The organism is Rhizobium sp. NZLR1b (assembly GCF_019685155.1).
In the GTDB taxonomy this organism is placed as follows: Bacteria; Pseudomonadota; Alphaproteobacteria; order Rhizobiales; family Rhizobiaceae; genus Rhizobium.
The window spans coordinates 1-49,164 of record NZ_JABDWC010000036.1; the positions used below are offsets into that span (position 1 = coordinate 1).

Annotated in this window: 41 protein-coding genes and 3 pseudogenes; 23 read left to right on the plus strand and 21 right to left on the minus strand. The window is 61.5% G+C overall.

Annotated elements, in window-relative coordinates:
• Positions 1-203: pseudogene (locus HJB84_RS31385) on the plus strand (IS110 family transposase); the annotation flags it as partial.
• Between the two features lie 38 nt (positions 204-241).
• On the opposite strand, the gene HJB84_RS31390 reads toward HJB84_RS31385, so the two are convergent.
• The gene (locus tag HJB84_RS31390; protein WP_221117811.1) at positions 242-1,432 is read right to left on the minus strand and encodes a winged helix-turn-helix domain-containing protein; all 1,191 of its coding nucleotides are present in this window, start codon (positions 1,430-1,432) and stop codon (positions 242-244) included.
• A gap of 230 nt (positions 1,433-1,662) precedes the next feature.
• On the opposite strand from HJB84_RS31390, the gene HJB84_RS31395 reads away from it, so the two are divergent.
• The 3 genes from HJB84_RS31395 to HJB84_RS31405 are packed head-to-tail and all read left to right on the plus strand — an operon-like array spanning position 1,663 to position 3,533.
• On the plus strand, positions 1,663-2,337 hold the full coding sequence (locus tag HJB84_RS31395; protein ID WP_221117812.1) for an energy-coupling factor ABC transporter ATP-binding protein: 675 nt from the start codon (positions 1,663-1,665) through the stop codon (positions 2,335-2,337).
• Positions 2,337-2,945, plus strand: coding sequence for an energy-coupling factor transporter transmembrane protein EcfT (locus HJB84_RS31400; RefSeq protein ID WP_207583193.1), 609 nt, complete (start codon positions 2,337-2,339; stop codon positions 2,943-2,945). The genes HJB84_RS31395 and HJB84_RS31400 overlap by 1 nt, the downstream gene beginning before the upstream one ends.
• Before the next feature lie 24 nt (positions 2,946-2,969).
• Positions 2,970-3,533 (plus strand): biotin transporter BioY, encoded by a 564-nt coding sequence (locus HJB84_RS31405; protein WP_221117813.1) that lies wholly within the window; start codon positions 2,970-2,972, stop codon positions 3,531-3,533.
• On the opposite strand, the gene HJB84_RS31410 is transcribed toward HJB84_RS31405, so the two are convergent.
• A complete protein-coding gene (locus HJB84_RS31410) occupies positions 3,506-4,753 on the minus strand; it encodes an acyltransferase (RefSeq protein ID WP_207583191.1) in 1,248 nt (415 codons plus the stop codon). The two genes, HJB84_RS31405 and HJB84_RS31410, sit on opposite strands and share 28 nt — an antisense overlap.
• A 794-nt stretch (positions 4,754-5,547) precedes the next feature.
• Positions 5,548-6,441 (minus strand): LysR substrate-binding domain-containing protein, encoded by an 894-nt coding sequence (locus HJB84_RS31415; RefSeq protein ID WP_221117814.1) that lies wholly within the window; start codon positions 6,439-6,441, stop codon positions 5,548-5,550.
• A 214-nt stretch (positions 6,442-6,655) separates the two neighbouring features.
• On the opposite strand from HJB84_RS31415, the gene HJB84_RS31420 reads away from it, so the two are divergent.
• Both HJB84_RS31420 and HJB84_RS31425 read left to right on the plus strand, forming a co-directional pair.
• Positions 6,656-7,042, plus strand: a complete 387-nt coding sequence (locus HJB84_RS31420) for an ectoine synthase (RefSeq protein WP_207583189.1) — start codon at positions 6,656-6,658, stop codon at positions 7,040-7,042.
• 189 nt (positions 7,043-7,231) lie between these two features.
• Complete coding sequence (locus tag HJB84_RS31425) at positions 7,232-7,846, plus strand: 2'-5' RNA ligase family protein (RefSeq protein ID WP_207583188.1); 615 nt, start codon at positions 7,232-7,234, stop codon at positions 7,844-7,846.
• Between the two features lie 38 nt (positions 7,847-7,884).
• Here HJB84_RS31425 and HJB84_RS31430 read toward each other — a convergent pair.
• A pseudogene (locus tag HJB84_RS31430) lies at positions 7,885-7,980 on the minus strand (LuxR C-terminal-related transcriptional regulator); the annotation flags it as partial.
• A gap of 55 nt (positions 7,981-8,035) precedes the next feature.
• A complete protein-coding gene (locus tag HJB84_RS31435; RefSeq protein WP_207583186.1) occupies positions 8,036-8,437 on the minus strand; it encodes a thioesterase family protein in 402 nt (133 codons plus the stop codon).
• A 189-nt stretch (positions 8,438-8,626) separates the two neighbouring features.
• On the opposite strand from HJB84_RS31435, the gene HJB84_RS31440 reads away from it, so the two are divergent.
• The 3 genes from HJB84_RS31440 to HJB84_RS31450 all read left to right on the plus strand — a co-directional run bounded on the left by HJB84_RS31440 (position 8,627) and on the right by HJB84_RS31450 (position 10,732).
• Positions 8,627-9,562 (plus strand): histone deacetylase family protein, encoded by a 936-nt coding sequence (locus tag HJB84_RS31440; protein WP_207583185.1) that lies wholly within the window; start codon positions 8,627-8,629, stop codon positions 9,560-9,562.
• A gap of 2 nt (positions 9,563-9,564) precedes the next feature.
• Complete coding sequence (locus HJB84_RS31445; RefSeq protein WP_047613900.1) at positions 9,565-9,816, plus strand: exodeoxyribonuclease VII small subunit; 252 nt, start codon at positions 9,565-9,567, stop codon at positions 9,814-9,816.
• 148 nt (positions 9,817-9,964) lie between these two features.
• Positions 9,965-10,732 (plus strand): SDR family NAD(P)-dependent oxidoreductase, encoded by a 768-nt coding sequence (locus tag HJB84_RS31450; protein WP_221117815.1) that lies wholly within the window; start codon positions 9,965-9,967, stop codon positions 10,730-10,732.
• A 35-nt stretch (positions 10,733-10,767) separates the two neighbouring features.
• Here the strand turns inward: HJB84_RS31450 and HJB84_RS31455 are convergent, their stop codons facing one another.
• Positions 10,768-11,310, minus strand: coding sequence for an AAA family ATPase (locus HJB84_RS31455; RefSeq protein WP_221117816.1), 543 nt, complete (start codon positions 11,308-11,310; stop codon positions 10,768-10,770).
• Positions 11,311-11,410: 100 nt separating this feature from the next.
• Between HJB84_RS31455 and HJB84_RS31460 the strand changes: the two genes are divergently transcribed.
• Both HJB84_RS31460 and HJB84_RS31465 read left to right on the plus strand, forming a co-directional pair.
• Positions 11,411-12,289 carry a PhzF family phenazine biosynthesis protein gene (locus HJB84_RS31460; protein ID WP_221117817.1) on the plus strand — a complete coding sequence of 293 codons (879 nt, stop codon included), beginning with the start codon at positions 11,411-11,413 and terminating at the stop codon, positions 12,287-12,289.
• A 99-nt stretch (positions 12,290-12,388) separates the two neighbouring features.
• Complete coding sequence (locus HJB84_RS31465) at positions 12,389-13,312, plus strand: pirin family protein (protein WP_207583181.1); 924 nt, start codon at positions 12,389-12,391, stop codon at positions 13,310-13,312.
• A 44-nt stretch (positions 13,313-13,356) separates the two neighbouring features.
• Here the strand turns inward: HJB84_RS31465 and HJB84_RS31470 are convergent, their stop codons facing one another.
• Entirely contained in the window at positions 13,357-15,333 is a 1,977-nt protein-coding gene (locus HJB84_RS31470; protein ID WP_207583180.1) for a phospholipase D-like domain-containing protein, read from the minus strand.
• A 286-nt stretch (positions 15,334-15,619) separates the two neighbouring features.
• On the opposite strand from HJB84_RS31470, the gene dxs reads away from it, so the two are divergent.
• Positions 15,620-17,536 carry a 1-deoxy-D-xylulose-5-phosphate synthase gene (gene dxs, locus HJB84_RS31475; protein WP_221117818.1) on the plus strand — a complete coding sequence of 639 codons (1,917 nt, stop codon included), beginning with the start codon at positions 15,620-15,622 and terminating at the stop codon, positions 17,534-17,536.
• 267 nt (positions 17,537-17,803) lie between these two features.
• Here the strand turns inward: dxs and HJB84_RS31480 are convergent, their stop codons facing one another.
• On the minus strand, positions 17,804-19,750 hold the full coding sequence (locus tag HJB84_RS31480) for a methyl-accepting chemotaxis protein (RefSeq protein ID WP_207583178.1): 1,947 nt from the start codon (positions 19,748-19,750) through the stop codon (positions 17,804-17,806).
• A gap of 238 nt (positions 19,751-19,988) precedes the next feature.
• Positions 19,989-20,981 (minus strand): DUF4424 domain-containing protein, encoded by a 993-nt coding sequence (locus HJB84_RS31485; protein ID WP_221117819.1) that lies wholly within the window; start codon positions 20,979-20,981, stop codon positions 19,989-19,991.
• A 92-nt stretch (positions 20,982-21,073) separates the two neighbouring features.
• On the opposite strand from HJB84_RS31485, the gene HJB84_RS31490 reads away from it, so the two are divergent.
• On the plus strand, positions 21,074-21,859 hold the full coding sequence (locus HJB84_RS31490) for a TlyA family RNA methyltransferase (protein ID WP_405049049.1): 786 nt from the start codon (positions 21,074-21,076) through the stop codon (positions 21,857-21,859).
• A complete protein-coding gene (locus HJB84_RS31495; protein WP_207583175.1) occupies positions 21,856-23,106 on the plus strand; it encodes a class I SAM-dependent RNA methyltransferase in 1,251 nt (416 codons plus the stop codon). The genes HJB84_RS31490 and HJB84_RS31495 overlap by 4 nt, the downstream gene beginning before the upstream one ends.
• A 52-nt stretch (positions 23,107-23,158) precedes the next feature.
• Here HJB84_RS31495 and HJB84_RS31500 read toward each other — a convergent pair whose 3' ends face one another.
• Positions 23,159-23,617, minus strand: a complete 459-nt coding sequence (locus tag HJB84_RS31500) for a helix-turn-helix domain-containing protein (RefSeq protein ID WP_207583174.1) — start codon at positions 23,615-23,617, stop codon at positions 23,159-23,161.
• A gap of 87 nt (positions 23,618-23,704) precedes the next feature.
• Between HJB84_RS31500 and HJB84_RS31505 the strand changes: the two genes are divergently transcribed.
• Positions 23,705-24,523 (plus strand): oxidoreductase, encoded by an 819-nt coding sequence (locus HJB84_RS31505; protein WP_221117821.1) that lies wholly within the window; start codon positions 23,705-23,707, stop codon positions 24,521-24,523.
• A gap of 149 nt (positions 24,524-24,672) precedes the next feature.
• Positions 24,673-25,677 (plus strand): MBL fold metallo-hydrolase, encoded by a 1,005-nt coding sequence (locus HJB84_RS31510; protein ID WP_221117822.1) that lies wholly within the window; start codon positions 24,673-24,675, stop codon positions 25,675-25,677.
• Positions 25,678-25,713: 36 nt separating this feature from the next.
• Here the strand turns inward: HJB84_RS31510 and HJB84_RS31515 are convergent, their stop codons facing one another.
• Both HJB84_RS31515 and HJB84_RS31520 read right to left on the minus strand, forming a co-directional pair.
• Entirely contained in the window at positions 25,714-26,469 is a 756-nt protein-coding gene (locus HJB84_RS31515; protein WP_207583171.1) for a crotonase/enoyl-CoA hydratase family protein, read from the minus strand.
• An 11-nt stretch (positions 26,470-26,480) separates the two neighbouring features.
• Positions 26,481-28,259 (minus strand): acyl-CoA dehydrogenase, encoded by a 1,779-nt coding sequence (locus tag HJB84_RS31520; RefSeq protein ID WP_207583170.1) that lies wholly within the window; start codon positions 28,257-28,259, stop codon positions 26,481-26,483.
• Positions 28,260-28,473: 214 nt separating this feature from the next.
• Here HJB84_RS31520 and HJB84_RS31525 point away from each other — a divergent pair, with 214 nt between their 5' ends.
• Both HJB84_RS31525 and HJB84_RS31530 read left to right on the plus strand, forming a co-directional pair.
• A complete protein-coding gene (locus tag HJB84_RS31525) occupies positions 28,474-29,469 on the plus strand; it encodes a transporter (RefSeq protein ID WP_207583169.1) in 996 nt (331 codons plus the stop codon).
• Between the two features lie 248 nt (positions 29,470-29,717).
• A complete protein-coding gene (locus HJB84_RS31530; protein WP_164009858.1) occupies positions 29,718-29,981 on the plus strand; it encodes a DUF982 domain-containing protein in 264 nt (87 codons plus the stop codon).
• 244 nt (positions 29,982-30,225) lie between these two features.
• Here the strand turns inward: HJB84_RS31530 and HJB84_RS31535 are convergent, their stop codons facing one another.
• Together HJB84_RS31535 and HJB84_RS31540 are read right to left on the minus strand one after the other, a co-directional pair.
• Positions 30,226-30,732 (minus strand): BA14K family protein, encoded by a 507-nt coding sequence (locus HJB84_RS31535; protein ID WP_207583168.1) that lies wholly within the window; start codon positions 30,730-30,732, stop codon positions 30,226-30,228.
• Positions 30,733-30,971: 239 nt separating this feature from the next.
• Complete coding sequence (locus HJB84_RS31540; protein ID WP_207584263.1) at positions 30,972-32,216, minus strand: aromatic ring-hydroxylating dioxygenase subunit alpha; 1,245 nt, start codon at positions 32,214-32,216, stop codon at positions 30,972-30,974.
• Positions 32,217-32,650: 434 nt separating this feature from the next.
• On the opposite strand from HJB84_RS31540, the gene HJB84_RS31545 reads away from it, so the two are divergent.
• The 3 genes from HJB84_RS31545 to HJB84_RS31555 all read left to right on the plus strand — a co-directional run bounded on the left by HJB84_RS31545 (position 32,651) and on the right by HJB84_RS31555 (position 35,789).
• Complete coding sequence (locus HJB84_RS31545) at positions 32,651-33,259, plus strand: DUF6656 family protein (protein WP_207583167.1); 609 nt, start codon at positions 32,651-32,653, stop codon at positions 33,257-33,259.
• Between the two features lie 93 nt (positions 33,260-33,352).
• On the plus strand, positions 33,353-34,333 hold the full coding sequence (locus tag HJB84_RS31550) for an L-threonylcarbamoyladenylate synthase (protein ID WP_207583166.1): 981 nt from the start codon (positions 33,353-33,355) through the stop codon (positions 34,331-34,333).
• Between the two features lie 19 nt (positions 34,334-34,352).
• Positions 34,353-35,789, plus strand: coding sequence for an FAD-binding oxidoreductase (locus tag HJB84_RS31555; protein ID WP_221117823.1), 1,437 nt, complete (start codon positions 34,353-34,355; stop codon positions 35,787-35,789).
• A 9-nt stretch (positions 35,790-35,798) separates the two neighbouring features.
• On the opposite strand, the gene HJB84_RS31560 is transcribed toward HJB84_RS31555, so the two are convergent.
• A complete protein-coding gene (locus HJB84_RS31560; protein WP_221117824.1) occupies positions 35,799-39,134 on the minus strand; it encodes a DUF1217 domain-containing protein in 3,336 nt (1,111 codons plus the stop codon).
• A 297-nt stretch (positions 39,135-39,431) separates the two neighbouring features.
• On the opposite strand from HJB84_RS31560, the gene HJB84_RS31565 reads away from it, so the two are divergent.
• Positions 39,432-39,998 carry a DUF6101 family protein gene (locus tag HJB84_RS31565; protein ID WP_221117825.1) on the plus strand — a complete coding sequence of 189 codons (567 nt, stop codon included), beginning with the start codon at positions 39,432-39,434 and terminating at the stop codon, positions 39,996-39,998.
• Positions 39,999-40,092: 94 nt separating this feature from the next.
• Here the strand turns inward: HJB84_RS31565 and ubiA are convergent, their stop codons facing one another.
• From ubiA to HJB84_RS31590, 5 genes are all read right to left on the minus strand, one after another.
• Complete coding sequence (gene ubiA, locus HJB84_RS31570; protein WP_221117827.1) at positions 40,093-41,052, minus strand: 4-hydroxybenzoate octaprenyltransferase; 960 nt, start codon at positions 41,050-41,052, stop codon at positions 40,093-40,095.
• 165 nt (positions 41,053-41,217) lie between these two features.
• Positions 41,218-42,030, minus strand: coding sequence for a MipA/OmpV family protein (locus HJB84_RS31575; RefSeq protein WP_207583162.1), 813 nt, complete (start codon positions 42,028-42,030; stop codon positions 41,218-41,220).
• A 184-nt stretch (positions 42,031-42,214) separates the two neighbouring features.
• The gene (locus HJB84_RS31580) at positions 42,215-42,796 is read right to left on the minus strand and encodes a histidine phosphatase family protein (protein WP_221117826.1); all 582 of its coding nucleotides are present in this window, start codon (positions 42,794-42,796) and stop codon (positions 42,215-42,217) included.
• A 55-nt stretch (positions 42,797-42,851) separates the two neighbouring features.
• On the minus strand, positions 42,852-44,111 hold the full coding sequence (locus HJB84_RS31585) for a cyclopropane-fatty-acyl-phospholipid synthase family protein (RefSeq protein ID WP_207583156.1): 1,260 nt from the start codon (positions 44,109-44,111) through the stop codon (positions 42,852-42,854).
• A gap of 133 nt (positions 44,112-44,244) precedes the next feature.
• On the minus strand, positions 44,245-46,554 hold the full coding sequence (locus HJB84_RS31590) for a Tex family protein (protein WP_207583155.1): 2,310 nt from the start codon (positions 46,552-46,554) through the stop codon (positions 44,245-44,247).
• Between the two features lie 228 nt (positions 46,555-46,782).
• Here HJB84_RS31590 and glyS point away from each other — a divergent pair, with 228 nt between their 5' ends.
• Positions 46,783-48,897: a glycine--tRNA ligase subunit beta gene (glyS, locus tag HJB84_RS31595; protein ID WP_207583154.1), complete on the plus strand. Its 2,115-nt coding sequence runs from the start codon at positions 46,783-46,785 to the stop codon at positions 48,895-48,897.
• 166 nt (positions 48,898-49,063) lie between these two features.
• Here glyS and HJB84_RS31600 read toward each other — a convergent pair.
• A pseudogene (locus HJB84_RS31600) lies at positions 49,064-49,164 on the minus strand (IS110 family transposase); the annotation flags it as partial.

Sequence of the window (49,164 nt, forward strand, 5' to 3'; positions counted from 1 at the left end):
GCGGCGGCCGCGGCAAGGTGCGGGCTGTGCTGTTCATGGCCGCCCTCGTCGCCAGTCGGTACAACCCCGACCTCAAGGCCTTCCGCGACCGTCTGGTCGCGGCCGGCAAGCCCAAGATCGTCGCAACCGTCGCAACTATGCGCAAGCTGCTCACCATCCTCAATGCCATCATCAGGGACGGACGACCATGGCAAAACGCTTGACAAATAAGACAGTCGCTCTCCCCGCTGGGGAGAAGAGATTACCCTCTCCATCCGTCGAGCAACACGACCTTCTCCACCCCCGCAAACCTGGCCACCCGGTCCAGTTCAGCCTCCAACCTCTCCAGCCGCCCGGTCGAAGCCTTGACGCCAGGCTCCAGCCAGAGCCGCCGGACATCAAGCGTCGATTTCTTCCGATCGGCCTTCATATCGATACGGCCGATCAGCCGGTCGCCTTCGAGCAGCGGGAAGACGTAATAGCCATATTCGCGCTTCGGTTCGGGCACGAAAATCTCGATGCGGTAGAAGAAGCCGAACAGGCGTTCGGTGCGGTTGCGGTCGCGGATCATCGGGTCGAAGGGGCTGAGCACGCGGATGCGCGGCGGCGCGCCGGGGTAATTGTCGAGCGTCGAGAGGAAATCGGCGAAAGCCCAGGAGGGGCGCGGCTTGGCGCCGAGCGCCGGTTCGATCAGCACTTCGATCAGCTCATCGCGATGGGCTGATACCCAGGCCTTGGCTTCATCGGGCGAGACGAGGTTCCAGAAGGCTGAGATCTCGCCATGGGTGGCAAAGCCGAGGCGGGCGAGCGCGCTGCGGCAGGCCCAGTCGATAAATTCCTCGCGGCTTACCTCCGGCTCGCGGAATTCGGCCGGGATGACACGCTCCGTCAGGTCATAGATCTTCTGGAAGTTCGACCGGCCGGCGATGGCGAACTTGCCGGTGTGCCAGAAATATTCGAGCGCGGTCTTGTTCGGATGCCAGTTCCACCAGCCGCCGGAGACATGGCCGTCGGCCTTGATGTCGCGGGCGAGGATCGCGCCGTCGCGCTCGACGCGCTCATAGGTCTCCTCGAAAGCCGTCTCGAAACCCTCGCCGCGCCATTTGCGCCAGCGTTCGATGATGACCTTTTCCTGATGGCGGAACTTGTGTTTCCAATAAACGAAGAAGGTGCTCGGCAGGATGGAGGCGTCATGTGTCCAGTGCTCGAACAGCGCGCCGTCCTTTTCGAGCAGCGCAGTCAGGTGCTCGCGCCGGTAGGTCTGGTTGCGGGAAAACAGGATCTGATGATGTGCACGCTCCACCGTCTGGATGCTGTCCACCTGGACAAAACCCAGCTCGCGGATGAGCTGCAACAGGCCGTCCTTGGTCAAGGCGCGGTTCGGCGGGGCGCTGAGGCCCTGCTTGGCAAGAAAGACACGGCGGGCGTCGGAATTGGAAAGCAGATTGGTCATGGCGACATCATAATCCGGAAAATCTTCCTAGCGCATTCCGTTTTTCTCCGAATCACGGAAATGCTCTAGGCTTTTGTTTCCACGCGATCCCGGACGCAAAACCGCTGCGCACTTTTGCTGGGATTGCTCCAGCCACCCGATATTCGGTGGATATCGAAAGCGAGATTTGCTCTTTCATCCCCCCGGCGTCTCCGTATAGAAAGCGGCATCGCATGGATGTGAGGGCTGGTTTGGATATTGTTTTCGAAGGTGCCGGGGTCAGTTTCGGGGCACGGGTGGCGCTGGAGCCGCTGACGCTCGGCATTTCTGGGAAACGTGTCGGCGTCATCGGGCTGAACGGTTCGGGCAAGACGACTTTCGCGCGGCTGATCAACGGGCTGAGCAAGCCGACGGTCGGCCGCGTCACCGTCAACGGCCGCGATACGGCCGACGAGAAGGCGGCTGTGGCCGATGTCGGCTTCATCTTCCAGTCGCCGCAGAACCAGATCATCCTGCCGATCGTCAGGGACGACATCGCCTTCGGGCTGAAGCGGCGCGGTTTCACCAAGGCGGAGATCGAGGCGAAGGTCGAAGCCGTGCTTGCCCGCTTCGGCGCCGAGGCGCTCGCCGGTCGCCGAGCGCACGAGCTTTCCGGCGGCGAGCTGCAGGTGGCCGCTCTCTGCTCGGTGCTGGCGACGGGACCGGGCATTCTCATCCTCGACGAGCCGACCAACCAGCTCGACTTGAAGAACCGGGCGCTGGTCGAAGGGATTATCGCCGGGCTGCCGGAAAGCGCCATCGTCATCACCCATGACCTGGAATTGATCGCCGATTTCGAGCGAGTGCTGCTGTTTCATGAAGGGCGGCTTGCCGCGGATGCGCCGGCCATTGAGGCGATCGCGCGCTACAGGGAGATCGCCGCCTGATGCAATCGCTCTATGTCGAAGGCAACAGCGTGATGCACCGGCTTTCGCCGCGGCTAAAGCTGCTGTCGCTTGCGGCCTTGAGCGTCGTGCTGTTCATTACCGACAATCTCGCCGTGCTTTCCACCGCCGTGCTGCTGACGGCGGTTTTCTACCGCATGGTCGGCCTGCCGTTTGCGGATGCGCTCAGGCGGCTGCGGCCGATCTTCCTGACGATCGCCGTCGTCGCGCTCTTCAACCTGATCTTCAATCCCTGGCACGAGGCGCTCGTGCCGCTGCTGCGGCTGACGGCGCTGATGCTTTTCGCCGCCACCGTGACGGCGACGACGTCGATCACCGAATTTATCGACGAGGTGACGGCGCTTGCCCGCCCGCTGGAGCGCACCGGCTGGGTACAGGCCGACGATATCGGCCTGGCGCTTGGGCTGGTGCTGCGCTTCGTGCCCGAGATCGTCACGCGTTATCAGGCGATCCGCGAGGCGCACAGGGCGCGTGGGCTGAAGGCCCGGCCGGCGAGCCTGCTTGCGCCACTGATCATTCTGACGCTCAAGGATGCGGATAATATCGCCTCGGCGATTGACGCGCGCGGCATTCGGCGGCATGGAAGTTAACCAATTTTAACCACGGAATTCATGATGAGCACCCGCGACCTCGTTCTCACCGCCCTCTTTGCCGCAATCATCGTGGCGCTCGGCCTGCTGCCGCCGATCCCGCTCGGCTTCATTCCGGTACCGATCACCGCGCAATCGCTCGGCGTGATGATGGCCGGCGTCGTGCTCGGCGCCCGGCGCGGCGCCATTGCCGTGATGATCGTGCTCCTGCTCGTCGCCATCGGCCTGCCGGTGCTTTCCGGCGGCCGCGGCGGGCTGGCGATCTTCGCCTCGCCGACCGCCGGCTTCCTGATCGGCTGGATCTTTGCCGCCTTCGTCACCGGCTATCTCAGCGAGCGGCTGGTCAATGACCGGCAGTCCGGCCTGGTGCAGACGGTGAGCTTCTTCCTCACCGCCGTGGTCGGCGGCGTCGTCGTGCTCTACGCCTTCGGCATCACCTATCTCGCGACGGTGGCTGGTCTCGGCTTCACGAAGGCTTTCATCGGCTCGATGGCTTTCGTTCCCGGCGATGTGGTCAAGGCCTTCGTCGCAGCCCTCCTCGGCCGCGCCGTCATGGTCGGCTATCCCCTGCTGCCGCTGCGCGCGTAAGGCGTAGGCACGCTATCACCTGCACCGACAGCCGCCTTCGGCTCGAAGGCGGCTGTCGCTTGTTGACGGCTGCTTTCAACATCGATTGAATTATTGGCCAAATCCAGCGACCGGTGAGCAAGCCTATCAAAAACCATGCGCAGAACTCTGCGGATGGGCGGCTCTCCCCATTTGCATACGACGAGCGACATTGCACAGACGATCGCGACGGCCAAACCGAGTGCCGGCAGGGGTGTCATGCCCAGATCGGTCAGCCAATCGAGAAGCTGGATGCCGATGGCGAAATGCAGGAGATAGAGCGGGTAGGTCATCAAGCCGAGGGTTTTGACCGATTGGAGCAAGGCTTTCGGGAGACGACTGATCTGCCGGCTATAGCCGACGCTGGCCGCGATGAAGACCAGCCCCGCCGCCCAGATCAAGATTGCCGGAAGCGGCGAGAATGAATGACCCGCCACGGCGAGCGTGCGATCGCTGGTGCTGCCGGCTGCCATGTAAATCTGAGTAGCCCCGGTCACCAGCGCGCAGATCAAACCCACCCAGGAAATTGGGCTCATCCGCGTTCGAGACAAAAGCCAGATGTAGATGTAGATGCCGATGGCAAACTGGCAGCCGTAATAAAAGGGAACGGCCCGCCAGGCGGTGTCGGTGAATATGGCCAGGATCTCAGAATCGGGAAATGCGTTTAACAGAGCGATGAAAGCGGTACTTGCCAACGACAGGCCGAGCGCCAGCGCAGGCATCCTCGCCCTACGACCGGTCGCACACAGGATGAAGACAAGGGCATAGAAACATATCTCGCAGGCCAGTGTCCAATATTGACCATCGATCCATGGACCGCCCGGATAGAGCGTGATCGACCGCAGATAGTTCTTGATGACGCGCCTGTTGATATCCTGCGTCGCGATGAAGATCAGCGTCAGTGACGCGCAGATCCACACCGCCGGATACAGCCGCAGGACCCGTCCCTTCAGGAACGACATGGCGGTGGCCGAGGCGGCGGAGTTGATGATCACGAGCCCGGATATGACGAAGAACAGTTCGACGCCAACCCATCCCGGTTGGGCAACATTCTCGATCGCGGGCATTTTGTAGGGTCTCAGATATAAGGGCGACGCCCAGGAAGCAAATCCGAGATGAAACACCGTTACCATGAGCGCGCACACAAATCTGAGTGCGTCGATACCGTAAATATACGGGCTGGCAGTGTCGGATTTCGACATATCTGTTCTCCCAATATCTGAGGCAGTACTACCCTGGCTGGGATATTGATGCAAGGCACGCGCAGAACGCGCGGCAATCGACGATTGCGTGATGGATCAGTTCGTCAGCTTTCTCGGTCAGAGATCATCAAGACGAGCGGCCACAGCCTCCCGTTCTTCCCCGGCGAGATCGTCAAGCGGGGTATCGCATACGCCCATTGGGGCGCGGTTCACGAAGCGGTATTGGCATCGAAATGTGGAGAGCGCGCGTCGCGCATGAGGAATTTCCAACGGAAAACCGTCTCCACGCTGTCGGAACGTCTGGCGTTCCGGTCCATTGCCGGCCTCTTACGGCTTGGAAAATCGGCAACAAAAAAACCGCCTTGAGGCGGTCGGGCATACTATCGATTTCAGTTCAGCTAGTCTCCACCTCCACCATCTCCCCCTCCTCCGTCACCATCGTCACAGGCGCCACCGTGGCAGTCGCCGCCATGTGAAAAGTCGCCCCCATCTCCACCGCCGTCGCCAGAACTACCCGGCTTGTGGCTATTGGCAGAGATTCCGACACAAAACAGAATGAAGTAGATGATGAGCAGGCCATTCGAGAACAGTGTTTCCAATCAGTATCCTTTCGTTCGTTTCAGGAAATCTTGTTTCCTGACTAAAATAGTAGATTACTATTTCGATCGCGGCAAGGGCTCCAATATGAAACTTTCATGACAGGCTGGAATACCTCCCTCTCCCCTCAAACAGTCTCTCGCTCTGCGGCGCCGAGTTACAGCGCAGAGTATTTTGTCTCGGACTGCTGTCGTCACTTATTCAATGATCGGCGGACCAGCGGATCGGCATTCCTGCATGAACCACTCGGTAAAACGACGCACCGGCTTTTTCGCCCACGAACTGGTGATCAGGTAATATCCCTGGGTCTCTGCCGTCGCGATATCAGAAAGCACGACGAGGTCGCCGCGATCGATCTCTCGCCGAAACACTTCGACCGGGCATAATGCCACCCCATGCCCGGCGATCACCGCCGTCGCTAGAATGTTGAAGTCCTGAAATATCGGCCCCCGAACCGGCACGGGCGCCTTTATATCAGTCTTTCGAAACCATTCTCTCCAGCCATCAGCGGATTCGTCGTGCAGCAGGTCGGCCGCTGCAAAGGGAACGCCGCCGACAGCCCAATTCCGCTTGGCCAGATAATGAACGCTCGCCACCGGCTGGTTGCGGCGGGAGAAAAGCAGGCGGCTCTCACGCCCGCCCGACAGGTCTTCTCCCATGGTAATCAGAACATCCAGGCTTTCGTCATCGAAGCGCTCTTCCGCTTTTGCATAGACGATCCTGACGTCGAGGTCGGGATCGCTGTCCCGGAAAGACGGAAGCGCCGGAACCAGCCAGCGCGACGCGATCGAAGGAATGCATCCGACGGTGATCGAACGCATATTGTGGTCTCTGCGCATGTTGCCCGTTGCATGAGCGATGGCTGTCAATGAGCCCGAGATGGCCAGATAATATTCGCTGCCCGCCGGGGTCAGCGCAACGCCGCGCCCGGATTTTTGCAGCAGCTTGCGTCCCAACCACGCCTCCAGATGTTTGAGCTGATGACTGATCGCCGCATGGGTCACATGCAGTTCGTCTCCGGCCTTTGACAGACTCATGAGCCGGGCGGTCGCTTCGAAGGCTCTCAAGGCATTCAGGGGCGGCAGCTGCATATGTTCAAATTCCTCACATGACAGACAGGATTCATCATCCTCTGGAAATGTAAAAGCCCATCCAGATCTTGTTCGCGATGCGTCGAATTCAAACATGACATGTAATTTATTCTAACAGATTTCTCAATTTTGATCTTTGAAGCAAGCATGGATTCCAGTGCCTAATGGATCATGGAGATCAGAAACATCTCCGTCATTCGCGAGAGGAAAGAACATGTTTGTGAGAAGCCTGAAACAAGTGGAGCAGACCGAGCGCTTCGTCGATTGGGGCAATGGCACAAGCCATCGCCTGCTGACCAACGATGACGGGATGGGATTTACGGTCTGCCACACTGTCGTCCGCGCCAACACGCAAGCCCTGCTGCAGTACCGCAACCACCTGGAGGCCTGCTATTGCATCCAGGGCGAAGGCGAGGTCGAGGATATGGACGGGTACGTCTTTCCGATCCGCGTCGGCGACATCTACGTCCTCGATCAACATGACCGTCACTATTTGCGGGGCGGCAAGGACAAGGACCTTATTCTCGTCAGCATCTTCAACCCGCCCCTGAAAGGGACGGAACGTCACGATCTGAACAACGGAAGCGGTTCCGAATACTGAGCCAGGCGACCCGGGCCAGGCGACCCGGCAGGAGGGCGCTGCAATCTTCTTGATCGGTTTCAAGACTTCACATCATCGTCGATCTCCGGCAGATGCCTGTCACCTTGGCGAACCGTTTGGCGATGTGATAGCAAGTATCGGGATGCACGCTCCCAGCGCGGCGTGGCGTGTTGGGTGGAGAGGCCTGCCGTGATCCACACGAAGATCGATACGCTGTGGTTCAAGCGCTGCTGCGCGTTTCACTTGCAGTTTCTTCCCGACCGCGAGACGCGGTCAAAGCTCTGCGACTTGCAAGACAGTATCAAGCGAGACAGCGCCGCGCCGCTCTCACGCGTTCCGGCAACAAGCCTGCACATGACGGTCGTCACCCTGGTCAACGCCGCGGCCCAATTCAGTATTCCAAACGATGAGGTCTGGAAGCGGAACGGGGAAAGCTGGACGGAGATCGTCGAGAGGCTGGTCGAAGAGACCCCACCATTTGACATTCATTTTCACGAGGTGGCGGCTTCGCAAGCTGCTGTTTTCGTCAAAGCGGAGGAGCCGGCGGAATTGCGCAGGCTTCGCTCGGCCATTTCACAGGCCATCGGCTTCGAACAGTGGCGTCCAACCCCGCCCCGCATAGCGCATATAACACTGTTCAGGTTTTTTGCCGAAGAGCCGGTGCCGGCGGTCAACTTCGACGCCGGTTCTTTGCCCAAGGAAATGCGGGTTGGATCCGTTACATTGCTGGAAGAGCGCGTTTATCCAAATGTCGAGATCAATATACTCAGCGAACCGCTCCTCCGGGGCACAGCCGCGGAATAGTCACTCCGGCTGGTTGAACAGCTCTGCTTTGGCGCCATTCAACGCATCAACAGCGACACCAGGCCGGTCCGGGAGTTGACCCCAAGCTTGGAATAGATGTTTCTCAGATGGGTTCTGACCGTCCCAAATGCAACGGAATTCACATGGTAATCTTAGATGAAACGGCCGCACACGCACTGATGACGGACGTTAGTCCAAAAATCGATAAAGCCAATCCCGCGTTTCCTCCGGCAGAGACACCGGCTGCTGATCCTCTTGGGCGCGGGCCTGCCAGATAATCTCCACCTCGGCGGCGCGCTCCTCGCCGGTGTCGATCGAAACGATGAAGCCGATGGAGCGGACGCCGATCTTGTCGACGGCGGCCGTGAAGATTGCCGGCTCGTCATAGTGCAGCGGACGGTGGAGAATGCAGGAAATCTTGGTGGCGCTGTAGATCGGTTCGTCGTCGATATCGGGACGCGACGACCAGAAGCTCGCAATGACGGACTCGGCGTAGGAAATATAGGAGGCCAGAAACATCTGGCCGGTCATATCGACATCGCGAAACGGCACATGTATTTCCGCCACACCAGGGCGTTTCAACTGACTCATCAACAACTCTGCCTACAGAATTCCCCATCAGCGACAGTAGCGACGGGGTTCGGCGAAGTAAACGCCGCATATGACAGGAATTGCAAGGCGGCGGACGGTCGGACGGCGCGAAGACAGCGCTTGTTGAAATCATCGGGCGATGCCCCATCTGCTGTGGAACATGACGTAAGCGACCGATAGAGTGTCTTCATGAGCACCCGTCTTTATGAACACCCGATCTTCCTGGAACATGTGACGCCCGCCGGTCATCCGGAGCGATCGGACAGGATCCGCGCCATCAATGTCGCGCTGGAACATCCGAATTTCGAGCGGCTGGAGCGCCGGCAGGCGCCGCAGGCGAGTGAAGATGCGGTGCTGCTTGCGCATCCGGAGGAACATCTTGCCGCCGTGATGCGGGAGATTCCCGAGGAAGAGGGTGAGATCAATCAGCTGGAAGCCGATACCTATGCCAGTCCCAAAAGCCTGCAGGCGGCGCTGACCGGCATCGGCGGAGCGATGGCAGCGGTGGACGACGTCTTTTCCGGCCGGGCCGACAATGTCTTCGTCGCCGCCCGCCCGCCGGGGCACCATGCCGAGAAGATGACGGCGATGGGCTTCTGCTTCTTCAACAATGCGGCGATCGCCGCCCGCCATGCCCAGAAGACGCATGGCGCCGAGCGCATCGCCATCGTCGATTGGGACGTGCACCACGGCAATGGCACGCAGGATATCTTCTGGGACGACGCCTCGGTGCTGTTCTGCTCGACGCATCAGATGCCGCTCTATCCCGGCACCGGCGCCAAGGACGAGAAGGGCAAGCACAACACCATCGTCAATGCGCCGCTTTCGCCGAATGTCGGCAGCGACCATTTTCGCGAGGCGTTCAAATCGCGCGTGCTGCCGGCGCTTGACGATTTCCGGCCGGATCTCATCATCATTTCGGCCGGCTTCGACGCCCATCACCGCGATCCGCTGGCGCAGATCAACCTGACCGGCGAGGATTTCGACTGGGCGACCGGGCGCGTGCTCGAACTCGCCGACCGGCACGCGAAGAACCGGGTCGTCAGCCTGCTCGAAGGCGGTTATGATTTGGAAGGCCTCGCCGAATCGGCGGGCATGCATATTCTGCGAATGATGAAGGGTTGAGAATGACTGACAGCGCCAAGCCGGAGGTATCCGGCCTTTCCTTCGAAAAGGCGGTCGCCGAACTCGAAAGCATCGTCGCCCGGCTGGAACGCGGCGACGTGGCGCTGGATGAATCCATCGAGATCTATGAGCGCGGCGAAGCGCTGAAGAAACATTGCGAGACGCTGCTTTCGGCCGCCGAGAACCGCATCGAGAAGATCAGGCTCGACCGCGCCGGCAAGCCGCAGGCCGTCGAGCCTCTCGACGGGGCCTGAGGCCTGATGTATGTCGCCCGGAAGTGTGCCGCGGTTCCGGGATACGACATGCACGAAAACAAGTAGCAAAAGCCCCTTTTGAAGGCGCTTGGCGATCGGCTTGCGATCGATCTATGATCCCCTTCGAGAACCATGAGGGGACAGAAAAATGACGGACAGATTGAAGGGCAAGGTCGCCATTATCTCGGGCGGCGCGACCGGCATGGGCGGTGCCGCCGCGAAGCTCTTTGCGGCCGAAGGCGCGCGTGTCGCGATCATCGACCGCAACGGGGAAGCGGCTGATGAGACCGTCAAGCAGATCCGTGATGCCGGCGGCGAGGCCGAATGCTGGACGGCCGATGTCTCTGATGAAACCGCCGTCAATGCCGCCGTCTCAGGCGTGGAGGAACGCTACGGCGCGGTGACCGTGCTTTTCAATCACGCCGGCACGATCGTCATCAAACCCTTCCTGGAAACGACGCTTCAGGAATGGGACTGGCTGCACGCCGTCAATGTGCGCTCGATGTTCCTGATGACCAAGGCGGTGCTGCCGAAGATGATTGCGAGTGGTGGCGGATCGATCGTCTGCACCTCGTCGATCTCGGCGGTCGCCGCCACGCCGATGGAAGTGCTCTACGACACGACCAAGGGCGCCGTGCATATGTTTGCCCGAGCGATTGCAGTAGAATTCCGCGACCGCAATATCCGCTGCAACGCCGTCTGCCCCGGCTTCATCCGCACGCCGCACGGCCTGCGCGAAGTGGCCGACCTGCAGGCGCTCGGCGTCGATGTTTCCGATGCCGCCATCGCCGCGCAGCAGGGGCGGATCGGCGAGCCAGAGGATGTCGCGAGAGCGGCACTTTATCTCGCCAGCGACGAATCGAACTTCGTCAACGGCGCCCATCTCTTCGTCGACAATGGTTTTACGGCGATCTGAAACCGGCTCCGCGACAGGTGGCCGGAAAGTCTGCCTCACCTACTGGCAACCTCGATGTCCACAGGCAGACTGCCGGCCAAACGCGTCACTGCCTCACGATCCGACAGCAACCACTTCGGACCGGGGAATGCTGAAAACAATCGCGCATGCGCGTCGAAGGAATTCCAGTTGTTTGCTCGGATTCGGTACTCCGCCACCCACTTGAGAAGGTCGACAAACTGCGTCTGGGTCCCCCCGCCCTGAATGCCCCTTTCCTTGATATTGGCGATGCACACCTCGTCGGGCAGATCGATCCAGATCAATGCGGTCACGCGGTCGAGGGCCATGTTCACCAATTCGCCATAGACCCCTTCCATAACCCAGCGATCCGTTTCGGCCGCCGCCTTGACCATCGTGTCTCTACGCGTCCTATCGCGAGCGATGCCATAGCCACCCGGCTCCCAATGAATATCGTCAAGATGAATAAGGGGACGACGGAGCCGCTCGCCAATGCGATGGGCGAGCCACGTCTTGCCGGTCCCACCGTTTCCCATGATGAAAACGCGTTCGAAGGCTGCCGATGCACTGCCAAATTCCATTCCCGCCTCGTGAAGATTCGACGATGTCACCAGGTTTACGTAATATAAACGGGAATATTCTGACTCACGCAAATCAACACTGGCGAACTCCGTTGCGCAAATGACAGGTCGATCAGCGAGGCAACTACGGGTGCAGCACAACATTTCAAAATATGTATTCCAACAGGTCGATGTCTTCTCCTCCCAGCCCCTGAAGGGTAACCCTCTCGCCGTCGTCGTTGGCGCAGACGCATTGACAGACCGCCAGATGGCCTCTTTCGCCAATTGGACGAACCTCAGCGAGACGACGTTTCTTCTCCAACCGACGACGGGGGATGCCGACTATCGCGTCCGCATTTTTACGCCGGCCCGCGAGCTTCCATTCGCAGGGCACCCCACCTTGGGGAGCTGTCATGTATGGTTGGCGTCCGGCGGCAAATCGAAAGGAAGCGAGATCGTGCAGGAGTGCGAAGCAGGTCTTATCCGCATTCGTCAGGACGGTGCCCGGCTCGCCTTCGCCGCCCCGCGTCTGAACCGCTGCGGACCGGTCGAGCCAGAGATGCTGGCGCGGATCGTCAAGGGATTGCGTTTGGCGGAAGACGCGATCGTCGATGCGAACTGGGTGGACAACGGACCGGGCTGGATGGCGGTGCTGCTGCATTCGCGAGAGGACCTCCTGGCCTTGCGCCCGGATTTCGGTGTCATATCCGGATTGCGGGTCGGTGTCGTCGCGCCTTGGCATGCTGCGGAAGACGGGCGTGACGCCGATTTCGAAGTCCGTGCCTTTACCGCTGCTGGTTTTGAAGACCCCGTCACCGGCAGCCTGAATGCCGGTCTCGCCCAATGGCTGATCGGAAGCGGCATCGCGCCCCGCGCCTATGTGGCCAGTCAAGGCACGGTTCTAGGGCGAGCAGGCCGCGTCCATGTGGAACAGGTTGGTGGCGAAATCTGGATTGGCGGGGCTGTGACAAGCTGCATCGAAGGCACCGCCATCCTTTAGGCTTGCGCTCGACATCGATGGCTTGAAAGGCGGCGATGTTGGACGCGCGGCGTTTTAGGCACTATTTGTGGTCGATACGCTAGCGATCGGAGATCCGTCATGTCCTTCTTTCCCGGTAAAGATCCCCTGCCCGGCGATGCCTTCGCCTGCGATGCGATCGAGAACCTGATCATTCCGCGCACCAGCGATATCGGCGGGTTCCAGGTGCGGCGGGCGCTGCCCACCCGGCAGCGGCGGCTGGTCGGGCCGTTCATCTTCTTCGACCGCATGGGGCCGGCGATCCTGAAGCCGGACGAGGCGCTTGATGTGAAGCCGCATCCGCATATCGGCCTGTCGACGGTCACCTATCTCTTCGACGGCGAGATCCGCCATCGCGACAGCCTCGGCACCGAAAAGGTCATTCGTCCCGGCGATATCAACCTGATGACGGCAGGCCGCGGCATCGTGCATTCGGAGCGCACGCCCGACAATCTGCGCGGCCATCCGCTGCTGATGTCGGGGCTGCAGACCTGGCTGGCGCTGCCCGACGACAAGGAGGAGATCGATCCCGCCTTCGCTCATACGGAAAAGTCTGACATGCCGCTGATCGAGACTCCAGGCGTGCGTGGGCGCGTGGTCATCGGCTCGTTCGAAGGCATGACATCGCCGGTCGGAGTTTTCTCCGACACGCTCTATGTCGATCTCAGCCTGCAGCCGGGCGCGACATTTCCCTTCGGCGCGGCGCATGAAGAGCGCGCCGTCTACGTGCTCTCGGGCGAGGTCGTCATCTCGGGCGACCGTTTCGCCGCCGACCAGCTGCTGGTCTTCAGGCCCGGCGATCCAATCACGCTCGAAGCCGGCAGCGATGGCTGCCACCTGATGCTGTTCGGCGGTGCGGCGCTCAATTCGAAACGCTATATCTGGTGGAATTTCGTTTCCTCCTCGAAGGAGCGGATCGAAAAGGCCAAGGAGGAATGGCGGACCGGCCGCTTCGATATCGTTCCGGGTGACGAGGAGGAATTCGTGCCTTTGCCGGAGAGGTGACGGCAGCCGCGATGCGCCACCGCCGTTGACCTGCCACCTGAATTTCAACCCGCGAAATATCGGGTCAGCGCTCCCTTGGTGCGGTTCACGTAGCCATCCTGCCAGCTGTCGTCGACGTTGAGAAAACCCGACCGGCCCTTCTTGCCCTGGCGCTTCAATTCCGCCTCGACGGCGCGGAAGCGATAGTGATCATAGACATCGAGGATGTGGACGGCATAGGCCTCGGCGAGCGCGCGGTCGCCTTTGACGATCAGCATGTTTTCGTCATTGGCATAAGAGGCTTTGAAGCCGAGATTGTGGCTGCCGAGGACGACGACGCACTCGTCCGACAGAGGATCGATCACCAGCACCTTGTCGTGAATGATGGCGCCCACCTTCTTGGCGGTCAGTTCCTCGGCGCCGAAATCCGCCAACAGCTGGCGGTCATCGATGCGCGACGCCCGGACGATCGAGACATTGGCCTCGTCGAAAGTGTGGGGCGAGACAGCCTCTTCATCGTCGTCGGGATCGTCGGGGTCGTTCTCCTTGCCGGCGACGTAATTGGGCATGGCCTGGGCGCTTGAAACTGCGCCGGTAACGATCAGCTTCTGATCCTTGAGGGCGATATCGATCGCCTCGCCAACGATGCAATCCCTGCCCGACTGACCGGGATAGAAGGCAAGAAACAGCACAGCGTGCTCGGCACGGCGCATCAGACGGTAGACTTCACGAAGATCGGGCGGCGTTGCCTTGCCCTTTTTGCGGCTCTGCATGTTCGGCGAGAACCACGCTTCGACCGAAGCTCCATCGTCGGACGGGACGAGAGAAGGCGTTTCGTTCGAGCGCCGGAATTCCTTGCTCTGCTGGTTGTCGGGCATGCCGTCGTCGAATTCGATGGGAGCTTCCAGCGTCGCATTGTCTTCCAGCATCCGCCCCCAATAGGCGACATAGGCTGCGGCCACCGCATCGTTTCTGACGATCAACGCATTGTTGGATTGGCCGGCAAGCCCCGTGGCCGTCCAGTTGGTGCTGCCGGTGAACACGCTGCGCGGAGCGCCATCCGGCGGTATGTGCACGACGAATTTATTGTGGCCGATCTGGCTCGAATTGTTGAACATCCGGTGGTGAATCTCGACGCCTGCATCGATCAGCGCCTGGCGTGCATGCGCATTGCGCACATCCCAGGCGTCCCCGACCTTTCCGGTATTGGCGAGGATGACGCGTAGCCTGTCCTTGTTGGCAAGCAGCAGGGCCAGCAGTTCCTCATCCTCCAACTCGTAGAGGGCGACAAGGAAGGCGCCTGATGCATTCATGAATTCCTTGAGCATCGGAATGACATCGCCGGCAAGATATTTGCGGATGCCATTCGCCGGATTGGAAATCATCTCGATCAGCTCGTTCGGCTGCTTTACGCCGTCTTCCAGCAGGACGTTTCGCAACCATTGGGCAGCGAGAATGCCATTGGTGAAGGTGGATTCGAACTGGCCGCGCTTGCGCGTCACATGGACCGGGTTGGTGGAGATGGCCGGCCCGAGATAACCGAGCGGCCGCGGAGGACCGTCATAGGCCTTGACCGCGATCTTCTCATAGGTGCCGTCATTTTTCTTGATCGGCTTGCCGTTTTGGTCCTGCTTGTTGATCTCGACGAGCTCAGGCGTCGGATCGGGTGCGGCCTGCATGCCCGGCTTCAGATCGCCAAGCGGACGGATTTCGTAACGTACGCGAACCTCGTCCGGCCGCCTTTTCATTTCGTTGCGCCGTTTGCGCAGCGTCAGGTCGCGCCAGGAGAGCTTCTGCACCGGCCAGAGCGACGTCGTTTGCGGCAGCCAGTGAGGATTGCGCTGTCCCTTGAAGGCGACCCATGCCGCGCAGGTCACGCGGTCCTCGCTGCCATCGGGTCTATTCGACACGCTGCCCTGCTCGTCGAGATAGACGCGGACGACTTCGAACCCGAGGCATCCGTCGATCTTGGCGTCGATGTCCCAGGCGAGATAGGCGACCTCGTTGTTCACATAGGCATGCGCTGCAACAATCGTTCCCATGACCCGTCCCCCAGTCAGCGCGGCAACATTGCTACCATTCCGTGTCATATTCAAGCTGCTAGCGAGCCCTCGCCTGTTCGATCGGTCGGGCTGGAAAACTGGGCGGGACCCGGCAAGATCAGGCGAGTGCAACTCACGGAAATAGAACGTGATATCTCCCGAAACCGCTCACACTTTTTTCCGCCATGCTCTAAGGTGAAAATCTTCGGTTCCTGAAATGCACTTGTTTTGCCGCAATCTAATCGAATAAAGCGAAACAAGGAAAAGCAAGAAAGAGCGCCCGCCCGTGACACAACTGCCGAAGACCCCCCTGCTCGACCAGGTCATCTACCCCGCCGACCTGCGCAAGCTCGAGGATCGCGAGCTGCCGCAGCTTGCCCGCGAAGTCCGGGACGAAATGATCGATGCGGTGTCGCGCACCGGCGGCCATCTTGGCGCCGGTCTCGGCGTCGTCGAATTGACGATCGCCATCCACAACGTCTTCAACACGCCTGACGATCGGCTGATCTTCGATGTCGGCCATCAATGTTATCCGCACAAAATCCTCACCGGCCGGCGCGACCGCATCCGCACACTGCGCCAGGAAGACGGACTTTCCGGCTTCACCCGCCGGGCCGAGAGCGAATATGATCCCTTCGGGGCGGCGCATTCCTCGACCTCGATATCGGCCGGCCTCGGCATGGCGATCGCCGCCGATCTCGATAAAGCAGACCGGCGCGTCATCGCCGTCATCGGCGACGGGGCGATGTCGGCCGGCATGGCTTATGAGGCGCTGAACAATGCCGGCGCGCTCGATGCGCGCCTCATCGTCATCCTTAACGACAACGACATGTCGATCGCGCCGCCGACAGGCGCAATGAGCGCCTATCTCGCTCGCCTCGCCTCAGGCCGCACCTATATGGGCTTCCGTGATCTCGGCAAGAAGCTGACGGCCTATCTCGGCAAGAATATCGATCGGGCGATCACCCGCGCCGTCGAGCATGCGCGCGGCTATGTCACCGGCGGCACGATGTTCGAGGAGATGGGCTTCTATCATATCGGGCCGATCGACGGGCATTCCTTCGACCATCTGCTGCCGGTGCTGCGCAACGTGCGCGACAATGGCCGCGGACCGGTGCTGATCCATGTCGTCACCCAGAAGGGCAAGGGCTATCCGCCGGCGGAAGCCGCAGCCGACAAATATCACGGCGTCAACAAGTTCGACGTCATCACCGGCGCCCAGGCCAGGGTCAAGCCGAATGCGCCCAGCTATACCAGCGTCTTTGCCGAAGCGCTTGTGCAGGAAGCAACTCTCGACGACAAGATCGTCGGCATCACTGCCGCCATGCCGAACGGTACCGGCCTCGATAAGCTTGCCGACGCCTTTCCGTCGCGCTGTTTCGATGTCGGCATCGCCGAACAGCATGCCGTGACCTTTGCCGCCGGCCTTGCGGCCGAAGGCTACAAACCGTTCGCAGCGCTCTATTCCACCTTCCTGCAGCGCGCCTACGACCAGGTCGTGCACGACGTGGCGATCCAGGGACTGCCGGTACGTTTTCCGATCGACCGCGCCGGCTTCGTCGGCGCCGATGGGCCGACCCATGCCGGCTCCTTCGACACCGCCTTCCTCACCACCCTGCCCGGCTTCGTGGTGATGGCGGCGGCCGACGAGGCCGAACTCAAGCATATGGTGCGCACGGCTGTCGCCTATGATGCCGGGCCGATCTCGTTCCGCTATCCGCGCGGCGAAGGTGTCGGCGTCGACATGCCGGCGCGCGGCGAAATCCTGCAGATCGGCAAGGGCCGCATCGTCAAGGAAGGCACCAAGGTGGCGCTGCTCTCCTTTGGCTCACGGCTTGCCGATTGTCTGCTGGCCGCCGAAGATCTCGATGCCGCCGGGCTTTCGACGACGGTTGCCGATGCGCGCTTCGCCAAGCCGCTCGACTATGATCTGATCCGCCAGCTTGCCCGCCACCACGAGATGGTGATCACCGTCGAGGAAGGCTCCATCGGCGGCTTCGGCAGCCAGGTGATGCAGTATCTTTCGAGCGAAGGCCTGCTCGACAACGGGCTGAAGATCCGCTCGCTTGTCATGCCCGATATCTGGATGGAACAGGCCAAACCCGAAGCAATGATCGCCCATGCCGGCCTCGACCGCGCCGGCATCGTTTCGACGGTGTTCAAGGCGCTGGGGCGCGGCGTTGCGGTTGGGGTTGCGGGGTAGTGATTTGGATGGGGGCTTGCTTTGTCGGCCCTCTTTGACGGCGTGCCGTTCCGCCCCCCTCGTCCGCCTGCCGGCACCTTCTCCCCGAGGGGAGAAGAGATTTGCGGCAACGTCGCGATTCCCCCTTCTCCCCTTGGGGTGAAGGTGCCCGTAGGGCGGATGAGGGGGCCGCGAGCTCCACAATGGCCATATCACCATGAAAAAGGGCGGCGCATCCACTGCACCGCCCTCTGCATTTGACGTCCTCTTTCGAAGAAGAGCGCCCTCTCAGAACTCCGTCCAGTCCTCCTGCACCGCAGCTGCGGCCGTTGCCTGCCTGCCGCCAAAGGCCTTGGCCACCGTGCGGGTCAGGGCGCGGGCTGGCGAGGCGACCGGGCGGGCGTTGGGGGCGGCGACGGTGGCGCGCGATGCTGCGGCATCCGGCCTCGTCTGGCCGAGCTTAAACTGGCGCAGCAATTCATCCAGCGCACTTGCTTCTTGAGCGAGCGCATGGCTTGCCGCGGTCTGCTCCTCGACCATGGCGGCATTCTGCTGGGTGCCCTGGTCCATGTTGTTGACGGCGGTGTTGATCTCCTGCAGGCCGATCGACTGTTCGCGGGTGGCGGTGACGATGGCGCTGACGTTACGGTTGATCTCCTGCACTTCGGCGACGATCGCTTCCAGCGCCTTGCCGGTCTCGCCGACGAGGGAGACGCCGGCAACGACCTGTTCGCCCGAGGTGGTGATCAGCGCCTTGATCTCCTTGGCCGCCTTGGCCGAGCGCTGAGCAAGCTCGCGCACTTCCTGAGCGACGACGGCAAAGCCCTTGCCGGCATCGCCGGCGCGGGCGGCTTCGACGCCGGCGTTCAGAGCCAACAGGTTGGTCTGGAAGGCGATGTCATCGATGACGCCGATGATGTTGGAGATTTCGCCCGAGGACTTTTCGATCTGCTGCATGGCGGAGACCGCCTTGCGGACGACTTCGCCGGATTTTTCGGCACCAAGGCGGGTGCGCTCGACGAGATTGCCGGCATCCTCGGCGCGCTTGGCGCTGTCGCGGACGGTCGTCGTCACCTGCTCGAGCGCTGCGGCGGTCTGTTCGACGGCGGCAGCCTGCTGTTCGGTGCGGTGGGCGAGATCGTCGGCGGCCGAGCGGATTTCGCCGGCGCCGGCATTGATCGCCGAGGCGTTGCGGCCGACTGATTGCAGGGCTGCCTGCAGCTTTTCGACGGCATGGTTGAAGTCATTGCGCAGGCTGTCATATTGCGGCGCAAACGGCGTCTGGAGACGGCCGGCCATATCGCCATTGGCAAGCTCGGCAAGGCCGCCCGCCAGAGCGTCGATGGCATGGCGGATCTCGCCTTCCTCGCGGGCCTTCTGCTCGTCGCCTGCCCGGCGCTGGCGTTCGGCGTCATCACGCATGCGGTCGGTCTCGCCGGCAAGGCGCAGCTTCTCGATCGCCGCCTGCTTGAAGACCAGCACCGACTGGGCCATGCGGCCGACTTCGTCGCCGCGGTCGGTCGCCGGGACCTCGATATCGTGCTCACCGCCGGCGAGGCGATCCATGGCTCCGGTCATGCCGACGATCGGGCGGACGATGGTGCGCGACATCAACCAGGCGAGCACGGCGGCGGCGAGCGAGGCGACGATACCGCCGGCAAGCAGCGTCGTCTTCAGATCGCTGTTGGCATCGGCGCGGATTTCAGCCAGCGCATCGGACTTTTCGCGGGCGCTGGCCTTGATCTTGGCCGAGGCCTGGCGGAAGCCGTCGAGCTGGCCCTTGGTGGCGTTGACGCCGATCTTGATGATCTCTTCGATCGGCATGTCGGTTTCCTTGCGCGCCTTGGTCTGCGGCTCGGCAAGTTCATGGAAATAGAGGTCGGCGGCCTTCTGCATGCCGTCGATCATCTCGACCAGCTGCGGCTCGGCTCCCGCCGTCTGCCTGGCGGCGGCAATCGCCTTCAGCATGCGCTCGCGATTGGCGAAGACATCGCCATAGGTGCTGTCGCTGCGGAACAGGATAAAGCCGCGCAGGTTGACGGCCTGCTCGAGCATCGCCTGCAGCGCATCGTCGATCTGGTTGACGAGCAGCTCGGACTTTTCCTGCTCGGCTGACGCTGACGCCGACGCCGTCGCCTTGGAATAAACGAAGGCGGAGACAGCGACGAAAATCAGAATGAGGGCTGCGAACGTGGCCGCAAGCTTCCCGTTCAAGGATATGTTTTTGGCGGACATCGGTGAATTTCTCCTGACGGCAGTCGACGCGGCGAAAGGCCGGTCGCGCGCGAGTCGCAACCGCAAGGCCTTTTTTTTTGAATTGGGAACATGATCGGCGTGCAGACGCCTTTGCCTTCATGGCACGAAGCGGTTCAAATGAACCGCCGCAATCGAACCGAACCTATGCGGGCGGGCTTTAAATTTGTTTAAATTGTGCGCCGCAACAAAGATCAGGGCCGTGATTAAAATGCTTAAATCAAGGCTGCTTCGGTTCCGCTTCCGGCGGATTGAGGACGAGGATGTCGAAGTCCTTGGCGGGATCGAAATCCTCGGCGGTCATCCGGAAGGTCGTCGGGCCGATTTTCTCGACGTTGCTGCCGCAGAAGCTGATGAGACTGCCGGGCTTGCCCTTGTCGATCGTCAGCTGGAAGCGCCGGATCGGTCCCGCCCAGTTGGCGCCGGTCGACAGCACATAGGAGATCCAGCTTTCGGTATAGTTGGCGCCGCCGGCCTCGGCTTCCCGGACATGCTGCTGGGCAACCCGGACGAAATCTGCGTCGAGGCAGTATTTGCGGGAATATTCCTCGAAGCGTTCGCCCTTCGGCTCGCCGTTTTCGAGAAAGCTGATGGCGACGGTGCCGCCGACGGCCGGCTGGTAGCGATGCTCGACGCTGACCTTCTTTTTGGCCGGAAAGGTGGTGCGCCACCAATAGGTCGAGCGGAGCGTCCAGAGCGGCACGACATCGGCGTCGGTCATGGGATAAATCAGGCCGCGGGCGATCCAGTCCTTCCGGACGGTTTCGGGAAGCTTGGCGAGCGCGTCGCGGGTCTTCTGGCTGTAAGGCAGGACGGGAATGCCGTTTTTGGCCAGCTCGTCGGTGACGTCGATGCCGAGCGAGACGACGCGCTGCTGCAGCTTGGCGGTGATCGGCCTACCATCCTGCACGGTGGAGAAATGCAGGAAATTGTCGCTGTCGTAGTCGGAGATGGCGGAGTTGTTGTCCACCTGGCCTGATATATCGGGCATCGGGAAGGCGACCAGGCTTTCGACATCCTTGTCGGACGTATTCTCGAACACGTAGTCGACACGCACTTGCGAAGCGGAGATGAAGAGATTTTCCTCCGCCATGCTGACATCGTCGGACTGGGCAAAAATCAGCCCGCCGGTCTTGACCTCGGCCATGGTGTCGTTCGCCAGCGCGGGGGCTGCGATCCCCGCCGCGACGAGAAGAGTGAAGAGCTTCAGCATAAAACACCCCCGTGTCTGCGGCCGCCCCGTGATCGCCGCGGCAGGATTATCGCCGAAAGCTTTCGAGGGTCAATGACGCTGTCTGGAACAAAATGCTTGCAACCGGCGGCTTTGCCGGTCATTCACAGCCGATGTCCGATCAAAACAGCCAACGCCTCGACCAACTTCTCGTCTCCCGCGGCCTTTTCGCCAGCCGCTCGCGGGCTCGCGACGCCGTGCAACGCGGCACCGTCAGGATCGCCGGCCAGGTCATAACGAAAGCCGGGGCGGTCTTCGGCGACGACGCTGAGATCGAGATCGACGACCCGGCGCAGGACTATGTCTCGCGCGCCGCGCTGAAGCTTGCCGCAGCCCTCGATCATTTCCAGCTCGATCCCGCCGGCCATCACTGTCTGGATATCGGCGCGTCCACCGGCGGCTTCACCGAGGTGCTGCTGCAACGCGGTGCCGTGCATGTCACCGCGATCGATGTCGGCCATGGGCAGATGCACCCGCGCATTTCAGGCGATCCGCGTGTCACGAACAAAGAAGGCCTCAATGCCCGCAATCTGACGGCAGAGGATATCGGTGATCCCGCCACGTTCATCGTTTCCGATGTCTCTTTCATCTCGCTGAAGCTGGCACTGGCGCCGGCTCTCGAGATCGCCGAGCCGGGTACTGTCGCCGTGCTGCTGGTCAAGCCGCAGTTCGAGGCCGGGCGCGAAGCGATCGGCAAGGGCGGACTGTTGAAGGATCCCGCGTCGGCTCCCGCCGTCGCTGCGGAGCTTGCGCGCTGGTTCACCGAGGACATGGGCTGGAACAGCCTCGGCCTCATCCCCTCCCCGATTTCCGGCGGCGACGGCAATCAGGAATTTCTTCTGGCAGGATTGAAACCGTGAGCACCGAAACCGTCACGATCGAGAAGCTCGGCGCCCAGGGCGACGGTATCGCCAGCAATGCCGGCGGCCCTGTCTATGTGCCGTTTTCTCTGCCGGGGGAAACGGTGGCGATCGCCCGCGTCAAAAGCCAGGGCACGATCATGTCGATCACGACGCCCTCGCCCGACCGGCAGGAGCCGCCCTGTCGACATTTCGGCCTGGATGGCGTCAACGGCACCTGCGGCGGCTGCACGCTGCAGCATATGGCAGATGCGCCATACCGCGCCTTCAAGCGCCAGCTGGTCATCGATGCGCTGAAATCGAAGGGGCTGACGCCTGAGGTTGGCGAGATCGTTCCGGCCCGGCCGGGCGAGCGCCGGCGCGTGGTGTTTGCGGCGCGCAAGACCGAGAAGGACATGCTTGTTGGTTTCAACCAGGCCGAAAGCCATCATATCGTCGCCATCGAGGAATGTCCGATCTCGTCGGCAGGGATCATCGCCCGGCTACCGGCGATCCGGGCCATTGCCGCCGCGCTGGCGACCAATGCCGAACCCTTTCGCGTCTCCGTGCTCGAAACGCTTTCCGGCCTCGACATTGCGGTCGACGAGGTGAAGAAACTGTCCGATCCGCAGCGGCGCAAGGCGGTTGAGACCGTGCTCGGCCTGCGCGGCATCGCCCGTGTTTCGCTGAACGGCGAAATCCTCATCGAGCCGTCGAAGCCGCTCGTCGATTTCGGCAGCATTCAGGTTTCACCGCCGCCGGGCGGCTTCACCCAGGCGACCAAGCCGGCGGAAGAAGCGATGGCCGAGCTGGTGCTTGCCCATGCCGGCAAGGCGAAGCGGATCGCCGATCTCTTTGCCGGCTCCGGCACGTTCTCGCTGCGGCTGGCGCGGATCGGCCGCGTGCATGCCGTCGAAGCCGAGGCAAAGGCGCTCGCCGCCCTCGATCATGCCGCCCGCAACACTCCTGGATTGAAGCCGGTGACCATCGAGAAGCGTGATCTCTTCCGCCGCCCGTTGATGACGCAGGAGTTCAAGCCCTATGACGCCGTCGTCTTCGATCCGCCGCGGGCCGGTGCCGAATTCCAGTGCAAGGAGCTTGCCCGCTCAGCGGTGAAGAGGATCGTGGCCGTCAGCTGCAATCCGCTGACGCTGGCGCGCGACCTGGCGATCCTCGTCGAGGGCGGCTACCGGATCACCGGGGTGACGCCGATCGACCAGTTCCTCTGGACCTCGCATGTCGAGGTGGTGGCGACGCTGGAGAAATAGGCGGGCCGCCCGTCGGCTCACCCCTTCCGTCAGTGCCGAGGGCGCTATGCCCTCAAGCATCTTTATGGGTTGCCGAATTCCGTTCCTGGCCAGCACTCAGCCGCATTGCCCGCGTTCCGAGCTTTGCACCCGTAACCGCATCGATTGCGATGGGCTCGATCTCTGAGCCCGTTTCGACATCGACATAGCGGGCGAGTTCGCCATCGCAGTGGCGGTGCGCCCAAGCCCCGATCATCATCAGCACCGGCAGGAAATCCCGGCCTGCTTCGGTCAGCAAGTATTCCTCGCGGGGCGGTCGCTCTGAGTAGAGGCGCTTTTCCAGCAGACCGTCGTCGGTCAGCGCTTTAAGGCGCTTGGTGAGCATGGTCGGCACAATGCCGAGGCTCTTCCTGAACTGGTCGAACCGGGTAAGGCCGGTATGTGCATCCCGCAGGACCAGAATGCTCCACGCATCACCCACAGAGTTAAGGCCGCGGGCCACCGGGCACTGGAGAATTGAATTATTTTTCATTGAGTATCTTTTCGATAGTGACACGATATCGAAAAGATAGTAACACAGCGTCAGCCAATGATCCACACCCTAATGAAAGCTGACAGCATGATCGACAGAACCAAAAACATTGCCCTGGTTACCGGCGCTTCCTCCGGCATTGGCCTTGTCACAGCCCAATCGCTGGCGAAAGCCGGCTATCGCGTCTATGGGACCAGCCGCAAACAGGTTGCTGACAAGCCTGGCATCACCATGCTGATCTGCGACGTGACGGATAAGGCCTCGGTGGAGGCTGTGATTGCCGAGATCCTGCAACAGGCCGGCCGGATCGATCTTGTCGTCAACAATGCCGGGGTCGGCCTGCTTGGAGGCGCGGAAGAATCATCGATCGACCAGGCCCAGCGGCTTTTCGACGTCAACCTTTTCGGCGTCGCCCGTGTCGTCAATGCCGTGCTGCCGGTCATGCGCAAGCAGAAGAGCGGCCGGATCGTCAACATGAGCTCGATCCTCGGACTGATCCCATCCCCCTACAACGCCTTCTATGCCTCAACCAAACATGCAATCGAAGGCTATTCGGAATCGCTCGATCATGAAGTGCGCAACTTCGGTATCCGTGTCGTTCTCGTCCAACCCGGCGTCACCAAAACATCCTTCGAGGAGAACCTGACACGCGCAGATCAACCGCTTCCGGTCTACGACTCGGAGCGGGCCCGGAGCGAGGCTCTGATGCGCAAGTGGGTAGCGGCGGGCGACGCGCCGCAGGTCGTCGCCGATATGGTCGTCAAAGCCGCAACCGCCAAGAAGCCGAAGCTGCGCTATTCCGCCGGCAAGCAGTCGCGTCAGGTCCGCTCGCTTCGCCGCTACCTGCCGGAGCGTCTGGTCGACAGCCTGCTGCGCAAGGTCAACGAGCTTCCTGCATCAATCTGACTCTCTATTTTAGAACAGGATTCAGATTTTGAGCCGACACGCTTAAAATCATCCTGTTCTACTGCATATGCGGCGATTCAAAGTGTTACAGCGTCGTTTACGCGTCTGAAAAGACGCGCGGCGCTGTAAGCAAACGAGACCGATTTCGAATGCGCAAGACCAAAAGACGTAATCCCTATTATAACGGCCCGGTGTCCGATCACTTCGACGGCACGCATTTCTTCAATCCCGAAGGTATCGAGCCCCTTGGTTTCCGCGATTTGCTGCGGTGGCAATTCGGCGGTGGCCGTGATCGTTGGCCGCGGTCGGTGCCAAGTCCATATGCGGCGGCCAAGCCGGATCCACGTGTCGACGGCGAGGATCTACGGGTGACCATGGTTGGCCATGCAACAGTGCTCGTACAGGTCGCTGGGCTCAATATCCTTACCGACCCGGTGTGGTCGGAGCGCGTAAGCCCCTTTACTTTTGCTGGACCCAAACGCGTCGTCCAACCGGGCATCGCGTTCGATGATCTGCCGCCAATCGATCTCGTGCTGGTATCGCACAATCATTATGATCATCTCGATATCGCGACACTCAGGCGCTTGAGCGCCAAGCATCGGCCGCGTGTGGTGACACCACTCGGCAATGACACGATCATCCGCCGCGCCGTGCCCGATATAGAGATGACATCGATGGACTGGGGCGAGCGCATCTCGCACGCCGGCATCAGCATTGATGCGGAGCCGGCACATCATTGGTCCGCCCGCGGCGGCGCCGATCGCCGAATGGCGCTCTGGGCGTCGTTCGCCTTATCGACTCCCGCCGGAAAAATCTATCACGTCGGCGATACGGGCTTTCACCGCGGCATCAATTACAAGGCGGCACAGCAGAAGCATGGTGGCTTTCGCTTGGCGATTTTACCCTTCGGCGCCTATGAGCCGCGATGGTTCATGAAAGGCCAGCACCAGAATCCGCAGGAAGCGGTCATCGGGATGAAGTTGGCAAATGCGGCCTATGTGGCGGGGCATCACTTCGCGACGTTCCAACTGACAGACGAGGCGGTCGACGCGCCGACAAGAGCGCTGCAAAACGCTATGAGCGAACATGATATTCCCCCGGAACGATTCCGGGCGCTCAGGGCGGGCGAGGTCTTCGATGTGCCCAAGCTCTAAAGCGCGTCGCGTCAAACTTGCTTCATCTGATACGGTTTAGCGGCGCATGAAGGCTTCGAAGGCGGCCCGGGCCTCGGCACTTTTCAGACGGGCGGAGAAATGGCGGGCCTCCTCGTCGATGCGGGCGATGATCTCGCCGCTGTCGCTGCGGATGAGATTACGGGCGATGCGCAGCGCCTCCGGCGGTTTGGCGGCGAGCCGAGCTGCGGTCGCCAGCGTCAGCCCATCGACCTCGCCGGGTTCAACCACCTTCCAGATGAGACCGGCGTCCTTCGCCTCGGCGGCCGAGAAGGCTTCGCCGGCGGCCAGCAGGGCGAAGGCGCGCTGGTGGCCCATCAGGCGTGGCGCAACGAGGCTGGAACCCGCTTCCGGCACCAGAGCCAGGTCGACGAAGGGAGTACGGAACTGGCTGCGGCTGGAAGCGATGGTCAGGTCGCAATGGAGATGGATCGTCGTGCCGATGCCGATCGCCAGTCCGTCGACGCCCGAGACCACGGGTTTTTCGGCCTTCACCAGCGCATAGAGGAAATCTAGGATCTCCTGCTCCAGGCCGCTGCCACCGACTGCGGCGACAAGGAAGTCGTTTAGATCATTGCCGGCGGAAAAGCAGCCCTGGGTACCAAGAAAGGCGGTGGCGCGGATGGCGGGATCGGCATCGGCCGCCTTCAGCGCATCGGCCATTGTCCGGTACATGGCGCGGGTGATGGCGTTCTTCTTCTCCGGCCGGTTGAAGCGGATGAGCTGGACGCCAGGGTGGGCGGAAGGCTGCTCGACGATGATGTGATCGGTCATTGGAAATGTCCTCAAGCAAGCAGAATGCGGGCGGCGGCGAGGCTCGCAGCGCCATTCACCACCCGGTCACAAAGGGCTGTGGTCTCGGCCATCAGATTTTCGGCGGCGAAGCGGCAGAGCGCGATGCGGCCCTCGCCTCTGCCATCGCCGCTTTCGGCAAGAGCCCCCTTGGCGAGGTAACAGCCGGTGAGCACGAGGCCGAACAGGCGCTGATAGGGTGTTGCACCTGAGAGCGCCTCGGTGGCCTTGCCATCGGTCAGGATCTTGATGAGCCAGCCGGTCGCCGTTTCGAGATCGGCGATCGCTGTGTCGAGCCTGGCGGCGGTTTCGCCAAGACCACCGAGATTGGAGCGGCGGACATTGTCGGCGATCTCCTTCAGCTCGGCGATGAAGCCCTTGACCTGATCGCCGCCGGAGAGCGGCAGCTTGCGGGTGACGAGGTCGATCGCCTGGATGCCGTTGGTGCCCTCGTAGATCGGCGCGATGCGGGCATCACGCAAGTACCGCGCTGCCCCCGTCTCCTCGATGAAGCCCATGCCGCCATGCACCTGAATGCCGAGCGAGGCAACCTCGACGCCGGCATCGGTCGAAAAGGATTTAGCAATCGGCGTCAGCAGCGCGGCACGCTCCTGCCAGTGACGGCTGTCATCGCCCGCCCGGTGGGACATGTCGATCGCATGGGCGCAGGCATAGGAAATGGCGCGTGACCCCTGCGTCAGCGCCTTCATCGTCAGCAGCATGCGGGCAACATCGGGATGGTCGACGATCGGGCTCATGCCGGCGCCGCTCCAGCCGGGCGCCCTGCCCTGGGTGCGTTCCTTGGCATAGGCGAGCGCCTTCTGGGTAGCGGCCTCGGCGATCGCCACGCCCTGAATGCCGACGGCCAGACGGGCATTGTTCATCATTGTGAACATGCAGGCGAGCCCCTTGTTCTCCTCGCCGACCAGCCATCCCACGGCACCCTTTTCGTCGCCGAACCGGCCGTCGCCATAGATCATCGTGCAGGTCGGCGAGCCGTGGATGCCAAGCTTGTGCTCCAGCGAGTGGCAGAACAGATCGTTGCGGGCACCGAGCGAGCCGTCATCGTTCACCAGGAATTTCGGCACCAGGAAGAGCGAGATGCCGCGGGTGCCGGCCGGCGCATCCGGCAGGCGGGCCAGCACCAGATGAATGATATTGTCGGCCGCGTCGTGGTCGCCCCAGGTAATGAAGATCTTCTGGCCTGATATGCGGTAGCTGCCGTCGGCGCGGCGCTCGGCGCGGGCCTTGAGCACGCCGAGATCGGAACCGGCATGCGGCTCGGTCAGGTTCATGGTGCCGGTCCATTCGCCGGACACCATCTTTGCCAGGTATTTCTGCTTCAGCGCAGCACTGCCATGGGTGCTGACCGCCTCGATGGCGCCCATCGTCAGCGTTGGGGCAAGCGCAAAGGCCATGGAACCGGAATTCCACATTTCCAGCGCTGCGACATTCAGCATATGCGGCAGGGCCTGGCCGCCGAAAGCTTCGGGTGCCGTCAGGCCGTTCCAGCCGCCGGCGATCCAGTTGCGATAGAGATCGCGCCAGCCATCCGGCAGCCGGACCTCACCATCGATCAAACGGGCGCCCTGCCGGTCGCCGATGTCTGCGAGAGGCGCCACTTCCTCTGTGGCAAAACGTCCCGCCTCGGCCAGGATCGCATCGACCAGATCTTCGCCGAGATCGCGGAGCAAGCCTGCTGAAATCGCCTCGCCCATGCCGGCGACATGCTTCAACGTGAACGCGATTTCCTCGACGGGCGCCTTGTACATGGTTTTCCTCCGCAGACGGCCTGCACTTCCTGTATTTGGGCAAAGCCCCTCCGAGGCAAAGGGCTAATTGATTTTTACGTAAACGTCAATTTCGATTCCATTGACTGTCGTGCAATAGTTTGCCCGACATCACAGCCCGGCTCTTGCACTCTTGCACAAATGAACGTCATGAAGAGGCTGTAAGGACATCGCCTTCGCAAGGGATCGGCGACCAATGGATACATTGCCCGTCAACATACCCGGTTTCGTCTGGGCCTATCGCTTCTCGCCGGATGAAAAGACGGCGGTGCGTCTGAACAACAGTGCGACGGTGGCGGACCTCATCGCCGACAATTGTTTCTACTGGCTGCACCTCAACCTTGTTGACGCCCGCGTGCCGGCATTGCTCGAAACGCTCGCCGGACTGACGGAGGACGCGAAATCGGCGCTGACGACGCGTGACACGCACGCGACCATCACCGTCGACGAGCAGATGCTCTACGGCACGCTCGTCGACTGCCAGCGCGATTTCGCCCAGGATACCAACAATCTCGGCTGGCTGCATTTTGCCATGTCCGACCGTTTCATCATCACCACGAGGCTGCAGCCGCTGCGCAGCGTCGAGCGGGCGCGGGCGCTGATCGAAAAAAATCCGGGAAAATTTTCACGGCCGGTCGATCTGTTCGAACTGCTGGTGATCGAGTTTCAGCGCACGCTGATCGCGATCGTCATGGAACTCACCGAAGAGCTGAACCTGATCGAGGATTTTGTCTACGACAATGCGCCGCGCGACGAACGCCGGCGGCTGGCGCCGGTCCGGCGCACCGTCGTCCGGCTGCATCGCCATCTGCGCACGGTGCTGGCGCTGATGCGCCGTGCGGCGGCGGCCGACGACGACGAGATGCCATTCGGCTTCGATGATGTGGCGCGGCGGCTGACAAGCCGGCTGGAAACGGTCGACCACGATATTTACGCGCTGCAGGACCGGGCGCGCCTGCTGCACGAAGAAATCGATTCCAAACAATCCTCCGAGACCAACCGCCACCTCTATCTGCTGTCGATCATGACGGCCTTCCTGCTGCCGCCGACCCTGGTGACGGGCTTCTTCGGCATGAACACCGCAAACCTGCCCTTCGCCGTCGGCGATTACGGCACCGAATACGCCGTCGCCCTCATCGTCGCCTCGATTGCCTTTGCCTGGTGGCTGCTGCGGCGAGTGGATATTCTTTGAATCTGAGAGGTGGGGTGGGCGCTGCTGCCCATCCGCCTGCCGGCCCCTTCTCCCCGTAAACGGGGCGAAGGGGATATGCCGCAACGTCTCCGTCCCTCGCTAACGTCCCCTAAGGGCACGTCCCCTCTCCCCGTTTTTTACAATCTCAGCGATCGACGCTCGGGTAATCCGTTGGTTCATGCCACCACCTCGCTCGGAACGGTTCTTGCACGGTTACTAATGTATTTACCGTGGGGAGACCTAATGTCATGAAATGGTGCACATCCGGAGAGTTCGTCCCTCTGATGCTCGTGGTGAGTGGGCCGGAAAAATACAAGCTCGTCGCAACTCTCGTGCAGGCTGCCGAGATGCTGACCGTTGGCTGGCCGATCGACGATGGAGAAGAATACCTCGTGGCGATTATGGCTTGCCGGGATGCAATACACGGGGAGATTCCGGCTCAGGACGCGCGAGCAGCGCTTATCCGTGCCGCCGACGAAGCTGGCATTTCGGTGATCACCGTCGTCCACTGAGTTTCGCAGCCGATGATGAAATGAGTTCACGGTTTCTTCACGCCACCGCCCTCTCGTTCCGCTGCATGGGCAGGTCCCTGCGCGGCGGCTGGTACGGGCCGGCGTGGGGACTCGGCTTGGTCAACCTTGCCGAGAAAGCCGAATGGACGGCCGCGCGACGCCACGTTTGCCACGTCCCCTCTCTCCGTTTTTTACGGGGAGAGGGTTAGCGTGAGGGCAATGCCCACTTCCTATTCCGGCCTCATTACGGCGAATAGCACTGCTGACGCGGGCCGTTATAGGGTTGGAACGTGTTGTCGTAGGCGCGATAGGACCGATATCGGTTGGCGCACCAGGCGACATGGCCTGAACCCATGCTGGGCGCAGGCTCGACGTAACGCGGTTGCGCGACAATGGCGCCGCCGATGACCGCGCCGGCGCCGAAGGCGGCGAGCGGATACCAGTAGCCGTTGTAGTGGCGATAGCCCGGACGGTAATAGCTGTATCCGCGATAGCCACCGTAATAGCCGGGGCGGTAGCCGCCGCCGTAGCCCGGCCGATAATAGGCGCCCGGCCGATAGCCGGGACGGTAGTAGCCGCCCGACCCATAACCGGGACGATAGTAGCGGCGGTATTGGACGTTCTCGACGGCGGAGGATTTTTCCACCTGCGGGGCGGTTGGCATCTGGACTGCCTGCGACGGCACGAAGCCTGTCAGAACGACGGCGGCAGCCAGAACTGCGGTCGCGATCTTGTTACTCAAACCGAACATTCTTCTCTCCCATTCAACAGCGATAACCGCCTGTTTAGCAACGCTTTCGTGCCCGAATGGTTCCGAAAGCGGCCGGGGGCCGGCTGCTTTCGTATCTTTAAAGAAATCGATCTGAACCGGGCATTAACCGCGAGGCCGCCCTCGATAACGGCGCCCGGAATTGCGGCCGGGACGCGCTTTAGTCCTTTGTCTTATGTATGTCGTTATCCCGGAACCGCTGCACAGTTCCGGGCGAAATGTTACGCCACGGCGGAGATTTTCGCCTGGTCGCCCTGCAGGCGGTTCACCATGAAGTTGGAATACCATTCGAGGAACTGCATGACACCGCCCTCGTGCAGGGAGGAATAGGGGCCTGGTTCATAGGCAGGCGAGTGGATGCCGAAGGCGTTCTCTTCTACGATGCGGCGATCTTGGTCGTTGGTCTCGGTCCAGACGTGGGTCAGTTCCTCGAGATTGTAATCCACGCCTTCGACCGCGTCCTTGTGGACCAGCCACTTTGTCGTCACCGCCGTCTCATTGGCGCTGAGCGGCAGCACCCGGAAGGAGATGGCGTGGTCGCCCAATAGGTGGTTCCACGTCGTTGGGTAGTGGAAGAGCAGCATGGTGCCGATATGGCTGATCGAGATATCGTCGGCGAGCGGACGCTTGACGGCGCTCTTGCCCGACATGGTGTAGCTCTCGGCGTCCTCGATCAGCGGCATGCGGGCGGTGCGGAACTGACCGTCCGGCGACATCTGGAACTTGCTCGGCAGGCCGGCGGCCTCGCAGCGCGCCCAATGGCCGGCGATCTCGGGATCGTCGGCGCCGCCATCCGTGCCGGTGACACTCGGGGCTTCGGGATAGGTGCGGCAAAGCTCGGGGTGATTGGCGGCGCAGTGATAACACTCGCGATTATTTTCCCAGACAAGCTTCCAGTTGCCCTTCTCGATGATCGTGCTCTGGAAGGCGACCTTGCTCTCGCTGATCCGGTGCGGCGCGACATAGGGCTCGATCTTGTCGCGCACCGGCTGGAAGTCCGGGGCGGTATCGGCAAGGCAGATGAAGACATAGCCCGCGACGATTTCGCAATGGACGGGCTTCAGGTTGAAGCCGGTCTTATCGAAATCATCGCCCATGTGGCGGGCGAAGGCGAGCTTGCCTTCAAGATCATAGGTCCACTGATGGTAGGGGCAGACGAGACGCACGGAAGAGCCGTGCTCCTTGGTGCAGACGCGCGAGCCGCGATGACGACAGCTGTTGTGGAAGGCGCGGATGACATTGTCGCGGCCACGGACGACGACGACCGGATAGCTGCCGATCTGGACGGTGAAATAGGCGCCGGGCTTCGGCAATTCGCAATCATGGCCGATGAACAGCCAGTCGCGATAATAGATCATCTCCATGTCGAGCTGGAAATAATCCTCGTCGATATAAAACGGCCGTTCGAGGCTGAAGCCCTCACGACGGCCCTTGAGCTGACGCAAAACGTTGCTGCGAATATCCATCTTCATGTCCTCGTGCACCCGGTTGCCACCCTCGAGCAGAAGGCCGGCGGAAGCGCGCCCGCTTCCTTCTCCTTCGGGAGAATTGTTCATGGCGCCATTTAATCACCTGGGCCCATTTAATCACCTGGCATCCCTGCCGCTTGGTTGTAATGCGACATCGGCTTCGAAATTGACGACAGGGTGCGGCAAGCCAAAAGCTACTGATCCCAGTCGCTGACATTCGTCCGACTCTCCAGGCGATTATCGTCAATTGCGACATGGCGTAAAGGGCCGTTGCGCAAAGAGGTTCGCTGGGTGATATCGGCGTCCATCGCGTTTGCGACAGCTGCCGGCATTTAGGTCTCTGGCCGGCCGGCCGCCGGGCGATTTTAACATCGCCTTAAGCATGCCACCCTATCCTGCCGTTGATTCAGACCGAGCGAAGAACGCGAACCATGGCCAGACTCCGTTATTTCGACGCGAAAGATGCAAGCAGATTGCAAGAGCGGCAGCCGATTGCCGCGCATTCCGAATTCCTGCGCACCGGCCGGATACCGCGCGAGCGGCGGCACTGGCTGGCCGAGGAAAAGCGCTATTTCACCCATGATGAGGTCGCCGAAAAGACTGGCCGCAAGCTGCAGGTGGCCGGCGAAAAGACGCATCAGCACATCAACGGCTTTCACCACTCGATCCAGTTTCCGAAGATGATCTTTCACCGGACGCTGGAGGACAGCCCGCATCTCGGTTATTGCCACGTCACCGCTGCGCGGACGAAGTTCGCGCATTACGAAGACGTGAGCTGGGCCTTCTACATCGCCAATTTCTATTCCGACATCGGCCAGAACGACAATTTCTTCGAACGCATCGATGTCGGCTATTCCCGCATGTATTTCGCCGTCGCGATCAAACCCGGCGAGCACTCCCAGGAAAAAATGAGCATCGACCGGTCAGTGCGCGGCAACGGCCTGCTCTTCCGCACCCATGATCCGCAGGCAGCGATCCGCAACATCCTGCTGCTCGGCGCCCGCAACGAACAGCTGCGCGAAATCATCCGCCAGCTATAAAGCGCATCGCATCGAAGCGTGAGGCCAACAACGCGATTGATCGCGAAGAGCGGAAAGCCTAATGACTGCCGGAACTGAAGCACCAGGCAGCACATGGCACGCACGATCGACATTGAGGCAGACAGGCAGGCAGCGCTTGAGGCGGCCTGCGCCGCTCTTGCCGACGGCTTTGCCATCGCCATTCCGACCGAGACGGTCTACGGCCTTGCCGCCGACGCCACCAATCCGGCGGCGATCACCCGCATCTATGAGACAAAGGGACGGCCGCGCTTCAACCCGCTGATCTGCCATATGGCCGATCTCGCCATGGCCGAAGAGCACGCCGAATTCGATCCGGTGTCGAGGGCTCTCGCCGCCGCCTTCTGGCCCGGCCCGCTGACCCTCGTGCTGCCGCTGAAGACCGAAAGCCCGATCCATTCGCTGGCGACCGCCGGGCTCGACAGCGTTGGCATCCGCGTGCCGAAGGGTTTTGCAGGCGCGGTGATCGGCGCCTTCGGGCGGCCGCTCGCAGCCCCCAGCGCCAATACGTCAGGCGCGATCAGCGCAACGAGTGCCGCCCATGTCGAGGCCGATCTTGGGGCGAAGATCCCGTTGATCCTCGATGCGGGCCCAAGCGCTGTCGGCGTCGAATCGACGATCGTCAAGGTGGAGGGCGACCGGGTAAGGCTGCTTCGCCCCGGCGGTCTGGCGGCACGCGAGATCGAGCGCGTCGCAGGCCGGCCGCTGCTGCGGGCGAAAACGGCATCGGCGGCGATCGAGGCGCCTGGCATGCTCGCCTCGCACTACGCGCCAGGCGCGTCGGTGCGCCTCAATGCGACGACGGTCGAACCCGGCGAAGCGCTGATCGCCTTCGGCGGCGCGGCGGTCTCCGGCGCAAACGGCGCCCGGATCGTCCTCGATCTCAGCCCGCAGGGCGACCTTGCCGAGGCGGCGGCCAATCTTTTCGACTACATGAAGCGGGCCGATGCCAGCGGGGCTTCGAGCATTGCCTTTTCGGCCATCCCCGAGGAGGGGTTGGGCGAAGCGATCAACGACCGCCTGCAGCGGGCAGCTGCACCCCGCGACTTGAAATAATGACGGAGGATCGAACCCGATGAGCAGCCCCAGCATTTCCGCCGAACTTCTCGACCGCTTCGCCGCCATCGTCGGCGACAAATACGCGCTTGCCAGCGAGGCCGATCTGGCGCCGCATCTGATCGAGAACCGCGGGCTCTATCACGGTTCCTCCCCTCTCCTCCTGAAGCCCGGCTCTGTCGAAGAAGTCTCGGCAATCATGAAACTTGCGACGGAGACCGGAGCGGCGATCGTGCCACAGACCGGCAATACCGGCCTGGTCGGCGGCCAGACGCCGCGTGAGGGCAAGTCCGATATCATCCTGTCGCTCGAACGCATGAACAAGATCCGCGATATCGATCCGGTGGCGAACGTGCTGGTGGCCGACGGCGGCGCCATCCTGGCCGAAGTGCAGCAGGCGGCCGAGGCGCATGGGCGGCTGTTTCCGCTGTCGCTCGGCTCGGAGGGCTCCTGCCGCATCGGCGGCAATCTTTCCACCAATGCCGGCGGCACGGCCGTGCTTGCCTACGGCAATATGCGCCAGCTCTGTCTCGGCCTCGAAGTGGTGCTGCCGACCGGCGAGATCTGGGACGGCTTACGCCGCCTGAAGAAGGACAATACCGGCTACGACCTGCGCGACCTTTTCATCGGTGCCGAAGGCACGCTCGGCATCATCACCGGCGCGGTGCTGAAGCTGTTTCCCCAGCCGCTCGGCCATCAGGTGGCATTCGCCGGTCTGAATTCGGTGGAGGATGCGCTTGGTCTGTTCGATCTCGCCTCCAGCCTCTGCGGCGCCTCGCTCACCGGTTTCGAGCTGATGCCGCGTTTCGGCGTCGACATCACCACGCGCCACATCGACGGCGTGCGCGATCCGCTGGAAGCGCCCTATCCCTGGTATGTGCTGATCGACATCTCCACGTCGGACTCGGCCGAGACGGCGGAGCGGATGATGAACGGCGTCCTGGAACAAGGCTTCGAGGCCGGGCTGGTGCTCGATGCGGCGATCGCTTCATCGGTCGCCCAGCAGAAGGCCATCTGGCACATGCGCGAAAGCATGTCGGATGCCCAGAAGCCGGAAGGCGGGTCGATCAAGCACGATGTTTCCGTGCCGGTGTCGAAGGTTCCGCATTTCATGGCCGAGGCCGAAGAAGCGGTGATGGCGGCAATGCCCGGAGCCCGCATCTGCGCTTTCGGCCATATGGGCGACGGCAATATCCATTACAATATTTCCCAGCCGGTCGGTGCCGACAAGGACGCCTTCATCGCCCGCTGGCACGAGATGAACCACATCGTTCATGGGCTGGTAATTGCTCACGGCGGCTCGATCTCGGCCGAGCACGGCATCGGACAGCTGAAGCGCGACGAACTGGCTGCCATCCGCCCGGCAATCGAAATCGAGCTGATGCGCCGCATCAAACGCGCCTTCGACCCCGCCAACATCATGAACCCTGGAAAGGTGGTCAGTCTCGACGTGTGAGACCGACGGTCAGGATTGCTGCGTGCCGCCGCCGGTCAGGATCTGCAGCGCCGGCGACTGCTGCGTGCTGTTCTTGACGTCGTACATGGCGGTGAAGCGCCGCAGCAGCTTGTCGACCTTCTTCGGATCCTGGAGATCCTCGAGCTTGACGAAGCGGTTGATGAGGTCGGCCTGCTTGGCGACATCCATGCCCGAGATCTGCGAAGGCAAGCTGTAGGCGGTGGTGATCACCTGATAGAGCGCCTTGTCGCCGAGGATCGAATAGATCGAGGTGATGTTCGGGGCCTTGCGGCTGAAATAGAGCGCCAGGCGGACGCCGTCATTGCTTTCGCCCTGCTGGGCTTCCATCGTCTGCTGGACGAAAAGCTTCTGGGTGTGGTCTTCGGCAGCCTTGTTCTGGATAGTGCCTACCTTGGCGCGGGTGAGATTGCCGTCCTTGTCGAAGTTGAAAGCGGCGACGATATCCTTGAAGCGCGCATCGGCCTTGGTGTTCAGATAACTCTTCTTGTCGTCGGGATCGGAGGTGAAGATCTTCTTCAGTGTCGCCTTGTCGTAATCCTTCGGGTCGAGGTTGTTGGCTTTCAGCACCAGATTCGTCAGGCGGCTGTCGTCGAGGAAATCGTCGAGCGACTTCACCTTCGCCATGCCCTTGGCGAAGTAATCCACCTCGGTCGTCGCGTCCTTCGATGCCTTGTCCTTTAACGGGCCGGCCTTCAACAGCATGGTGACATGCGCCTTATAATCGGTGGCGTATTTGGCCAACGTCGCATCGGGAAGCGCCTGGAAGGGTGACGCCGCCTTGCCGTCGGGGCCGAAGTTGAAGGCGCGGGCAAGGTTGGTGATGCGTTCGTCCTTCAGCGAGGCGATATAGCCTTTCGGGTCGTATGCATCGCTCGTCAGGATCTTGCGCATCATCGAGCGCGGCACCTCCTGGTCGGTCAGACCGAAAGCCTGCAGCGCCACATGGTAGGGATCCGGCAGCTTGTCGTTGCTTTTCTTGAAATCGGCCGAGGAATTGCTGCGCAGGAAATCGTTGACGCTCTTGATCTCGGAGAAATCGAGCAGGCTGGTGCTATCGGCCATCATGCTCGTGTAATTGGAGGTGACTTCGTCGATCGCCTCGTCGCGCTCGTCGTCATAGCGCGCCATATAATTGTCATTGGTGGTTTGCGCCTGATCGGCCGTCTGGACCGAGCTGACGACCGGGAGCGATCCGTCGGCGGCGAAGTTGAAGTCGGCATTGAGATCGGCGTGGCCGGCGGCGGCGGCGGCGGTCGCATCGGTCAAAATGCTCTTCAGATCAGCGTTCGAGGTAGCCGATGGCAGATTGTAGGTGCTCTTCAGGAAATTGGTGATGGCGTCATCGGCGATGAGATCGTCGACATTGCCGATTGTCGCCATCCGGGCGGAATAATCGTCGGTGCGGGCTCCGGCGGCAATTTTCGTGTTGGTGATCTGTGCCGCCGTCTGCGCCTGCATGCCGTCCTCGAGCGTGCCATCCGCCTTGAAGTTGAAGGCGGCGGCAACATCGGCATAGGTGCCGGTGCCGCTCTGATCGGTCAGGATATTGCGAAGAGCGACGTCGGTGACGGTGGACGGGATGCCGAAGGCGTTGCGCACGAAATTGTTCAGCTTCTGATCCGACAGCAACTGATCGACGTTTGAGATGCCGGCGATGGTCGCCTGGTAATAGACGGCCGCATCATTGGCCTTGCTGGCAGTGCTGGCGCTTTGCGTCGCGCTCTGCGAGGCATAAAGCGTCGCGACCGAACCGTCGGCCTTGAAATTGAAGAGGTTGTTAACGTCGCTGTAGCCCTGGGCGCTGGCAGCCGCAGGGTCGACGAGGAACGTCCTCAACGTCGCATCGGAGACGCTGTCGGCGATCTGCATGCTGTTTCTGAGATAGCTGACTGCGACAGTATCGGACATGATGTTATCGACATTGGTGACATTGCCGATTATGCTGTTGAAATGCGCTGCGTTCGCCGCCAACTTGTCGGTCGTCGATTTCCGCTGCGCCGCGGTCTGGATCACCGAACCATTGATCGAACCATCCGCCTGGAAATTGAAGTCGGCATTGAGACCGGCATGGCCCTGGGCCGCGGCATAGGCCGAATCCGTCAGGATATTCTTCAGGTCGGCATTGCTGAAATTGGTGCCAAGCCCATAGGCATCCTTGATGGAACGCGCCAGCACATTGTCGGCGAGCAGGTCGTCGACATTGGTGATGCCGCTCGATTGCGAGGTCACATTATAATAGTTGGCGGTGCTCGACGCTGCCGATGACAGCTTGTTCGCCTGATCAACCGTCTGGACGCGCGCCGTGCTCAAGGTCGACCCGTCCGCCTTGAAGTTGAAGGCGTTGTAGACATTGGTAAAGCCCATCAGCTGGGCATAACCGGGGTCGGTCAGCACCGTGCGCAACGCTGCCGCGGTAAAGTCGGCGCCCATGCTGTAGGCCGTCGTGATGTAGGAGGTCAGGCGTTTGTCGGCGACCAGATCGTCGACATTGGTGATCGTGCCGATCTTGGCGGTATAATAGGCCTTGTTGTAGTCAGCCGCCGTCTTGCCGACATAGTAGACGTCGGAGCCGACCGAATTGTCGATGATCACCGATTGGGAATTCAGCGTGTAGGTCTCGACGACCGACGCCTTCTGCGCCGCCGTCTGCGCCGTGCCGGTGACTGTGCCGTCGGCGTTGAAGCTGAACTGGGCGGCAAGCGCCTTGTACTTGTCGCCACCTTGCGTGTTGACGACGCTCGTGGGGTCGCTGAGATCGCTCGTCAGCACCTGGCGCAGAAAATCCTTCGACGCATAGGTGGGATCGATTTTGAAAGTCGTCAGTACATAGGTGCGCAGCCGCGTGTTGTTGACCAGATCGTCGACCGTCTGCACGCTATCGATATTGTTGTTGTAATAGGTGCTCTCGGTGCTCGCCGCCTTGTCGGCATCGACGAAGGACTGCTTGTAGAGGCCGATGAGATCGTCCTCCTGCGCGTCCGTCTGCACATCCTTGGCAGGCGCATTGAAATTGAAGGCGGAGGCAAATTCGCGATAACGCGTATCAGAAAGCTTGTTGGCGTAGCTGTTGGCGTCGGTGAGATCGCTTTCGAGCACCTTCTTCATGAAGGCCTTGGCGTAGGTCATATCCTCCAGACCATAGGCCTTCATCGCATAGCTGTAGAGCTTGTAATCGCCGAGAAAGTCGTCGACCGATGTGACCTTGTTGATATGGTCGGCGTAGTACTGAGCGTCCTTTTTGACCGTCGCCTGCGACGCAACCTTGTTGAGGCTCGACGTCATATCCTTCGACAGGATCGTGTAAGCGAGGGAAGCCGTGATCATTAAAAGCGCCCTTTTCGGCAAACTCTCTAAAAGAACGAACTGCTGGTAAGCATATTTTGCCACGGAAAGCTTACCTGAGGCTTACCTCAGGATGCATCATATCAGCACACCACACCGTTCACCTTCCGGAAACCCTGCCGGATTCGGTTTTGATAACCATCAGAGGAGGCAAAGTTTTCTTAACCGCAATTTTTAAGCTGTACGGAACGGCAGGCCCCTATTGTCGGCCATAGAGGACGAAAAGTCCCAAGGAGAAGACCGGAAATCGGCTCTCAGGTAAGACAAGGGTAGAATGACATGAACAATCCCGCAATGAAGCCCGCCTGGGCTGGCACGACGTTACGCCTCGATCCGGCCCGCTTTCCCCAGCAGGTCAGCTACGCCATCCACGATTGTTCGGATGACGTCAACATCACCATAGACGAACGCGGCGCGGTGCTGCGCAAGGTCCTCCCTTCCAGCGGCCTGCCGCTCTCGATTGCCCTGCCGAAGCGCGTCTTCAAGGGCGTCGCTGCCCGCGCCATCGACCATGGCGACGGCGAAGTCACCGTCACTCTCGAGCTTCACCACGCCGATCCGGACCTTTGCATTCCGCTGCTCGTCGCCCATGACCTCAGCGATATCGCCGCCGACTGGCGCAGCTGGTCCGAAGCCTTCCGCATTCCGATGCTGATGGTCGAGGCCGACGGCGTCGCCCGTCCGCTCGAAGACCATATTGGTGCCTTGCGCACCAGCGATCTCAAGCCGCGCCGCCGTCATTCCTACTTCGCCAACCGGCGCCCGCGCTTCCTCGTGCGCCGCACCACCGGTCGGCTGGGTGTCGCCATGAAGATCGAGGGCAAGGAAATCATCGCCCGCAATTGAGCGAAATAGCGACACTCGGTTTTTGCAAGCATTTTGAAACCCGGCGCCTGCGCCGGGTTTATCGTTTCATGCATCGCTGAAGTCATCGCCCCATTCAGGGAATGGCGAAGAGCAGCGAGATGAACAAGCCGAAAAAGATGATCAGGCCGACGCGATTGTTCGACTTGAAGAGCGCCAGGCATTGGCCGGCATCATCGATATCGAGGCGGAGGATCTGCCAGGCGAACATGCCGGCGGCCCCGAGCAGCGCCAGGAACGCGATGATATTGGCGCCGGCAAGAACGAAAGCGATAAACATCAGCACCAGCGTCAGTCCATAAAGGCCGATCAGCCATTGCCTCGTCCTGTCGCCGAACAGCCGCGCGGTGGAGCGGACGCCGATCAGTTCGTCGTCCTCCTTGTCCTGATGGGCGTAAATCGTGTCGTAACCGATCGTCCAGGCGACGGAGGCGGCGTAGAGCAGGATGGCGGCAAAGGAGAGGCCGCCCAAAATGCCGGCCCAGCCCATCAGCGCGCCCCAGGAGAAGGCAAGCCCCAGATAGAATTGCGGCCAGTCGGTAAACCGTTTGGCGAAGGGATAAAACGCTACGATCCCGAGCGAAAGCACGCCGAGGAAAACGGTCAGCCAGTTGAACTGCAAGAGCACCAAGAGGCCGACCAGCGCCTGCAGGCCGATGAAGATCTTCGCGTGGGCGCGCGTAACGCGGCCCGAGGGGAGCGGACGCGAACGGGTGCGCGCCACTTCCATGTCGATTTCGTGATCGACGAGATCGTTATAGGTGCAGCCGGCGCCGCGCATGGCGACCGCGCCGATGAAATAGAGCAAAAGGTGAGACACCAGCAGACTGCCGGAATAGAGGCCCTCGCCGATCGCCGCATTGGCGGCAAGGGTTGCCGACCAGAAACACGGCCACATCAACAACTGCCAGCCGATCGGGCGATCCCACCGCGCAAGCTGGGCATAAGGCCAGAGCCACTGCGGCAGGATCCGATAGACCCAGTTGTCGGAAGGTGCGTCGGAAACGCGATCGTTGAAGTCGCCGGTATCTTGCATGCCGCCATCTAGCGACCGGCCGGCGATCCGGTCAAGAAGCGATCTCTTTGTCTCATGCATGTCGTTATCCCGGAACCGCTACACACTTCCGGGCGACTCTGGCTCTTGTCTTATGCATGTCGTTATCCCGGAACCGCTGCACACTTCCGGGCGACATGCATTCGATCACTGCAGGGAGAAATTGAACTTGTAGGTCGCCGAAACGCCGATCAGCACCTGGTTCTTCGAGCCGCGGTCTCGCACCAGGCTGCTGTCGGCGGCGGGACCAGCCAGCCGCTTATATTCGAGGAAGGAGCTTGCCGAGAGGTTTTCGGTCGCCTTCCAGGTCAGGGCGGCACCCGCGCCATAGGACTGGATGCCCGACGATGGCTTGTAGGGATCAAGGCCGCTTGCGGCGGCGTGCTTGGCGCTGACGCCGTAATAGGCGTCGTAATAGCCGCTTGTCGCAAATGTCGCGCGCGGGCCGCCTGACAGCTGCAGGTCGGGCGCGATATCGGTGAAGGCATCGACCGCGAGATCGGCGACGACGCCGTCGTATGAGCGGATGCCCTGACGGACTTCGGCACGGGCGCGCAAGAAATCGGTCGGATAGACTTCGACGAAACCACCGGCTTCGGCACCCCACTTGACCTTCTTCAAGCCCTTCAGCTCATGGCCGTCGCCGTCATCGCGCGACGGCACGAACCTGCCGACGATACCAGCGCGGAAGGCGCCCTTGTCGATGAGGGCGAAGGACGGATTGTCGTTGCGCGAGGAAAAACGCGGGCCGGCGCCTTGGCGGCCGACCGAGATCAGCGGGCTGAACTTGAATTCATTATGCGACGAGCCCTCGAATTTCGGGGCGGAGAAGCCTGCGACACCGACGCTCAGATACCAGTCGCCGGACCAGAAATGCTGGCCGCTTTCCTGCGCCGCCGCCGAACCAAAGGAAAAAAGGCCAATAGCCAAAGAGATCGATACGACTGACCGATGAGACACGTCCGCACTCCAGAAAACGCAAAAACAAAGCCGCGGAGGGCGGCGATGGCTACACTTATCGCGAGGTCGTTACCCCAATGTTAACCACGGTGAACAAAGGACGCTAATGGGAGTCGTGCCGTGTGGCCCACACGGCTGATGGCATCTGCTATCGAATTCCGCAAACCCGCTCCCCCCAGATGCCCTACCTCTGGTTCCACCGGCGAATGACCGGCTCCGTCAGATCGTGTTCGTAACCGAGCACGCTGATAGAAGCCGTATCGAGCACGAAATGGGCGCCGCCTTCCGGCGGCAGGCCGAGCCAGCGGGCGGCGAGCACGCGCAGGAAATGCGAGCTGGAGAAGATCAGGATGGTGCCAGCCGCTTGGCGAAGCGCATGGATGATTGCGTCGGCGCGGGCGCCGACATCGGTGGCGAACTCTCCATTCGGGCAGCCGTCGCGAAAGAGCTGCCAGCCGGGGCGCTCAGCCAGGATCGCCTTGGTGGTGATGCCTTCATAAGCACCGTAATCCCATTCGGCGAGATCCTCCTTGATCACTGCGCCCGGCCCGAAACCGGCAAGCACGCAGGTCTTGCGGGCCCGCGCCGAGGGGCTCGACCAGACGGCGGAGAAGGCGTGACCGGCGAGCCGTTCGGCAAGTTTGCCGGCGGCGTCCTCGCCGTTCGCCGTCAGCGGAATATCGCTGCGTCCGGTATGGCGCCCGGACAGGCTCCATTCGGTTTCGCCATGGCGGACGAGATAGATTTCGGGAAACGCACTGCTCATCCGCAGTCCTTTCATTGTGGCCGGCTTTCATTGTGACCGGCACAAGTGCTGCCGCTCAGAACGCCACCTTTTCCAGCGGTGCGCGCCTTGCCTCGAATTCCTTCAGCTTGGCCTCGTTCCGCGCGATGTAATTGCGGTTGTCGGGAACGGCGAATTGGTTCTTGGCGATCTGGATCTGCAGGATGAAGAGTTCGTCCCAGCGGAAACCGATTTCGGAACCGGCCAGATAGAATTCCCACATGCGGAAGAACTGCTCGTCGTAAAGCGCCACCGCTTCGGCCTTGCGCGCCACGAAACGCTCGCGCCAATGGCGCAGCGTATAGGCATAATGCATCGGCAGGATTTCGACATCCTTGACCAGCAGCCCGGCCTTTTCGAGCGGCGGCACGACTTCGCCGACGGAAGGGATATAGCCGCCCGGGAAGATGTAGCGCTCGATGAAGGCATTGGTGCCGAAGCTCGGCTTCGGACGGCCGATCGAATGCAGCACCATGACGCCGTTGTCGTCGAGCAGGTCCGATACCTTGCGAAAGAAATTGCCGTAATTGCCGATACCGACATGTTCGAACATGCCGACCGAAACGATGCGGTCGAATTTCCTGCCCGTCATGGTGCGGTAGTCCTGCAGCTCGAAACGCACACGCTCGGACAGACCGCGCTTTTCGGCGCGGCCGCGTGAGACCTTGAGCTGCTCTTCGCTCAGCGTGATGCCGGTGAAATCGGCTCCTTCGGTCGCTTCCGTCAGATACATGCCCATACCGCCCCAGCCGGAGCCGATCTCCAGGATGCGCTGGTTCGGCTCGAGCAGAAGCTTGGCGGCGATATGGCGTTTCTTGGCAAGCTGCGCCTCGTCGAGACCGATGTCTGGTGGTTCGAAATAGGCGCATGAATATTGCCAGTCCTCGTCGAGGAACAGATCGAAAAGTTTGGCCGACAGGTCGTAGTGATGGGCGACGTTGTGCTTGTTGCGATTGCCAGGCATGCGGCTCTTCACCTGCTGCCAGGCAATGCGGCCAACGAGCAACATTGCCATCTTGAAATCGAAGATCTCGTTGGTGGTGTTCTGCTTCACCAGCGACAGGAAATCGTAAATGTTGCCCTGTTCGAGAATGAACCGGCCTTGCATATACATTTCGCCAAGCTTCATTGTCGGGTCGCGCCGGATGGCGTCCTCGGCCTCCTGATCGGCAAGACGGGCAGCGACGGATTCACCGGTGCCGTCGCCGATCATGTGGGTTTCGCCATTGGCAAGGGTAAGTTTCAACGAACCCTTGCGGATGATCTGCTGGACGATCGATAGGAAAGCCGACGCCATGGACGCCTCGCAAATGTGACAGAATGGTCACATCAACTTAGTCGCTCTCTTTCGCCTTACAAGCGCCGGATTTAGCACTCCGCTCAGAACGTTGCCAAACTGTTGCATTTTTGCCGAAATACCGGCTAAACTCTTATTTTCGCTTCATGGCTTCGGCAAGAGCCGCGCCGAAAGCACCCTGGCTTTCCGGTTTCGGGGCCGCAGGACGGCGCTCGTTCTGGGGTTTGGAAGCCTGGTTTCCGCGAGAATCACCCCGCTGCGCAGGTGCCGAAGAACCGTCGTCGCGTTTCATCGAGAGAGCGATCCGCTTGCGCTTGGCATCGACCTCGACGACGCGCACCTTGACGACGTCACCCGCCTTGACGACCTCGTGGGGATCCTTGACAAAGCGATCGGCAAGCTGCGACAGATGCACCAGACCATCCTGGTGCACACCGATATCGACGAAGGCGCCGAAGGCGGCGACATTGGTCACCGTGCCTTCCAGCACCATGCCGGGCTTGAGGTCGGAAATTTCGTTGATGCCCTCGGCGAAGGTCGCGGTCTTGAAACTCGGACGCGGGTCGCGACCCGGCTTTTCCAGCTCCGAGATGATGTCCCTGACCGTTGGCAGACCAAATTTCTCGTCGATGAACTGGCGCGGATCGACCGATTTCAGCACCGCACTATCGCCCATCAACGCGCGCAGATCACGGCCGCAGGCGGCGACGATCTTCTTGGCGACGCCGTAGGCCTCCGGATGCACGGAGGAGGCGTCGAGCGGCTCCTTGCCGTTGGGGATGCGCAGGAAGCCGGCGCATTGCTCAAAGGTGCGGCCGCCGAGCCTGGCGACCTTCATGAGGTCCCGCCGGGTCTCGAAACGGCCCTCGCTGTCGCGGTGGCGGACAATGGCATCGGCAATCGACGGGCCGAGACCGGAGACGCGGGAAAGCAGCGGCGCAGAGGCGGTGTTGAGATCGACGCCGACGGCGTTGACCGCGTCTTCGACCACTGCATCCAGCGAGCGCGACAGCTTTTGCTGGTCGACGTCGTGCTGATACTGGCCGACGCCGATCGACTTCGGCTCGATCTTGACCAGTTCGGCCAAGGGATCCTGCAGGCGCCGGGCGATGGAGACGGCGCCGCGCAACGATACGTCGAGATCGGGAAACTCCGCCGCTGCGGTCGCCGAGGCGGAATAGACCGAGGCGCCGGCTTCCGAAACGATGACCTTGGTCGGCTTCGGCGCCGGCAACTCGGCCAGCATGTCGGCCACCAGCTTTTCGGTTTCGCGGCTACCGGTGCCGTTGCCGATCGAGATCAGCTCGACATTGTGCTTGCGGATCAGCGATGCGAGTTCGACCTGGGCGCCGCGCACGTCGTTCCTCGGCTGGAAGGGATAGACGGTCGAGGTCGCGATCACCTTGCCGGTGCCGTCGACGACGGCGACCTTGACGCCGGTGCGGATGCCGGGATCGAGACCCATCGTCGCGCGCGAGCCGGCAGGGGCTGCCAACAGCAGATCCTTGAGATTGCGGGCGAAGACATGGATCGCCTCCTCTTCGGCCCTTTCGCGCAGTTCGCGCATCAGGTCGAGCGAGAGCGACATGGAAAGTTTGACGCGCCAGGCCCAGCTTGCGACCTCCATCAACCAGCGGTCGGCGGGGCGGCTCGCCCCGATCTCGTAGGCTGACGCAATCATGCGTTCGACCGGCTTGTTCGGAGAGGCGGTCTCGGCGTCGGCCTCGATCGTCAGCGTCAGCACCTCCTCATTCCAGCCGCGCAGCATGGCGAGCGCGCGGTGGCCGGGGGCGGTCGCCCAGCGTTCGGAATGGTCGAAATAATCGGAGAACTTCTCGCCCGTCGCCTGCTTGCCGTCGACGACCCTGGCCTTCAGCAGCGAAGCCTGGCGCATATGGGCGCGCAATCTGCCGAGCAGGTCGGCATTTTCAGCAATGCCTTCGGCGATGATGTCGCGGGCGCCTTCGAGCGCCGTCTTCACATCGGGCACGTCAGCAGTAATGAAGCCTTCGGCGAGCACCGCCGGCTCCCGGCCGCGGTCGGAAAGAATGGTCTCGGCAAGCGGGCCGAGGCCGCGTTCGCGGGCAATTTCGGCGCGGGTGCGGCGCTTCGGCTTGTAGGGCAGATAGAGGTCTTCGAGTTCGGCTTTGGTCTCGGCACCAGCCACCTTCACCCTCAGCTCATCGGTCATCTTGCCCTGGCCCGCAATCGATTCGACGATCGTATCGCGGCGGGCTTCGAGTTCGCGCAGATAGACCAGCCGTTCGGCAAGATTGCGCAGCTGCGTGTCATCCAGCCCGCCGGTCACTTCCTTGCGGTAGCGGGCGATGAAGGGCACGGTGGCGCCCTCGTCGAGCAGCTCGATGGCGGCTTTGGCCTGTTCGGGACGGGCGCTGATTTCGGCCGAGATGCGAGCTGCGAGAAAACGGAGGTCAGCGGCCATGAGGTTTCCTGGGATTTCCTGTTTCGACGAAAGTTGCGGGACCATAGCGGCGAAAAGCGGCAAGGCAATGTTGGAGTTAACAGACAGGTGCCGATCCACAGGAAAGCATGCCGGAAAGGCGGCGATTTTGCGGTTGTGCAGATACGCCATTTTTTGCTAGCAGAAGCAACGTTTTGACCCGGCGCCCCTGCCACCTCTCCCCTGTCGCGGGGGCCAAGGAAATTCGACATGCCAAACCTTCTTCTCGAACTCCGCTCCGAAGAGATTCCGGCCCGCATGCAGCGCAAGGCTGCCGGCGACCTCAAGAAGCTCGTCACCGATGCGCTAGTCGAAGCCGGTCTGTCCTATGAGGGCGCACGCGAATACTGGACGCCGCGGCGGCTTGCGCTCGACATTCACGGTCTGACGGCGCGCTCGGCCGATGTGCGCGAGGAGCGCAAGGGGCCGCGCACCGACGCCAACGAGAAGGCGATCGAAGGCTTTCTGCGCGGCGCCGGCCTTTCGTCGGTCTCCGAGGCGCAGGTGGTGAGCGATCCGAAGAAGGGCGATTTCTACGTCGCGGTCATCTCCAGGCCGGGCCGCGCGGCCGAAGAGATCGTCGCCGAGGTGATGCCCGGCATCATCCGCGATTTTCCCTGGCCGAAGTCGATGCGCTGGGGCAAGGCCTCCACGAGACCCGGCGCGCTGCGCTGGGTGCGGCCGCTGCAGTCGATCGTCTGCACCTTCGGCCCGGAGCATGAGGAGACTACCGTCATCCCCTTCGAGATCGACGGTATCACCGCTTCCAACATCACCTTTGGCCATCGCTTCCACGCGCCCGAGCCGATCACCGTGCGGCGCTTCGACGACTATGCGGCGAACCTGGAGAGGGCCAAGGTCATCCTCGACGCCGAGCGGCGCAAGGACATCATCCTGCACGACGCCCGCGACATCGCCTTCGCCAATGGGCTGGAGCTGGTAGAAGACGAAGGTCTGCTGGAGGAAGTCTCCGGCCTCGTCGAATGGCCGCAGGTGCTGATGGGCAGCTTCGAGGAGGACTATCTCTCCATCCCCTCCGAGATCATCCGGCTGACGATCAAGACCAACCAGAAGTGCTTCGTCACGCGCAAACCGGGTGAGGAAACGCTGTCGAACAAGTTCATCCTGGTTGCCAATATCCAGGCGATCGACGGCGGCAAGGAAATCGTCCACGGCAACGGCAAGGTGGTGCGGGCCCGGCTTTCGGATGCGCTGCATTTCTGGAAGCGCGATCAGGGCGACCTGCCGGATCTGGAGACGCTTGAGGCTTCCGCAAAGAAATTCGATCTCGACCTGAAGAAGCCGCTCGACCAGCGCATGGCCAAGCTCGATGCGCTCGACGTGACCTTCCATGCCAAACTCGGCACGCAGGGGGCGCGCGTTTCGCGCATCCGGGCGCTGGCCAAGGAATTGGCCAAGATCATCGGCGCGGATGCGGCGCTCGCCGATCGCGCCGCGGTGCTCGCCAAGGCCGATCTTCGCACCGAAGCCGTCGGCGAATTCCCGGAACTGCAGGGCTTGATGGGCCGCAAATATGCGGTGCTTCAGGGTGAGGATGCCTCCGTTGCCGCAGCGATCGAGGACCATTACAAGCCGCAGGGTCCGTCGGATCGCGTGCCGGAGGACAAGGTGGCGATCACCATTGCGCTTGCCGACAAGCTCGACACGCTGACCGGCTTCTGGGCGATCGACGAAAAGCCGACCGGCTCGAAGGATCCGTTCGCACTGCGGCGTGCGGCACTCGGTGTCGTCCGTATCCTGCTGGAGCGAAGGGTCCGCCTGCCGCTGGTGGCGACGACCAAGGACGCCGATCTGCTCTCCTTCTTCCATGACCGTCTCAAGGTCTATCTGCGCGACCAGGGCGCCCGCTACGACCTCATCGACGCCGTGCTGACAGCCGATGCCGACGATCTGTTGATGGTGGCACGCCGCGTCGAAGCGCTGACCGCCTTCATCACCTCCGAGGATGGCAAAAACCTGCTTGCCGGCACCAAGCGGGCGACGCAGCTGCTCGCTGCCGAGGAAAAGAAGGGCACCGTGATCGCCGATGGCGTTTCGGCAGCGCTGCTGAAGCTCGACGCCGAGAAGGAGCTGTTTTCGGCGATTTCAGGCGCCTCTAAGGATGCTTCGAACGCCGTCGCCGGCGAGGACTTCCGCTCGGCGATGGAGGCGCTTTCCAAGCTGCGCGGCCCGGTCGACCGCTTCTTTGAAGGGGTTCTCGTCAACGACGAGGACGCCGCCATCCGCGCCAACCGCCTCGCCTTGCTCCGGCTGATCCGTGCGGCGACGGGAACGGTCGCGGATTTTTCGAAGATCTCGGGGTAAGAACAGGGGTTCGGCTGTCCGGTTAGAGCCGAAATCTGCCCCTCACCCTAACCCTCTCCCCGTAAACGGCGCGAGGGGACTTGCCCCGCGAGGGGTAGATGGGGACGGAGAGGTCGCGGCATGTCCCCCTTCGCCCCGCAAGCGGGGAGAGCGACTGTCTTATTTGTCAAGCGTTTTGCCATGGTCGTCCGTCCCTGATGATGGCATTGAGGATGGTGAGCAGCTTGCGCATAGTTGCGACGGTTGCGACGATCTTGGGCTTGCCGG

What these genes read in the sequence shown, in the direction of transcription:
- ubiA (WP_221117827.1), bottom strand. Translation starts at nt 41,052, where the DNA reads ATGCAAGATACCGGCGACTTCAACGATCGCGTTTCCGACGCACCTTCC.
- HJB84_RS31550 (WP_207583166.1), top strand. Translation starts at nt 33,353, where the DNA reads ATGGCACGCACGATCGACATTGAGGCAGACAGGCAGGCAGCGCTTGAG.
- HJB84_RS31510 (WP_221117822.1), top strand. Translation starts at nt 24,673, where the DNA reads ATGCGCAAGACCAAAAGACGTAATCCCTATTATAACGGCCCGGTGTCC.
- HJB84_RS31390 (WP_221117811.1), bottom strand. Translation starts at nt 1,432, where the DNA reads ATGACCAATCTGCTTTCCAATTCCGACGCCCGCCGTGTCTTTCTTGCC.
- HJB84_RS31445 (WP_047613900.1), top strand. Translation starts at nt 9,565, where the DNA reads ATGACTGACAGCGCCAAGCCGGAGGTATCCGGCCTTTCCTTCGAAAAG.
- HJB84_RS31405 (WP_221117813.1), top strand. Translation starts at nt 2,970, where the DNA reads ATGAGCACCCGCGACCTCGTTCTCACCGCCCTCTTTGCCGCAATCATC.
- HJB84_RS31470 (WP_207583180.1), bottom strand. Translation starts at nt 15,333, where the DNA reads ATGGGAACGATTGTTGCAGCGCATGCCTATGTGAACAACGAGGTCGCC.
- HJB84_RS31560 (WP_221117824.1), bottom strand. Translation starts at nt 39,134, where the DNA reads ATGATCACGGCTTCCCTCGCTTACACGATCCTGTCGAAGGATATGACG.
- HJB84_RS31420 (WP_207583189.1), top strand. Translation starts at nt 6,656, where the DNA reads ATGTTTGTGAGAAGCCTGAAACAAGTGGAGCAGACCGAGCGCTTCGTC.
- HJB84_RS31580 (WP_221117826.1), bottom strand. Translation starts at nt 42,796, where the DNA reads ATGAGCAGTGCGTTTCCCGAAATCTATCTCGTCCGCCATGGCGAAACC.
- HJB84_RS31525 (WP_207583169.1), top strand. Translation starts at nt 28,474, where the DNA reads ATGGATACATTGCCCGTCAACATACCCGGTTTCGTCTGGGCCTATCGC.
- HJB84_RS31455 (WP_221117816.1), bottom strand. Translation starts at nt 11,310, where the DNA reads ATGGAATTTGGCAGTGCATCGGCAGCCTTCGAACGCGTTTTCATCATG.
- HJB84_RS31555 (WP_221117823.1), top strand. Translation starts at nt 34,353, where the DNA reads ATGAGCAGCCCCAGCATTTCCGCCGAACTTCTCGACCGCTTCGCCGCC.
- HJB84_RS31400 (WP_207583193.1), top strand. Translation starts at nt 2,337, where the DNA reads ATGCAATCGCTCTATGTCGAAGGCAACAGCGTGATGCACCGGCTTTCG.
- HJB84_RS31465 (WP_207583181.1), top strand. Translation starts at nt 12,389, where the DNA reads ATGTCCTTCTTTCCCGGTAAAGATCCCCTGCCCGGCGATGCCTTCGCC.
- glyS (WP_207583154.1), top strand. Translation starts at nt 46,783, where the DNA reads ATGCCAAACCTTCTTCTCGAACTCCGCTCCGAAGAGATTCCGGCCCGC.
- HJB84_RS31410 (WP_207583191.1), bottom strand. Translation starts at nt 4,753, where the DNA reads ATGTCGAAATCCGACACTGCCAGCCCGTATATTTACGGTATCGACGCA.
- HJB84_RS31515 (WP_207583171.1), bottom strand. Translation starts at nt 26,469, where the DNA reads ATGACCGATCACATCATCGTCGAGCAGCCTTCCGCCCACCCTGGCGTC.
- HJB84_RS31565 (WP_221117825.1), top strand. Translation starts at nt 39,432, where the DNA reads ATGAACAATCCCGCAATGAAGCCCGCCTGGGCTGGCACGACGTTACGC.
- HJB84_RS31590 (WP_207583155.1), bottom strand. Translation starts at nt 46,554, where the DNA reads ATGGCCGCTGACCTCCGTTTTCTCGCAGCTCGCATCTCGGCCGAAATC.
- HJB84_RS31520 (WP_207583170.1), bottom strand. Translation starts at nt 28,259, where the DNA reads ATGTACAAGGCGCCCGTCGAGGAAATCGCGTTCACGTTGAAGCATGTC.
- HJB84_RS31530 (WP_164009858.1), top strand. Translation starts at nt 29,718, where the DNA reads ATGAAATGGTGCACATCCGGAGAGTTCGTCCCTCTGATGCTCGTGGTG.
- HJB84_RS31505 (WP_221117821.1), top strand. Translation starts at nt 23,705, where the DNA reads ATGATCGACAGAACCAAAAACATTGCCCTGGTTACCGGCGCTTCCTCC.
- HJB84_RS31535 (WP_207583168.1), bottom strand. Translation starts at nt 30,732, where the DNA reads ATGTTCGGTTTGAGTAACAAGATCGCGACCGCAGTTCTGGCTGCCGCC.
- HJB84_RS31440 (WP_207583185.1), top strand. Translation starts at nt 8,627, where the DNA reads ATGAGCACCCGTCTTTATGAACACCCGATCTTCCTGGAACATGTGACG.
- HJB84_RS31485 (WP_221117819.1), bottom strand. Translation starts at nt 20,981, where the DNA reads ATGCTGAAGCTCTTCACTCTTCTCGTCGCGGCGGGGATCGCAGCCCCC.
- HJB84_RS31545 (WP_207583167.1), top strand. Translation starts at nt 32,651, where the DNA reads ATGGCCAGACTCCGTTATTTCGACGCGAAAGATGCAAGCAGATTGCAA.
- HJB84_RS31490 (WP_405049049.1), top strand. Translation starts at nt 21,074, where the DNA reads ATGCTTGCAACCGGCGGCTTTGCCGGTCATTCACAGCCGATGTCCGAT.
- HJB84_RS31450 (WP_221117815.1), top strand. Translation starts at nt 9,965, where the DNA reads ATGACGGACAGATTGAAGGGCAAGGTCGCCATTATCTCGGGCGGCGCG.
- HJB84_RS31415 (WP_221117814.1), bottom strand. Translation starts at nt 6,441, where the DNA reads ATGCAGCTGCCGCCCCTGAATGCCTTGAGAGCCTTCGAAGCGACCGCC.
- HJB84_RS31435 (WP_207583186.1), bottom strand. Translation starts at nt 8,437, where the DNA reads ATGAGTCAGTTGAAACGCCCTGGTGTGGCGGAAATACATGTGCCGTTT.
- HJB84_RS31500 (WP_207583174.1), bottom strand. Translation starts at nt 23,617, where the DNA reads ATGAAAAATAATTCAATTCTCCAGTGCCCGGTGGCCCGCGGCCTTAAC.
- HJB84_RS31460 (WP_221117817.1), top strand. Translation starts at nt 11,411, where the DNA reads ATGACAGGTCGATCAGCGAGGCAACTACGGGTGCAGCACAACATTTCA.
- HJB84_RS31585 (WP_207583156.1), bottom strand. Translation starts at nt 44,111, where the DNA reads ATGGCGTCGGCTTTCCTATCGATCGTCCAGCAGATCATCCGCAAGGGT.
- HJB84_RS31540 (WP_207584263.1), bottom strand. Translation starts at nt 32,216, where the DNA reads ATGGATATTCGCAGCAACGTTTTGCGTCAGCTCAAGGGCCGTCGTGAG.
- HJB84_RS31480 (WP_207583178.1), bottom strand. Translation starts at nt 19,750, where the DNA reads ATGTCCGCCAAAAACATATCCTTGAACGGGAAGCTTGCGGCCACGTTC.